Raw genomic sequence first — 57,671 nt, 5'->3', positions numbered from 1 at the left:
GCCGGTCCGCACTCGGTGCAGAATCCCGTCGATCACCTGCCGGTGATCCCTCCACCTGCCGCAACGCCTGTTGCTGACCGGGAGGAACGGCCGCAGCCGTTTTCACTCGGCATCCGTCAGATCGCCCCGCCCCATGACCCCATCAACGACACGACCGCGCGGTAGTCACATGATCGACCGGACAAGTCCTAGTGGGTGCCGCTCGGGGCGATTCTCAAAACCCCCGCTGAGCAAGCCTTCGCCTTGTCAGGATGTGCGCATGGATACTTCACCCGCCCTGCCGGACCCTCTCCGCGCGATCATCTTCGACGCTAACGCGCTCGGCAACGGACTCCCTCATCTAGGGAAGGTGCGGCGGATCGCGGCCCTGGCAGCAGACGCAGGAGTTGAGACATGGGTGCCGGAGCTCGTGGCCCTGGAGTGGGCGGAGCACCTCGTCCGCGAGGTCGAGACATTCCGCGTCGCAGCGAAGTCCGCAGTGAAGATGATGTCTGCGGCAGGCATCAAGGTGCAGCCCCCGGTACTGCCTTCGGACGGCCAGGGTGTCGCCGAGGACTTTCTCAGGGAGCTAAAAGTCGTGCCGGGCGTCACGATCGTGGAGCTAAGCGGAGACGCGGCACGCGCTGGACTGAGGGACCAGATCATGCAGACGGGGCCCGGCCGGAAAAAGCAGGGAGTCAAGACCGGGGGTTCCGACTCCGCCTGGCTGCGGGACGTCCTAGTGAAGGCTGGTGGCTCGTTCGACGGTGTCGCCCTGCTCAGCCAGGACGGCGATGTACAGGTCGCCTGCAAGGCTCTCGGAGTGGCTCCTCCCCAGAGGATGAACTGGAAGGACTTCAACCAGGCGCTGTTCAGGCTGGTGCAGAGCCCGCAGGTACTGGAGCGCAGGATCACCCACTACTTCTCCTCACTGGTAGCCGACTCAAACGAGACTCATCACGACTGGGTCGAACCGGAGATGGATCTCGGCGGCTTCGAGGCCGATGAGGAGCTGCTGCTGGCCGGCAGCCACCAACACCAGCCCGAACTGAATGACGTCACCCTGCGCCAGGTGTATGAGGTGCTCGATGTGTCGGACATCCGCATGGAGTACGCCGCGACGGGAGAGGAAGCCGGCGATGATCCTCGAAACGCCACGCTGGAGGCGACCGTTACGTTCCGTGCCGACCTAAACGTCTCTACCTATGAACTCACAGTGGATGGCGGCGTCGAGATGGGCTGGCACCCCGTAGACGACGTACGCGTGACCAGTTCGCTCATCATCGAAGTCTCCGAAGGAGAAATCCGCTCTTACGAGCCGGTCGATAGCTCCCGCGTGACGCGTATGTGATCCGCGCGTTTACGGCCGGGCACCCGCTCGAAGAAGGTCTCCCAAAGGGCGTTCAGCACGCCGTGCTAACGAGCTCGTGCATGGTTGGCGGTGGCACGTCGAAAGGTGCAGGTCGGCGCGGTGGTCACCGTGGCTGACGCACCCCGCGGGTGGCGGTCTGCTGGTGTGAGAGCAGTCCGGCGATAGCTTGGATCGTGTCGCTCATGTGCTCGCGTCGACCGTGGTGGCGGGCGAGTGCTCGGCAGTTCTTGAGGTGTGCGATGCCGTGCTCGACCCGGATCCGGCGTGAGGAGTGCGCCTTGCGTTGGCGTTCGTAGATCTCCTCGTACCAGTCCGGCGGGTTCTTCTTGAACTTGCGGTGCGGCGGTGTGACTACGCGGCCGCCGGTCTGAGCGCCCAGGCCCTGGTAGCCGCCGTCGGCGAGGATCTCCACGGCCGGGCCCTTGGTAAGGTGCTTGACCAGGCCTAACTGTCGGGCATGGGTGATGTCGGCACAGCTCGCCGGCTGGGCGGGACTGCAGAACAGGAGCTTGCCACTGGCGTCGGTGAGGACCATGGCCTTGACGGCGTTCTGCTTGTTCTTGCCGGAGATGAACTTCTCTCGGTCTTTGCGGCCGGCGGCGGGCCGTCGAACCCGGATCTCGGTGCCGTCGATGATCCCGGTCTGTCCGCTGGCGCCGAGGTGGTCGACGACTTCGGCCAAGGTGCGGAGCCGGACGCCGGTGGCGATGGTGCAGCCGAGGGTTGCGAGCAGCGGCCGCACCTCGCCGATAGCGCGGGTGATTGTGGACCGGTCGACGCCGAACCAGCAGGCCAGCACGTCGTGAGTGGCTCCGTGGCGAAGGTGGACGAGCGTGGCAAGGAGCCGATCTACAAAGACCAGCTGGTGCTTTGCGCCGGCGCCCACGGCCCGCTTGCGTGGCCTAGCCTCCAGTCTCGCCTGATGCCGTTCATGCCATAACGGACCTACCTCGGCAACGAGTTCGGCGATCACATCGGCCGACAAACCTGTGATCCGCCGATCGCTGATGATCGCTGCACGAGTCGCTGTCCCCACCACAAGAACATGATCAGGGATCAAGATCCAGCACCGCATCGCCAACCATGCACGAGCTCGTTAGGCGGGGGCCGGTCCATGTTGCGTCAGGGGCCGTATGGGTTCCATGCCGAAGAAGGGCCTGAGAGCGTCGGGTCGGTCGTGCCAGAGCATGGCAAGGCCGGGGTAGCGGCCGATGCAGGGAAAGCGGCGTTGGGTGTCTCCCGGCAACGGAGGATCCCGCTACTCAAGCCCACGGAGAGATCGCGTACCCCGCTGATGACTCGTGGGAGAGGCCCCGGCGGATGCCTGGCCCCTCGCACGTTGCTCAGCCGTCAAGAGCTGTCCGGCCTTCCAAGCCGAAGGTGAGGGGCCCGGCAACTCACGTGCCAGTCCCGCTCCTGCTCCGCGCCTTCTCGAACTCGGACACCGGGTCACCTCCGACGCTCCAGGGCCAGGCCGTGACCATGCCGTTGATCGCCTCGAAGACCAGGCGGGCCTCGCCGCGCCGCTCGGCGGCCGTCAGTGCGTAGGCCAGCAGGTTCAGGTCGGCGAGGGCTGCCGCGTGGTGAAAGAACCCGGGCTGGGCCCAGGTGTGTGCCGCACGGTCGAGGGCCTGCGCGGCCGATGCGTGGGACCAGTGGTTGCGTGCCATCAGCGCCTCGACTCCGCCCAGGGCGAGGACGGATTGGTACTGCAGAACCTGGGCGGTCATCTCGGTGGCCGCGCAGGGCGCGTTCGTGGGTATGCGGGCGCGGATCGCATCGACGAAGTCCAGTACCTGGCTGCGCGATCCCATCTCCTCCGGCCCCAGATAGCGCAGCATGCTCAGATACGCCTCGCGGTTCCAGCGGTCGCGGGCCAGCACCTCGTTCCACAGGCCGAACACCTCCGGCTGACTGCGGCGCTCCAGCCGCGAGAGCCCCAGCATGACCACCCAGGGAGTGGGGTCCTCCGGCGCTAGTTCGGCGGCGCGCAGACAGCTGTCGGCGATGCCGGCAGCGTCCTCCAGGCGTCCCCGGGAGCGTCCGCGTTCCAGCTGCGCCCAAGCGGAGAGGACGAGCGCGGTCGCGTTGCGCGGCTCACGAGAGGCCCAGGCGCGGGGCCCATGCGATTCGGACAGGCGGTACGCCAGCACGGAGAGCTGATGGGCGCGGCGGTCCCAGTCGGCCCGGCTTCGGTTCAAGAGACGGGATATCTGAGCCATGTACAGGTCCGTCGTCCCGATCGCGCCCGTATTCGGCGTCGCTTGGAGGGACTTCAGCAGCCGGCCGAGGGCATCGTCGTCTAGTTCCAGGGCAATACGCGCTCGTCTGCGGCGACTTGAGAGAAATGCCATGCACGGAGGCTAAAGGTTACGAGTCGTAACGCAAGGCGTGCGCTGAGATCGTTACCGATTACACCGTGCAATCCATACGTTACACATCGATATGTTGAGCGGGGAGCCACCGAATCTCGGGTGGCCGAAGCCTGGTGAGCATGCCGGTGGTGGCGGCGGCGCCGCGGCAGCGAGGGCGGGGCGGCGCCGATCGCCTCGGCGGCCTTGATGGCGGAACACCGCGGTGCTCAGGAATGTGCGCAGCACTCGGATCTCTGTGGCGGTGTCCCCTCGGGAGGCGCGGAAGGTGTGGCACCCTCATGCCTCAAAGGCATGTTAATCAGCCCTTCCAAGTATTTGAGGCTATGGCTGATTGGTCGCATTCTTATTTCACCGGAACTCTTGGTTATCGGAGACCGAATCTCCGTCGACTTCTCCGGGTAAAATGCACCCTTCGATTGGCTGGTGTTCCCGCATGGCCCGCCCCCTGCCCCTGATCCTCGCCCAGGCGCCCGGTCGCCCGGCCGACGACCTCGCAGGCTTTACCGCCGACGTAGAGCGGCGCGTGAAACTGCGCGCACCTGGCGCCCTCGTCGTCTACCCCGAACTGCACCTCGGCGAGAGCGCCCCCGGCGTCCCGGCCGACCCGGAGCAGGCGGCCGAGCCGCTCGACGGCAAACGCGACGCGGTCTTCGCCGAGCTCGCGGGGGATCTGGGCATCTGGCTGGTACCCGGCAGCATCTACGAGCGAGGCACCGGCGACCGCGTCCACAACACGACACCCGTCTATTCGCCACAGGGCGAGCGCCTCGCCGCGTACCGCAAGATCTGTCCGTGGCGCCCGTACGAGACGACCGTGCCCGGCAACCGGTTCGAGGTCGTCGACCTCGCCGGGGTCGGCCGTATCGGACTGTCCATCTGCTACGACACCTGGTTCCCGGAGATCTCCCGCCACCTGGCCTGGATGGGCGCCGAGCTGATCGTCAACGTGGTCCGCACGCCGACGAGCGACCGCGCACAAGAAGTCGTCCTCAACCGCGCCAACGCCATCGCCAATCAGGTCTTCGTCGCCAGCGTCAATTCCGCTGCCCCCTCCGGGATCGGCCGCAGCCTCGTCATCGATCCCCAGGGCACGGTGCGCGCCGAAACCGTCGATGCCGGCGACTCCACACTCACCGACGTCATCGACCTCGACGAGGTGAGCAACGTCCGCCGCTACGGCACCGCCGGCCTCAACCGGATCTGGGACCAGTTCCGCCCCGGCGACCCAGCCCTCGACCTCCCGCTGTACGGGGGCCGCATCGACCCCGCCACCTGGAACGCCGCCCCCATCACCGAGGAGCCCCCACGATGAACAGCGAGACCACCGGGAACAGCATGAGGCTGAAGGGCGACCTGAGCCTCTTCTCCGTCGTCCTGTTCGGCCTGGCATACATCTCCCCTGGCATCGTGGTCACGGTCTTCGGCGTGGTCGCCGCCACCAGCGGCGGCGTGGCCCCCACCGCGTTCGCCTTCGCCACCGTCGCGATGCTGCTCACCGGGCTCAGTTACGCGAAGATGGCACGTGCCGTGCCCGGCGCGGGGTCGGTCTACACCTACGCCCGCAAGATGCTCGACAGCCGCATCGGTTTCCTGTCCGGCTGGGCGATGCTGCTCGACTACTTCTTCATCCCGATGGTCGGCTGGCTGATCACGGCGATCTACTTCAACGCCCAGTTCCCCGACATACCCAAGTGGGTCTGGCTGATCGTCTCGGTGAGCATCACCACCGCCATCAACGTCTTCGGCATGAAGCTCGCGGACCGCGTCAACAAGGTCCTGATGTTCATCGCTCTGGGGTCGCTGGTCCTCTTCGCCACCCTGTGCGTCGTCTTCCTCGGCAAGCATGGCTCGTCCGCCCCCGCCACGGACGCCCTGTGGAACTCCGGCACGTCGATCGGCGCGGTCACAGCGGCCGCTGCCATCGCCGCGTACTCCTTCCTCGGCTTCGACGCCGTCTCGACGCTGGGGGAGGAGGCCAGGGGCGGGGCGCGGACGATCGGCCGCGGCATCATCGGCTGCGTCATCGCCGCCGGAGCGATCTTCATCGTGCTGTCCTTCGTGATGCAGCTGGTTCACCCCGGCGCGACGTTCGTCGACGTTGACGCGGCCGCCTATCACCTGAAGGTCCAGGTCGGCGGCCAGACGTACGCCGAGGTGATCAACTTCGTCACCATTGCCGGATCCATCGCCTCCTGTATCGCCCTGCAAGCCTCGGCTGCGCGCCTCATGTACGTCATGGGACGTGACGGCGCACTGCCCAAGGCGATCTTCGGCAAGCTGTCGGGGAAGACCGGCACGCCCGTCCTTAACCTGCTGCTGACCGCGGTCGCAGGTGTCATCGCCATGAAGCTCGACCTGACCACAGCCACGTCGTTCATCAACTTCGGTGCTTTCCTCGGATTCGCCCTGGTCAACGTCTGTGTGATCGCCCACCTGGTCCGGGAGCGCAGGCGCGGCCACACCCACAACCTTTTCTCCTATCTGGTGATGCCGGCCATCGGCGTCGGTGTCTCCCTCTACCTGCTCACGCGGCTCGATCACGTCGCACTCCAGATCGGCGGCGTCTGGCTGGCGATCGGCGTCGTCTACCTGGCCTTCCTGACCAAGGGCTTCCGCCGACCCGCACCGGAGATGACCTTCGACGACGACACCGCGGCCACGGACAGCGCCACCGTGTAGCGACCCCTCCAGATGCGAGGAGACGACGATGCCCACGACAACTGCTGAACTGGTGCATGACCGGACCCTCGGAGACCTGCTGGTCCAGCGTGATGTAGTGCTCGACGGACTCGATGCTCCGCAGCGCGCCGCCCGTACGGTCCTGGCCGACGTCCTGGACGGCAAGGCGGAGGACCGGCTCTTCGACGCCATGCTGGTGGCCAGCGAACTCATCGCCAACGCCATCCAGCACAGCAGCGGCGCGGTCCTCCTCAGGGTGGAGGCCTACGAGTTCGGTGCGGCATTGGGCGTCGTCGACCGCGGGGCCGACATCACCGCCGTCCCCGTCCGGCCTTCGAACTCGTCTGTCGACGAGGCGACGGTGGCCGCGAGCGGGCGCGGCCTGTTCATCGTGGACAGCCTCGCCAGCGCCTGGTCGGTCGAGGAGGCCGAGTACGGAAAGATCGTCATCGCCGTACTCGCCCTGACGGCAGGCCCTCGTCGTTGACCACCCTCGACGACCACTTTCGAGCAGAACCTCTCGGTGGAGGAGCTGGACCTCCGCGTTCCGGAGTCCGGGGACTTCGGTCCGCTTGACCGCTGCCCGGTCACCGCGACCGGCCAGATGCCGTCGCCCTGCCGGGACGCCCTTCCGTTCCTGCCGGTGAGCCACGTGGAGGAGCCGGAACGGTCCAGGTCCAAGTCCTCGCAGGTGGCTTCACGCCGCAGGCGTCCCGGTGGTCGGCGACGCACGGGAAGCGACTCACCCGCCGGCCTCCCGGCGAAATGCCGGGCCGCCGTGCGGAGTGCGTCCCGCTCGGTCGCCGGCTCCCGCTCCCTCGCCTCGAGCTCGGCCCCCGAGCCTCCAGCTGCCGGATGTGCCCGTCCGGATCGGTGGACGAGGCCGTCTGTCCGGCCATGCCGGCCGGGCAGACGGCCGCGGACGTGGCAACGGCGGCGACGCGGCCGTTGCCGGCCACGCGGCACCCACTCACGCAGGGTGGCCCGGTCGACGCTCAGGTCGGTGGCGATGTCCTTGTACGTCGCCCCGGGCGTGGACTCGTATAGGGCTATGGCGCCGGACCTGAGTCAGTCCGGGTAGCCCTAACCGCCATCGGCGGTCTTTTTGTTTTTTGGGATCATGCGGATCCCTTTTCAGCGTGTCCGACGCGCAGGGGGGACATGCCCATCCGCCTCGCGGACGGTCACCCGATCTGTGCCCAGGCCTTGAGGACCTGACCCGCCCCAGGCCTTGAGGATCTGGCCCGCCCGTCCTCGGCCACGTCTGCGGCCGGTCCGGCACTGCCGGCCTGGAGGGTGCCGCTCAGCCCGGCGCGGCGCAGGCTCGCACGGCGATCTCGCTCTGCCGCTCCCCGTCACCGGACGCCATGCTCCCGAAGCCGATGCAGACGGGCCGGGGCCCGGGGCAGCGGCAGGCGAGGGCGCAGTCGTGCGACAGCAGGAGCATGTGGTGGCGGGCACGAAGAGGCGCCCCGGCCTCTGGGGAGAGGCGGGGGCGCTGCTCGGACTGCCAGGTCGTACGCGCCGAGCCGGAGTTCCTCGGTCAACGAGCGGTTCACCGGACTGTTGAGACCGGCCGGCCGGCGCGCGCGACCCTGCCATGGGTTCGACGCTCGGAAGAAGACGAGAACTCCGGCCTCGGCGGGCGGGGTCCGCAGCCCGCCCGTGGGTCAGACCATGGGGGCGAGCTTGTTGGACTCGGCCACCGCCGCGCTCCAGGAGAACTCGTTGTTGTCGCTGAAGTAGTAGTACGTGGAGCCGTTGGGCATCATCGCGATGGTGATGCCTCCGTATCCGGACATGAACGGTACGTGGAACGGCTGGGTGAAGGCGGGGTCGTCCGCGGCCGTGAACTCCTGGCCCCAGAAGCCGTTCTGGTAGTGCATCGGTGTGGTGCCCGTGGTGGTGGCGCCGCGCCGGGTCGGGTTCTGCTGCATGGAGTCGGCCAGCAGGCCCGGGTGCAGCACCTGGGTTCCGGCCACCGCGCCGCCGTCGTTGTTCAGGAACTTGGCGAACTTGGCGACGTCGTCCTTGGTCCAGAACATCCCGTACCCGCCGAAGGGGACGCCGTCCGCGCTGTTGTCCGTACGGGAGGAGACGCGGGCTTCCGGGCTGATGCCGATCGGGGTGAGGACCTCGTCGCGGAGCATGTCGAACAGGTCCGTGCCGGAACCCGCCCGGTTCTGGAGGTAGTTGTTCATGGCACGGGCTGCCAGAAAGGTGTCGGAGGTGTGGTAGACCCACTTGCTGCCCGGGGTGGTCTTGCGACGGAAGGACAGCGCCTTGTCCATCTTGGTGGCGTAGGGCTCGGCGAGGAAGAAGTCGGTCATGGTGTTGCCCGCCTCGTCGACCTCGAAGCCCGCCGAGGTGTAGTTGCCGGTGGTCATGTCCAGGGCGTTGTCGACGGTGACATTCGACCAGGCGCTCTTCCCGGCGGTTTCCGGTATCAGGTCGGTCAGGCGCTGGTCCGCGACTCCGGTGCCGTAGCGCTGGGCGAGCCGGAGCAGGGCGGTACCGGCGAAGGCGGACTTGGCGGTGGAGTAGGAGGGCAGCAGCATCTCCCCGCAGAACGCGTACTGGCCCTGCCGGGTCTGGCAGCCGCCGACGTAGTTCACGCCGTCGTAGTAGAGGCCGTAGGTGCTCAGCGCGGTGGGGGTGATTCCCGCGCCGAACTTCGAGGTGTCCACGCCGGCGCCGGGGTGGTCGGTGGCGAGCTGTGCGATGGGTTTGGTGGGCAGCCGGCCGGCGACCTCGGCCGCGTAGGCGTCGCGCGCGGCTTCCCCGCCGGGGACGGTGCCCGGCTGGTAGGTGGCGGCCACCTGACCCCACATGTCGAACTGGTGGTAGGCGCAGGTCTCCGCGGTGATCTGGTAGCGGACCTGGGAGACGGAGGACGCGTCGAAGAGGAAGGAGAGCACCCCGTTGTGCACGCAGTTGGCGTTCCGTTCGACCAGGGCGAAGGGCAGCGCGGCGCGCGTGCGGCCGCCGTCGCCGGCTTCCTGCCAGGCCCGGCCGGCTCCCACGGCGAGGTTCCAGGAGGCGTTCCCGGTGTAGCGCAGCCCGCGCACGGTGGGGATGAGGTGGCTGCCGTTCTGTACGAGGGCGGCGCTGAACGGGGGGAGGTGCTTGGTGGCCTCGACGCCGGAGTGGCCGTAGGGGTCCTTCAGCTTGCGGTAGCCGCCGGCCGTGGCGGTGCCGTTGAGGGTCAGCGTGCCCTCGAAGGTGTGTGCGGGCGGGGCCGCCTCGGCGGGCAGGGCGAACGCGCTGTCGGCGACGGTGTCGGTGGGCGTGGCGCTGGAGAGCTGGGCCGCGGTGAGGACCGTGCGGGGCACGGCGCCGCTGCCGGTCAGCGGGTCGCCCGGCACCGGGGGCGCACTCTCGGCGACCGCGGGGGACGGAGCGGTGAGCAGGCCGGTGAGGAGCGCGGTGAGCAGTGCCGTGGCCGTCGCAAGACATCGCATTCCGCGCGGGCTGCGGGTGGGCGGACGGGAGGTCATGGCTGTCCCTCTTTCGGGCGGGGTCTGTTGTTGCGGCATGGTGGGTGCGCGCGGCGAGAGGTGTCCAATGCCTGTCAGGACTGGCCACGGTGTCTGAAAAGCATCGGGGCAGGTGCTCCGGCGGAGTGCGACGCACCGCCGGGGTCGGTGGACGGGAAACCAGGTCCGCGTGAACGTGCCGAGAACGCCGCAGCTGACCTGCCACCCAGGTCCGATGCTGCTCGAGTCGCCGGGTCCAGCTGTCCGGGCAAGACCACGCTCGCCCACGGGTCGGGGAGCGGCTGGGGCGGCTCGCCGCGTGGGTCTTCGACGAGCTCGATGCACCGGAAGGCGGCGATTGCCGGTGGCGCAAGCGCATGGCCGAGAGGGGTGGGTGCGTCGTGCGCTGCAGTACGGGACCGGGGGCGACCTCCGGACAGGCTCACCGTGCGCGACCCGGGTCCCCGGGACGTTCCGGCCGTTGATGCCCTCCTTGTTTCAGCCTGTTCAGCTCCCCGCTGCTTCCGGCCCGTACTGCTCGACGCAGAAGCGGGCCAGGCCGGTGGCGAAGGACTCGATGGTGCGCAGCGCGTAGTGGCCGGCGTCCCAGGCCGCGTGCAGCCGGATGTGCAGGGGCTCCCCGTGCTGGTCGATGATCAGCAGGGGGTGCAGCCCGAAGCGGGGGTCGTCGGAGACGACGGCGATGCCGTGTCCCGAGGCCGTCATCGCCTGGGCGACCTGCGGGGTGTCGCACTCCAGGACGATGTCGAGGTAACTGCCCGCGTCCTGTACCGCCTGGTCCAGGATGCGGCGGGTGCCGTGCGCGAGGGTGAGGACGATCAGCGGCTCACCGGTCAGCTCCTGGATGGTGATCCGGTCCCGGTCTGCCCAGGGGTGCGAGGGCGGCACGTAGGCCCACACGGGCAGCCGGGCCACGGGCAGGCCCGCGTAGCGGCTGCGCGGCGGGGCTGAGGAGATCGCCACGTCGGCGCCCCGGGTGAGGGCCTGGTAGGCGCGTACCGGACTCTCCGCCTGCACCGTGACCAGGGGGTCCTCCGGACCCCAGGTGGCCAGGAACGGGGCGATCACATCGGTGATGGTGGTGGCGGGGGCCGCCACGGTGATCCGCATCGCCCGCCCGGACGCCAGCGAGCCGGCGGCGGCGAGGGCGGTGTCGGCGCGGGTCACCAGATCCCGGGCGAGGGGCAGGAAACGGCGGCCGGCCGCCGTGAGTTCCATCCGCTTGCCCGTGCGGTCGAACAGTGTCACTCCCAGGGACGTCTCGAGTCCCCGCAGCTGGCGGGAGAGCGAGGGCTGGGCGATATGGACTTCGGCCGCCGCCTTGGTCACCGAGCCGCTCTCGACGACCGCCAGGAAGTAGCGCAGCACCCTGAGCTCCATAGCGAACCTCCTGTCCATGCCTCGCAGGCATGAAAGTCAACCCAATCAAGTATTTGAGGGTTATAGCTCACCGGGCCCATTGTTGTCTCACTCTGAACAGCCGGCGAATGCGCCTTCCCCGAGGAGCGAACTCATGGCCACGCCCCGAAGAACCCCTGCCGCCGCCGCTCTGGTGGCCTGCGGTCTGCTCGTCTCTGCCTGTACCGGTACCGACAGCGGTACCGACAGCGCCGGTCAGATCCTCAATGTGGCAACCACTGCCGAGGTCACGACCTGGAATCCGGTGAAGTCCTTCTCCACCGAGGTCTACTACCTCAGCAACGTCTACGAGCCGCTGCTGTGGATGAACCCGCCCGGCTCGAAGGAACGCTTCCGCCCCGCCCTCGCCGAGCGCTGGGAGTCCTCCACCGACGCCAAGATGTGGACCTTCCATCTGCGCGAGGGCGTCACCTTCCACGACGGCGAGCCCATGAACGCAGCGGCGGTCAAGGCGTCCCTGGAAGCCTCCGCCAAGGACGGCGGCGCAGCCTTCATCTGGTCGGCGCTGGACACCATCGAGACACCGGACGCGCACACGGTCGTGCTCAAACTGAAGAGCGCCGCCCCGGTCGACATGATCGCCTCGTCCATGTACGGGGCGTGGATCGTCAGCCCCAAGGCCCTGGCCAGGGGCGAGGACTACTTCGCCAAGGGTGTCGACGCGGGCACCGGCCCGTACCGGGTCTCGGAGTACCAGGCCAAGAAGAGGGTCGTCCTCAAGGCGTACGACAAGTACTGGGGCGGCTGGAAGGGCGAGCGCTACCGCACGGTCGTCGCCAGGATCACCGCCGAGCCGACCGCGCAGCAGCAGATGCTCGAGTCCGGGCAGGTCGACTACGCCGGCTCGCTGCCCCTGGAGAACATCGCCCGGTTCAAGAAGGACAAGGGCTACACCGTCACCGAGTGTCCCACCTTCCAGAACCACACGGCCTTCTTCAACACCACCAAGGGCCCGCTGAAGAACGTGAAGGTACGCCAGGCATTGGCGCAGGCCATCCCGTACGACGACATCGTCAAGGTGGGCACCGAAGGATTCGGCGCCCGCGCTCGCGGCCCCGTACCGGCCGGCGCCTTCCCTCACGACGAGCAGCTGCCGCAGACGCCGTACGACCTGGAAGCCGCCCGTCGGCTGCTCACCGAGGCCGGATACGAGGGCGGCAAGGGCCTGAAGCTGACCCTCAGCTACGCGGCGGAGAACGCACAGCAGGCCAAGTACGCCCCGCTGATCAAGGACTCCTTCGCCAAGGTCGGCGTGTCGGTCGAGCTGCAGCCGATCCTGTTCAACCAGCAGTGGGAGAAGGCCAAGGCGGACCCGGCCACGGCGCAGGACATCTTCCTGCTGATGTACTGGCCGACCTATTCCGACGCCGGCTCGGACAACCTGGTCTCGCTCTTCCGCAGCAGCGACAAGCCCTTCTTCAACCTCAGTTACTGGAAGGACGCTACGTACGACAAGCTCGTCGACGAGGCCGGCACCCACACCGCCACCGACCAGGACAAGGCCGCCGAGCTGTACGGCAAGGCGCAGCGCCGGCTGCTGGAGCAGGCCCCCGGCGCCTTCCTCTACGACGTGCGCACCCCCGTCGTGATGAACAGCGAGGTCAAGGGCTTCGCGTGCAACCCGAACTACTCCTTCTCCATCCCCTTCCACCAGCTGAGCCACGGAGCCAGCTGATGCCGCGCTTCCTGCTGCGCCGGCTGCGCGGCTCCCTGCTCGTCCTGCTCGGGGTCAGTGCGATCACCTTCGTCCTCGCCCGGGTGATCCCCTCCAACCCCGCCCTCACCTACGTCGGCGCCAAGGCAACGCCCGAGGAAGTCGAACGGGTGACACACGCCCTCGGCCTCGACCAGCCGCTGCCGGTCCAGTACCTGTCGTATCTGCGCAACGTGCTGACCGGGGACTGGGGCACCTCGATCGCCACCAAGCAGCCGGTCCTCGGCGAGCTCGGCGACCGGCTGCCCGCCACCCTCGAACTCGTCGGCGCCGCCATGGCGGTGGCGCTGGTGCTGGGCGTCACGCTCGGCTGCATAGCCGCGGTGCGGCCCGGCAGACTGATCGACCAAGCGGTGCGGCTGCTGTCCATCGCGGGCGTATCGGTGCCCGCCTTCTGGCTCGGGCTGCTGCTCCAGCTACTGGTCTTCGGCCGCCTGGGACTGCTGCCGCCCACCGGACGCATCGACAGCGACCTGGAGTTCACCGCTCCGATCCACTCGATCACCGGACTGAACACGGTGGACGCGCTCCTCACCGGCAACGGCGCGGCGCTGGCCAGCACCTTGGCACACCTGATCCTGCCGGCCCTGACACTGGCCGCCTACCCGCTCGGCGTCGTGGCCCGCATGACCCGCACCAGCATGCTGGAAGCGCTCCAGCAGGACCACATCCGCGTCGGCCGCGCCTACGGCGTCCCCGAACGCACCCTCGTATGGCGCGTCGCCCTGCGCAATGCCCTCCCGCCCACCGTCACGGTGCTCGGCCTGACCGCCGCCTACGCCCTGACCGGCGCGTTCTTCGTCGAAGTGGTCTTCGACTGGCCGGGCCTCGGCCAGTACGCCGCCTCCGGCCTGCTGAGCCTGGACTACCCGGCGGTCATGGGCGTCACCCTCATCGGCGCCGTCGCCTACGTCCTCGTCAACCTCGCGGTGGACCTCGTCCACGCGCGCCTCGACCCGCGAGTGAGGCCGGCATGAGCCACAGCCCGCAGACCATCCCCCCGCGCAGCGCCCGCTTCACCGCCCTGCTCCGCGACCCGCTCGCCGTCATCGGCCTGGTGCTGCTCGTGGCCCTGGTCGCCGCCGCCCTGCTCACCCCCTGGCTCGCCCCGCACCCCGATCAGGGCGCCGGAGCGGCCGAAGTCGCCGCCCGCCACCTGCCACCCGGCGCCGACCACCTGCTCGGCACCGACAACCTCGGCCGCGACGTGCTCAGCCGCGTCATCTACGGTGCCCGGCCGGCGCTGACCGTACCGCTCCTCGTGGTCGGGCTCGCCGTGCTGGTGGGCGTACCGCTGGGGCTGATCGCAGGCTTCCGCGGCGGGCGCGTAGGCGAAGCGATCATGCGGCTGTGCGACATGTTCCTGGCCTTCCCGCCCCTGCTGCTCGCCATGGCCATCGTGGCCACCCTCGGCCCCGGCCTGGAGCACGCCGCCCTCGCGCTGGCCATCGCCTGGTGGCCCTGGTACACCCGGCTGGTCCAGGGCATCACCGCATCCATGCGCGAGCGGCCCTTCGTCGAGGGAGCGCGCGCCCTGGGGCTGAAGGACCGAGTCGTCATGGTCCGGCACATCCTGCGCAACGCCGTCTCACCGATCCTGGTGCAGGCCACCGTCGACATCGGCACGGTGATCCTGGCCGCAGGATCACTGGCCTTCCTCGGCCTGGGCACCCGCCCGCCGCAGGCGGACTGGGGCCTGATGGTGGCCGAGGCACGCGGCGACCTCCAGACCCACTGGTGGGCGGCGCTCTTCCCGGGCCTGGCGATCCTCCTCACCGTGCTGGCCTTCAACCTCTTCGGCGACGCTCTGCGCGACGTGTTCGACCCGCGCACGGAAGCCCGCTCCGCCACCGCACGACGCGGCCTGCGCACACTGGCCGGGCAGGCCGCCGCTCTGTTGCGGCGCCGGCCGGAGGGGAAGGCCACCGACGCGGCGAGCCCCCTGCCCGCCACCCAGGACGAGACCGCGCCCGGCCCGGACACGCAGCGCGCAGACGGCCAGGCGGCACCCCTGCTGGAGATCTCCCGGCTGCGCGTCACCCTCGGCGACGCCGCCGTCGTACGTGACGTCTCCCTCCATGTGCACGCGGGCGAGGTCGTGGGGGTGGTCGGCGAGAGCGGCTGCGGCAAGTCCCTGACCGCCCTCAGCGTCCTCGGCATGCTCCCCGCCGGAGCCGAAACCACCGGCGCCGTCCGACTCCAGGGCCAGGACCTGCGGGCCGCCGGCTTCCCCACGGTCCGCGGCCGGAAGGTGGCCATGGTCTTCCAGAACCCCGCCGCCTCCTTCGACCCCGTCACACCGCTCGGCCGCCAACTCGCCCGGCTGGTAAGCCTCCACCAGGGCGGCACCCGGACCGAAGCGGCCCAGCAGGTCAGCACCGCACTGACGGAAGTGGGCCTGGACGCCGAGCGCGTCACGCGCTCCTACCCCCACCAGCTCTCCGGCGGCATGCTGCAGCGCGTCATGATCGCCGCCGCCCTGCTGTGCCGACCCGATCTGCTCATCGCCGACGAACCGACCACCGCCCTGGACGTCACCGTCGCCAAGGAGATCCGCTCCCTGCTGCGCCGCCTGCAGGCCGAGCACGGCTTCGGAGTCCTCTACATCACCCACAACCTGGGCGAGGTCCGCGAACTCTGCACCCGGATGTACGTGCTCTACGCCGGTCAGGTCGTCGAATCAGGCCCGGTGACCGACGTCCTGGACACCCCCGACCACCCCTACACCCGCGCCCTGCTCGCCGCCCTCCCCGACCGGGCCGCCCCCGGCAGAGCGCTGCCCGCCATCCCCGGCAGCGTGCCGGACCGCCCCGACCTGCTCACCGGCTGTCCCTTCGCCGACCGCTGTGCCCACACCACCGAGGCATGCGCCACCCCGCCGCCCCTCCACGCCGCCGGAGCGCGGGCCAGCGCCTGCCACCTCACCCAGCCGAAGGGAGTTCCCGCGTGATCCTCGACGTACGCCAGCTCGTCAAGACCTTCGGCTCGCACACCGCCGTCGCCGGCGTCGACCTCGCCATCACCGCAGGCGAAGTACACGCCCTGGTAGGTGAGTCGGGCTCGGGCAAGACCACCCTCGCGCGCTGCGTCCTCGGCCTGATCCAGCCCACCTCCGGCACCGTCCACATCGCGGGCAGCCCGCTCACCGGGCTGCGCCGCAAGGAGCTGCGACGGCTGCGCCACCAGGTACAGATCGTCTTCCAGAACCCCTACGCCGCCCTCAACCCCCGGATGACCATCCGGCAGCTCATCGCCGAGCCCCTGCGCGAGGCCGGCCGCCCCGTGACCGACGCCACCGCGGAACTCGAACGCGTCGGCCTGCCCGCGACCGTCCTCACCCGCTACCCCCACCAGCTCTCCGGCGGCCAGTGCCAGCGCGTCGCCATCGCCCGCGCCCTCGCCGTCGGACCCTCGCTGCTGGTGCTGGACGAACCCACCTCCGCCCTCGACGTCTCCGTCCAGGCCCAGATCCTCAACCTGCTGCTCGACCTGCGCGAGCACAGCGACCTCGCCTTCCTCCTCATCACCCACGACCTGGGCGTGGTCCGGCACATCGCCGACCGGGTCAGCGTCATGCTGCACGGCGAACTCGTCGAGACCGGGCCCACCGCCCAGGTCCTGGACTCCCCCCAGCACCCCTACACCCGCAGGCTGCTCGACGCCGTCCCCGGCATCCACCCACCGGACGCCACCCCACCGGACACCACCCCGCCGAGCACACCCGCAGCCGCCACCGCACAAGGAGCCGTCCAGTGAGCCGAATCCTCGGCGTCGCCCTCGCCCAGGTCGCACCCGTGACCGGCGACCCCCAGGCGACCTTCGCGAAGTTCAGCCGCGAGGTGCGCTCCCTCAAAGCCCTCTCCCCGTCCATCGACCTGGTGGTCTTCCCCGAGCTGTACCTGAGCGCCTTCGGCAGCTTCGACGCCCGCCACCCGGCCGGCTACCTCGACCGCCTCGCCGAACCGATCCCGGGCCCCACCACCGACGCGGTGTGCCGGCTCGCGGCCGAAACCGGGCTGTGGATCGTCCCCGGCAGCATCCCGGAGCGGTCGGCCAAGGGCGTCCACAACACGGCCGTCGCCATCTCCCCGCAGGGAGAAGTGGTGGCCTCGTACCGCAAGATCTTCCCCTGGATGCCGTACGAGACCTCCGTGCCCGGCAACACCTACGTCACCTTCGACATCCCCCACGTAGGCCGCTTCGGCCTGGCGATCTGCTACGACGGCTGGGTGCCGGAGATCTCCCGCACCCTCGCCTGGATGGGCGCCGAGGTCATCATCCAGCCCACCTACACCCGCACATCCGACCGCGAGCAGGAACTCGTCCTCGCTCGCGCCAACGCCATCACCAACCAGGTGTACGTCCTCAACCCGAACATCGGCGGCCTCTTCGGCACCGGCCGCAGCGTCGCCACCGACCCCGAAGGCCGCGTGCTGGCCCAGGGCGGCGCAGGCGAGGAGTTCCTCACCTTCCACCTCGACCTCGACCTCGTGGCCACCACCCGTGAACACGGCACCCTCGGCCTGAACCCCCTGTGGAAGCAACTGCGCGACGCCCCGCCCCCCTTCCCGCCCGCCAGCGAGGGCTACGACAAGGGCCGGATCATGACCGGTCTCGGCCCGCTGCATCCCGCCCGGGCCGGATCGACAGGAGCCTGAGACACCCAGCGGTCCCGCGGTCGCGACCGACAGCCCGGCGACTGACGCCCTGGCTCCGCAGCGGGCGCCGAGTCTCTGCCGCCGGGCCCTCTCGGAGCCGCCGTTCGGATACCGCTCCAGCGGCCGGCAGCTGCTCACGAGATGCGGCCGCCCCTTGCGCCTGAGGCCGTCAACCCGCTCCGCAGGGGCTGCCCTCTGCCCCTCATGTGCCCGCCGGCCTCCCCGAAGAACACCATGCCCGACCACCACCCCGCCACCCCCACCAGGCCGACCGGCTGCGCGAAGCAGCCGGCAAACACCTGCTCCTGCATTTCGGCCAACACGCAAGCCTGCGCAACGGTCAGGGAATCTTCCCGCCCGACCGAGCCGAGGGCGTCAACGACGCGACCGGGACCCGCTATATCGACGGCCTGCCCGCTCTGTTCTCCGCCCAGCTCGGCTACTCCTACGGGCCCGAGTTCGCCAAGACGGCCGAACAACAGCTCAACCGCCTATCGTTCAGCACGCTGTGAAACACCGCGCACCCCGCCGCCATCGAGCTGAAGGAATCTTTCGGCGAGTCGGCCTTCGAGGCCGACCACGCACCCAACACCAACCGCTACCGCACCACCGACACCGACGAAGACGCGTTCACCCGTCGGCTGCCGACCGAGACCGAAGCGGCGGTGCTGGAGGCCGGCCCGGAGAACGTGGCCATGCTCATCGCCGAACCCGTGCAGAACTCCGGAGGCTGCCTCACGCCTCCGGCGGGCTACCGGGCGGGACTACGGGCGATCCCACTCACGGATCGCTCGCAGGTGCCAGCGGGCAGAAGGACGGAGCCATCCCTACTGGAGCCGTCGCCGGGCGGGTAGTCGGCGTCGTTGCCAACCATGACGCAAAAAGGCATTTGGGAATGCCCAGCTGTGCGATTCTCGGCCGCGCGATGCCCCAGCCGCCCTTCGGACATGCGTCAGAGGGCGCACGTGGTGCCCGGCATGCACACAATGCGCATTGATCTTGTGTTTGTTTCGCGACCCGTGAGCCGCTGACCTGCGGTTTTCTTCGACATGTTTTATGTGGACCTGTTTCTTGTGACGCACCACGCGGAGTGCGTGGCGATTCTGGAGCCGGTGAAGAAGGACGCCTGACCTGGGGTTGCTTCGCGTGTGCGGGAAGGGCGTTGCGTGCGGCCGTTTGTCGACTCCGCTCCGAGAGCGGTTCTGGAGTGCGATCGGTACTGCGTGGCCGATGCGGCACCGAGGGGACGCGGCACGCGCCGGCTCGGTCCGGGGCGCGGAGGTGGCCGGGCGTCGTGCGGTATGCGCCGCCGTATGTCGGAAGAGCTGAACCCCTTGGGGTCTGCGGCCGTACACAGCGTCGAGGTCATCGGCGCTCCAGAGGGGGCGTGTGATGGCCGGTGTTCATCTAGACGGCAACCCGTCGGCCTCCTCGTCAGGACGCCGACGCCACTCCCGAAGGACCGCAGACCCATGACGATGATCAACAGCCCGCTTCCGGAGGGCGACCGCGAGATCGCGGGCGCCGCCCTCCAGGCGACCCTGGTCGACCTGCTCGATCTGGCCCTGGTGGCCAAGCAGGCGCACTGGAACCTGTACGGCCCGCGTTTTCGGTCGGTCCACGTCCAGCTCGACGAGGTCGCCACGATCGCACGCGACCACGCGGACACGATGGCCGAACGCGCGGCTGCGCTGGGAGTGAGTCCGGACGGTCGGGCGGTCACCATCGCGGGCACCAGCGGCGTGCCCGCCTTCCCGTCCGGCTGGACGAAGGACGGCGACGCTGTCGACGCCCTGGTGCGTACGTTCTCCGCGGTCATCGGGAGGGTGCGGGAACGCATCGAGGCGACCGGCCCGGCGGACGCCGTGAGCCAGGATCTCCTCATCGGCCTGACGGCCGAACTGGAGAAGCAGAGCTGGATGTTCCAGGCGGAGAACAGGGCCTGACGAGGTCGGACGCGCGCTGTCGGACAGGGGGTCCGCCGGTCGCCGATCCGGACGTTCCGCACCCTCTTCGATCCCGCTCGCTCGTCTTCTCCCGTTGCTGTCGCAGCTCCCCGAACGCGAGCGGACCGATACGCGGAAGGGCCGGGAGCACGCCGGCACCGCCCGTCCGTGCCGTGACCACAGGCCGAGCACGCCCTGCCTCTCCGATGCCTTGCGCAGGGCCCGCACGGCGCAGAAGGCGCGGCTCTTGACGGTGCCGGGCGGGATGCCGAGGTGCTCGGCCGCCTGGGCCACGCCGCACTCCAGGCAGTACACGAGACGGATGACGGTCCGGGTGCTGCTCCTTCAGCTCCCGCAGCGCCTCCAGCACCGCAGGGGAGGTGATCGTGGACTCCGTGGCCTCCCAGGAGGCGTTGAGGTCCTCGACCGCCGTCAGGTCCAGTGGCCGGACCTGTCGGGCCCGGTGATGGTCGATGACCAGGTTCCTGACCACGGTGAACAGCCACGGCCGGACGTGTTCGCTGCGGGCGCTCGACAACGGGGCGCGTTTCCAGGCGCGCGCCGCGGTCTCCTGGAGGACGTGCTCCGCTCGGTGCCGGTCACCGTCCAGCAGCCGTGCGGCGTACCGGACGAGCAGGGGCCCGTACCGCTCGTAGACGTCTCGCACGAAGGCGTCGTGGTCGGTGTCCGAAGCGACGTGCCGGGCGTGTGCCCGAGTCGGAGCGAGGGCGGCCGTCCCTGCCTCCATGGTCCCGCTCACGGGTGGTGCCCCGTTCTGTTCGAGTGTTCCGCGGCGTGCTCTCCCGCTTGCGCGGGGGAGTGCTCCCCACTCGGCGGGACCCCTTTGCGAACCTTGTCGTCTCCTTGTCGCGCCGCTTGTCGGTCCGTGCCGCCGGTCGTGACCGCTCGGGCCGGAACGGACGCCGAAGTCGCCGGCGTCGGTGAACCGCGGTGCGGCATCGCTCGTAGGAAGCAGTGACGTCCGGGCACATGAAAGCCCTGACCGGGCGTCAGCCCCGTCGGCTGTGGTGGCGGCGGTCGGCAGGGCCGGTCAGGCCCCGGAGCCGTCACCGTCCGGTCCGCCAGGACAAAGCCACACGCCAGTTTTGTTTGCGCACAGCCCAATTGATCGCAATTTGACGTTGTGCCGTTTTCCTCGCCGGAGCCGGTGCGCCTTGCCGGCCCCGCCCCCTCAGGGCGACAGCCCTCGCACAGAAGGACATCGACGATGCGTCTCACCCGACCGACCAGGCCCGCCCGTCTGGTCACCCTGCTCGGCGTCGCGGCCGTGGGCCTTTCCGTCACGGCCGTCACCCTGCCCGGCACGGCCGGCGCGACGCCCCGCCAGCCGGTCCGGCCGACGATCGTGCTGGAGCACGGGGCGTTCGCCGACGCCTCCAGCTGGGACGGGGTCGTCGAGCGGTTGCAGCGCGCCGGCTACCCGGTGGTGGCCGCCGCCAACCCCCTGCGCGGACCGGCCACCGACGCCGCCTACCTGCGCAGCGTCGTCGAGCACATCGACGGCCCGGTGGTCCTGGTCGGCCATTCCTACGGAGGCACCGTCATCAGCCAGGCCGCCACGGGCCTGGAGGAAAAGGTCAAGGCGCTCGTCTACATCGCCGCGTTCCTGCCCGACGCGGGCGAGAACTCGCTGGGCCTGACGAACAAGTTTCCCGGCAGCACCCTTGGCCAGGCCATCGCCCCGGTGAACTACACGCTTCCCGACGGAGCCTCGGGAGCCGACGTCTTCATCAAGCCGGACAAGTTCCACCAGCAGTTCGCAGCGGACGTCCCCGCGGACAAGGCGAGGCTCATGGCCACCGGGCAGCGTCCGATCGCCGCCGCCGCACTGGAGGAGAACTCCACCCGTGCCGCCTGGAAGACGATTCCCTCCTGGTCGCTGGTCACCACCGAGGACCGGAACATCCCCGTGGAGGCCCAGCGCTTCATGTCGGCCCGGGCGCACGCCCGTACGACCGAGATCGACGCCTCCCACGCGGTGTCCGTCTCACACCCCGACGCCGTCACCCGCATCGTGGAGAAGGCGGCCCGTACGGTCCGCTGACCGGGCCCCGCCGACCCGGGCACAGAGGGCCGTTCCGGCGGGCGCTTCCGCGAGCAGAGCGTCCGGTCGAGGGCGCGCCCCCGCGGGGTCCGCTGCGGGGCCGTGACCAAGAGGTCACTGATGCTCCCTGCCTTCCGGTCGCGTCAGCAATCCCTTTTCGGCCAGACCGTGAACCGCGCCCACCCCGACACCGTTTCCAGGGCGGCAGATGCGACACCGGTCGACCGAGGCCGCGGCCCGCGCCGGCCACCCACCACACCCGAGCCACCACCTCGCACCACAACCCCCATCGAGAGGCACCGAACACCATGCCGTTCATCACCGTCGGCCAGGAGAACTCCACCACCATCGACCTCTACTACGAGGACCACGGCACCGGGCAGCCGGTCGTGCTGATCCACGGCTACCCGCTCGACGGCCACTCCTGGGAGAAGCAGGCCGCGGCCCTGCTCGAGGCCGGCCACCGGGTCATCACCTACGACCGGCGCGGATTCGGCCGCTCCAGCCAGCCCACCACCGGCTACGACTACGACACCTTCGCCGCCGACCTGAACACCGTCATGGAGACCCTCGACCTCCACGACGCCGTCCTCGTCGGGTTCTCCATGGGCACCGGCGAGGTCGGCCGCTACCTCGGCACCTACGGCTCGGCCCGGGTCGCCAAGGCCGCCTTCCTCGCCTCGCTGGAGCCGTTCCTGCTCAAGACCGACGACAACCCCGACGGTGTCGACGGGAGCGTCTTCGAAGGCATCAAGCAGGCCGTCACCGCCGACCGGTACGCCTACTTCAGCGCCTTCTACCAGGACTTCTACAACCTGGACGAGAACCTCGGCACCCGGATCAGCGAGGAGGCCGTCCGCAACAGCTGGAACGTGGCCGCCGGCGCCTCCTGGTACGCCTCGCTGGCCTGCGTCTCCACGTGGACCACCGACTTCCGTACCGACATCCGGAAGATCGACGTGCCGGCACTGATCCTGCACGGCACCGCCGACCGCATCCTGCCCGTCGAAGCCACCGGCGAGCCCTTCCACAAGGCGCTTCCGCAGGCCGACTACGTCGTCGTCGAAGGCGCCCCGCACGGCCTGCTGTGGACCCACGCCCAGGAGGTCACCGACGCCCTCCTCGCCTTCCTCGCCAAGTAGGGCCGGAGGCCGGCCCCTCACGGGCCGGGCGGCGACCCGCACGCGCCCCGTCACCGTTCGTCGGTGACGGGGCGCCGCCCTCGGACGCCCGAAGCAGCCGGAGGAGAGGGGCGCGCCGCAGTGAACGCCGTGCCCGAGTCGATGACCGTGCCCCCGGGCGCTCCCTCGCCGTCGGGACGGCGCGGAGGGCGGGCGGACCACCGGAGCTCGCCCCCGTCGTCCCGCGTCCGGGCCCTCCCCGAAGGCGTCCCGGGGCACAGGGCCTCGACGATCCGTCCCCGCAGGAGCAGGGCGATGGCGCGGATCTCACGGGTGGCCTGGCGCGGTTCTTCCAGGCGTGCCGCCTCGTTGACGGCGAACAGGTGGTGCGCGGCGTCGGCGAACGCGGGGCCACGCCACATCTCCAGGGCATTTCGCGCCTCTTCCACGACGCGTTCGGGCCGGCCCTGGTCCATGAACCGGTGCGCCCGGGCAAGGGCCCGCTCGAAGCGCACGGTGTCACGGCTCTCGGGCGGCACCCGCAGGGCGTAGCCCAGGGGCTCGGTGACCAGCACCTCGCAGGTGCCCTTCCGGCGCAGGTGCCGGGGTTCCAGTGACCGGAGTGGCGAGGACACCGTCGTCCCCCTCCCGCACACCACACAGGACATGAGCAGGACGCCGATCGGCACGATCCCTTCGGAGGCGGCCGTGCGCCGGCCGGCTTCCTCGTCCAGGCGGGGCCCGGCCTGCTGGACCGCGGGCACCCGCGCCGCGCAGCCGGTGCAGACGATCTCCGCAGGGGGCGTCCCGCCAGAGGGGCTTCCGGACGGATGCCCCCACCTGCGACGACACCTGAACCAGCAGGACATCCGCTCCGTTGAGTGGTCGAAAGGTCGTCGTCAGGAATGGAGAGAAGACATGGTCCATGTCGAAGGAACGAGCACCGCCCGGTTCGAACCGGTCCGAGCGGCGCTGGCGGCGCACCTGGAGTCCGGCGAGGAACTGGGAGCGTCGATCGCCGTGGATGTCGACGGAGTCATGGAGGTCGACCTGTGGGGCGGGCACGCCGACGAAGCGCGGACCGTCCCGTGGCACCAGGACACACTGGTCAACCTCTGGTCGACCACCAAGACCCTGAGCAGTCTGGCGGCCCTCGTCCTCGTCGACAGGGGAGCACTGGATCTCTACCGCCCGGTCGCGCACTACTGGCCTGAATTCGCCGCCCAGGGGAAGCAGGACATCGAGGTGCGGCATGTTCTGGGGCACACCTCGGGGCTGTCCGGCTGGCAGCAGCCGTTCACCATGGACGATCTGTACGACCGGCCTACCGCCAGCGCCAGGCTGGCAGCCCAGGCGCCCTGGTGGAAGCCGGGCAGCGCCTCGGGCTATCACGTGCAGACCCAGGGACAGCTCGTGGGAGAGCTCGTCCGGCGGGTCAGCGGCCGTACCCTGACCGAGTTCGTCGACACGGAGATCGCCGAACCGGCGCAGGCCGACGTCCAGATCGGCGCGCGTCAGGCCGACTGGCCGCGCATCGCCGAGCTGGTGGCCCCGTCGCCGCTCTCCGGGGTGCCCACCGGCCTCGACCCCGAGGGGATCTTCACCAAGACCTTGCTCGGCAGCCCCGCCAGGGACGAGCACGTCGACACTCCGCAGTGGCGCCGTGCCGAACTGGGCGCCGTCAACGGACACGGCAACGCACGGGGCATGGCCCGCGCCCTCTCCGTGATCTCACGACGCGGCCGGGTGAACGGTGTCCGGCTCCTCTCCGAGGAAACGACGGAGAAGGTCCTCGACGTGCAGGCGGACGGAGTCGACCTGTTCCTGGGCGTCCCCGTGCGCTGGGGCATCGGCTTCGCACTCGCCGATGCGAGGACGATCCCGCACATGCCCACCGGAAGGATCTGCTTCTGGGTCGGCCGGGGCGGTTCGATCGTCCTGATGGACCTCGACCGGCGCGTCACGTTCTCGTACACGATGAACCGGCTGGGCGACGGAATCCTCGGCTCGGAGCGCACCCATGACTACCTCAGGCGCGTCTACGAAGTCCTGGACTCCACCGGCTGAGCCTTTTCGGCGCCGTCTCCCCGGGGTGAGGACCGTGGCGGCGACGTCCGCCGCGCGGTTCGGGCTGCAGCGGCTCCGGCGGGGGACCCGCCGGGGCTTCGGGCGGGTGGAGCCTCGTTCGGCAAGAGGACGGGCCCGGGCGGGTGCCCGGTTCGGCGTCCGTTTCCCGTCACTTTCCGGGAGCGTGTGGACGCGCCTTCGGACGAGGGGCCGACAGCCGTGGAGAGAGATCGCGACCGCGTCCGGAGAAAGGCGTCCACGTGGTGAACGGGAGTGCCTTTCCCCACGTCGTGCTGATGGGACGCGCGTGCGTCCCTGCGATGCCGCCGCGCGCCGTGGCCCTCGGCGGCACCACACCACCATGGAAGGAACAACCCACCAGTGAAGCGCTTCCTCACACGCCTCGCGGTAGTCGCGGCGGCCGGAGCCATGGCCGTTGCGCTGCCTGCTTCGTCGGCGTACGCCATCAACCGCACCGATTGCAATGGATTGGACCTCCTGCTGCTTCACAACGCGGGCGGCTCCCTCTGCTTCGCCAACGCGGGCGTGCAGAGCGTGGCGATCTACGGCGTGGACCGGATCTGGACCGGAGACAACAAGGTCACGTTCGAGTACGTGCCGAAGCTGGGGGCGCCGACGACCAGCGGGACCGTGGACAAGTGGCATTTCGGCAACGTCCCCGGTGAGCCCATCCACAAGATCACGAAGATCAGGATCTGGTAGCGCCCGTCGTCACGGGTGAGGAGGCGGAGGAGGAGGCTCGGTCGGGCTGCAGTTGCCGTTGTCCACACGGCTGCACAGGGACTCTCGTCGAGAGTGACCGCGTGGGCGACGGCCGGGCCGACTGCCCGGCCGGGCACCGCCGCCACGGTGCGGACGTGCAGGTCGTGACCGACCGGCTCGGGCAGGTGCTGTGGACCTCGCCCACCCTGCCGAGCCGGTACCACGACCTCCCCGCGTCCCGCGCCCACCGGATCGTCCGGATCATCCGGATCTGCGAACGCCGAGGGGCCCCGTAGGTTTCGGTCGAAGCCGTTGAAGGCGCCGTCCAGGGGATCGGCGTCGAGGGCGAGGTGGATGCCGTCGGCCTGCGCCGCGTCCCGGGCCGCCTGGAACTCCATGCCGGCCAAGTCCCCGACCGTGACGGTCGCCGGTGTGTCGCCGGTGCGTCGCCGGGGACGGACGGCGAGACCGATGGGGGCGAGGAGGCGGTCGACGAGTCGTTGTCGTCGTTGAACGGGGCGCTGCATCCGCCGCGACGAGAAGCGCAGCCGGCATGAGGCCACAGTCGACGCGGAAGTGCTTCTTGTCCTCCGCCGTCGGCCGAGGCCTCTGGTTCCGGACCGCGTCCGGTCCCCCGCGCCTGAGGACGTCGATCGCGCTGTCGGCGTGTGCCGAGCCGGACAGGAGCGGTGCGGTGATGTCACCCGCTCCGTCCTGACTATGGTGTCAAGTGCCGGGATCCGCCCGGAGGTTGTGCTCGGAGGGTGGGGGAGAATGCGGCGTGGGCGGGTGAAGGGGGCTTCGACTGCCGTGGTGTTGCCTTCGGCGGTGCGGGCGGGGCTCGGGGGGATCGCGGGTCTCGCCGCGGTGGTGGTCGTCGTGCTCGGGGTCCTGTACGCCGGCGACGGTCGGCCCGGTGTGGTGGACGTGCGGGTCGGGGCGGTGGTCGGCGAGGCGGTGTCGTCCCGGCGGGACGTCGCCCTGGGGCTGGACCTCCTGGGGGAGCCCGTGGGCGCGGCCGTGCTCGTCCTGGTCGCCGTCGTCGGGTGCCTGGTGCTCGGGTGGCCTCGGGCCGCCGTGTTCGTCGGTGTCGGGGTCGGTGCGGCCGTGGTCGTGGCCCGGCTGCTCAAGTTCCTGGTGGGGCGCACCATTCACGGGGACAACCTGTCGTTCCCGAGCGGGCACACCGCCTTCCTCACCTCCTTCGTCCTCGTGGTGGCGTTGCTCGTGGTCGGGCGGTTCGGGCTCGGCGGGGCGGTCGGCACGCTGTGCGTGTTCACCGCCGCGCTCGTCGCCGGCGTCGCCATGGGCTGGGCGCAGGTCGTCCTGGGCGCGCACTACCCGACCGACGCCCTCGGTGGCTGGTGCACCGCGCTCGCGGTGGTGCCGGTGGTCGCGTGGGGCGTCGATCGGGTCGTCGGCTCCGGGCGGTGAGGTCGCGTCACGCCCGGCGGCGGAAGACCGGTTTCACCGGCCGGCCCGCCAGCCAGGGGGTCGGGTCCCCGGCGTCCAGGGCCTTTCGGTACACCGCGCAGGCCTGGGCCACCGCATCGACGGTGTGGTCGATGTCGGCGTCGTCCAGCGCGCTGCTCACCACGAACGACGGGGCCAGCACCCCGCCCGTCAGGAGTCCGCGCAGGAACAGGGTGCGGTACTCCTGCGAGGGCTGCCCGTTCTCGTCGAGGGTGGCGAAGACCAGGTTGCTGGCCCGGCCCCGTACGACCACGTGGTCGCCGACTCCCATGGCGGTCGCCGCCGCGCGGACGCCGGCGGCCAGGCGCTCGCCGAGGGCGTGCAGGCGGGCGGTGACGCCCTCTTCCGTGTAGGTCGTCTGTACCGCCATCGCGGCCGCCAGGGAGTGGGTCTCCGCGCCGTGCGTGGTGGAGAGGAGGAACACCCGGTCGTCGGAGTGGCGCAGGCCGCCCCGTTCCATCAGGTCGCGGCGCCCGGCGAGTGCGGAGACGGCGAAGCCGTTGCCCAGGGCCTTGCCGAACGTGGAGAGGTCGGGGACGACCCCGTACAGGCCCTGGGCACCCGCCTCGGACCAGCGGAAACCGGTGATCATCTCGTCGAAGACCAGAACGCAGCCGTGCCGGTCCGCGAGGGCGCGCAGGCCCGCGAGGTAGCCGGGCGGGGGCTCGGTGTGGGCGGCGGGTTCCAGGATCAGGCAGGCTATCTCGCCCTCGTGCCGGGACAGGAGCTGTTCCGTCGCGGGCAGGTCTCCGTACGGGAACGTCACCGTGAGGTCCGTGGCGGGGATCCCCGCCGACATCGGTGTCGTGCCGATGAACCAGTCGTCGACGGAGAAGAACGGGTGGTCGGCGCAGAGCGCCACCCGCGTGCGCCCGGTGACGGCGCGGGCCAGGCGTACCGCCGCCGTGGTGGCGTCCGAGCCGTTCTTCGCGAACTTCACCATCTCGGCGGTCGGGACGGTGGCGAGGAAGCGTTCCGCCGCCTCGGCCTCCAGGATCGACGGCCGGACGAAGTTGCTGCCCCGGTCGATCTCCCGCCGCACCGCCTCGACCACGCGCGGGTGGGCGTGGCCGAGACTGACCGAGCGCAGGCCGGAGCCGTACTCGACGTAGCGGTTGCCGTCGACGTCCCACACGTGGGCGCCGCGGCCGTGGCTGATGACCGGCGCCAGGTTCTCGGGGTACTGGTCGTCGCCCTTGGCGTAGGTGTGCGCGCCCCCGGGGATCAGGGCGTGCAGGCGCTCGTTCGCCTTCCGCGACCTGGGGAGCCGGAACTCTTCGGTGTCCACGCCGACCTCACCCCTCTCCGTGCTTCAGGACCTCGGAGAGGCTCGGCGCCTCCCGGTCCCGCCGGGACACCGACGTGACGGGCAGCGGCCAGGGGACGGCGAGTTCCGGGTCGTCGAAGGCGATCGTCACGTCCTCCGCCGGGTCGTGCGGGCGGTCGATCCGGTACGAGGTGTCGGCGGTCCCGGTCAGCGCCTGGAAGCCGTGCGCGCACCCCGCCGGGATGTACAGCGTCGTCTGCGTCTCGCCGGACAGTTCGAAGAAGGCCCGGTTCCGGTAGGTCGGTGAGTCGGCCCGCAGGTCGACGACGACGTCGAAGACCCTTCCGTACGAGCAGCGCACCAGCTTGGCCTCCCCCTTGCCCGAGCGCAGGTGCAGCCCGCGCACCACGCCCCGGACCGAGCGGGACAGGCTGTCCTGGACGAAGGCGTCCGGGTCGATGCCGACGGAACGGACCACGTCGGCGTCGAAGGTGCGGCAGAAGAAGCCGCGTTCGTCGGCGTACGGCGTCGGTTCGAACAGGTACGCGCCGGCGATCTCGGGGACTTCGGTCGCTTTCATGGAGCCTTCCGCGAGGTGGGGGTGGTGGTCGGGAACAGGGCCGCCGTCAGGGCGGTGAACTGGCGGTCGAGGCGCCGGGCGGCGGTCTCGTTCCGTTCGGCGAGCGTCCGCCGCAGTTCCGCCGAGCGCTTCCCGAGGTCCCGGAACTGTTCGAGCAGCAGGTCGGCGTCGACCTCGCGCGCCGGATGGCAGTACTCGCCGAGGCCCATCTCCGCCATGAGGGCCTCGCTCTTCGCCGCGTAGGTGACCGCGAGCACCGGGGTGCCCGCCTTCAGCGCGCAGATCAGATTGTGGTAGCGGATCGCCACCGCCGTGTCGGCGGCCGCCATCTCCCTCGTCAGGTCCGCCAGCGAGGCCGTCCGGGCGGCGGTGACCAGCGGCGAGTCCACCGCGTGGAGGATCGCGGTGACCACCGTCGCGTCGACGGCGTCGCCGGTGAGCAGCCGGACCGGCCTGCCCTCCTCGACCAGCGCGCGGACGAAGCGGATCGTCCCGTCGAGATAGCGCCGGTGGATCTCCTCGGCCCGGGCACGGTCGTCGTTGCCGCCGTGGAAGGCCATGACGCCGACGCAGACCAGCCCCGGCGGGCCCGCCGGGGGAGCAGGCGGCGCCGGCAGGGAGAACGCCAGGTCCGGGTGGACCTCGTCGCGCGCGGTGTCCACGCCCATCGCCCGCAGGGCGTCGCGGGACTGGGCGTCCCGGTACGACCGGTGGGCGGCGAGCCGCGCCGACCAGCGGACCAGGGCCCGGGTCGGCCGGTCGCGGATCGCGGCGGCGCCCACGCCGACGAGCGCGACCGGGGTGCCGAGGAGCCGGCCGGCCGCGCAGAGCAGGAACAGCGAGTACGGGAAGCCCCACGGGCGCAGGGGCAGCGTGGCCTCCAGGACGCCCATGCCCGGGACGATCACCACGTCGTGCCGGCGCACCCAGGCGGCGGTGCGGAAGACGTCGACGAGCTTGCCCAGGCCCTTCCCCGCGACCGCGCCCGCGCGCGACGCGGTCCGGTACTCCCCGCGGTACCAGTGGAGGCGGGTCGCGGGGATCCCGAAGCGGGCCGTGACCGCTTCGGGGCCGCCGCAGAGCGCGTCGACGACCGCCCCCGGGTGTTCGGCGCGGAGGTAGCCGAGCACGGCCTCCAGCGACCCGTCGTTGCCGAGGTTGCCGGAGCCGAGCAGGCCGAAGACCCCGACGCGTACGGCGGTCACCGCAGCCTTCCCTCGCGCCCGGCGACGAGGTCGTCGACGGAGACGGCGAGCCGGGCCGGGTCGACCGGCGCGCGGTCCTCGACCCGCTCGCCGGCACCCGGCCGGGCCCGGCTGGACATCCACGCGGCCAGGTGGCCGTAGCAGGCGCGCCGGTCGGCCGCCGACAGCGGCGCCCGCCGGATCGCCGACACGAAGCCCAGGACGTACTCGGCGAGCAGCCGGGGCGTCGGGTGCAGCGGGCCCGCCCGGCGCGGGTCCAGGTTGACGCACCGGGAGCGCTTCGAGGGGTTCGCCCGCTCGGCGCGGGCGGGGTGGTCACGGCGGAAGTACAGCAGCTCCGGCACTTGGTGGAAGGGCCCGTGCAGTCCGAGTTCGGAGACGAACGTGCGGTCCGCGTGGTGGTAGCTGTCCATCGGCTTCACCCGGCGCAGCACGTCGGCCCGGACCACCCCGTAGAAGTCGTCGCCGCCGGGCTCGAACAGCATGCTGCGGAAGCGCTCCGGCGCCCGCCGGGAGGCGGTGGCCAGCGTGTACTCGTACGGGACCTTCACCCGGCCGTCGGCGTCGACGACCGCCTGGTCGGCGTGGGCGAGGATCGCCTCCGGCCGCTCGTCGAGCGCCTCCACGCAGCGCCGCAGCAGGTCGCGCGCGTACAGGTCGTCGTGCGAGGCCCACTTGAACAGTTCGGTGCGGCACTCGGCGAACAGCCGGTTGTGGTTCGGCGTCGCGCCGATGTTCCGGGGCAGCCGGTGGTAGCGGACGCGCGAGTCCCGCGCCGCGTACTTCCGGCAGATGTCCTGGGTCCCGTCGGTCGAGGCGTTGTCGGAGACGACCAGCTCGAAGTCCTCGTAGGTCTGGCCGAGCAGGGCGTCGAGCGATTCGGCGAGGTACTCCTCGCCGTTGTACACGGGCAGGCCGATGGTCAGCCTGGGGCGGGCGGTCATGAGGTCCTCACTTCGGGGATGGGGTTCCGGTGGCGCTCGCGCAGGGCGGAGCGCAGCTGCAGCCACCACACGGCCGAGCCGGCGGCGGTCGCGGCGGCGACGCCCCAGGCCGAGCCGACGGTGCCGGACACGACGGCCCCGCCGAGCCCGCCGGCGACGTAGCAGGCGGAGGCGAACAGCTGGACGCGCAGGCTGAGCCGGGCCGCGCCGAGCGCGCGCAGCCCGGCCGCGGCGCCGGTGCCGAGGCCGGCGCCCGCGACGCCGAGCGCGGCCGGCACGATGAGCTCCGAGGCGGAGGGCCAGACGCCGCCGAGCACGAGCTCGCCCAGCCGGTCCGGCACGAGCAGCAGCGCCGCGCCCCAGAGCAGCGCGGCGACGGCCTGCCCGCCGCCGAGCAGGAGGCAGAACCGGCCGAGGCGGTGCGGGGCCCTGCGCAGCACCCGGGCCGCCTCCGCGACGGTGACGAGCGACAGCCCCATCAGCAGGGCGAGGAACGGGCCGAGCAGGAGTTCGGCGCCCCGGACCGCGCCCACCGCGCCGACTCCGACGATCACGCCGAGCCCGTACGAGCGCAGCTGGCCCGCGCCGCTGAGGCTGCCGTTCTCGACCAGGTACCGGTAGCCGAGGTCGCGCTGCTCGCGCAGCCACCCGCGCGCCCCGGCCGGCCGGGGCCGGACGCCGGACTGGAGCAGGCCGTACCCCGCGGCGACCGCGGCGGACGCGCCCCAGGCCAGGACGAAGGCGCCCACGCTGCCCACGCGGGCCGCCACCACCATGGCGGGGACGAGCGCGACGCCCCACACCAGGTCGTTGACGAACGCCTTCCGTCCGGCACCGGCGGCGAAGAAGGCGAACCGCCAGGCGTCCTGGAGCAGCAGCCCCGGCAGGACGACGCCCAGGCAGGCGAACGCGGCCCCCACGCCGCCGCCGAGGGCGAGCCCGGCCAGCAGGCACACCGCGCCGACGGCGGCGCCGACGGCGAGCGCGGCGCCCGTCGACCGGGCCGCCGCCCCGCGCCAGGCCGTGTGCGGCACGCCGCTGAAGCGCACCACCAGCGGATCGGTGGCGAGCCCCCGGGAAGCGCCGAGCACCACGCCGTAGGTCACCCACGCGAGGCTGAACACGCCGAAGGCGGTCACCCCCAGCGAGCGCGCCACGTAGAACCCCACCACGAAGTTGGACATGCTGGAGGCCGCCTGGTCGGCCAGCCCCCAGGACAGCCGGCCGACGACGGCCCGCCGGACGGACCGGGCCGGTGCCGTCGCCCTCTCCTCCTCCTCGGTGGTCATCGGCGTCATGCCTTGATCAGCCCGGCCGCGCCCAGGGCGTCGGCGGCGGCGGCGACGGTGTCGAACGGCAGCCCGGACCGCTCGGCGACGTCCAGCAGATCGTGCTCGCCGTCGGAGAGGTTGAGCACCCAGAGCATGGCCATCTGGGCCTGCTTGGTGTCGCTGCGGCCGCCGAGCGCGTCGTACAGCCCGCGCCGGCCCAGCTGCGGTTCTCCGTAGGGGCTGAGGTTGAGGTACCGCCGGTTGCGGTCGAGGACGGCGAACGCCTCGCGGCAGACGGCGAGGGTGTCCGCCATCGCCTCCGGGGCGACGAAGTCCGGGTTGTCCGCCGAGGTGTGGTATTCGGGATAGCCGGCGTACGGGGTACGGGTGAGCGAGCCCACGCCGAGGTCGAAGCCGGGCGAGCAGAACTGCCGCTCGTCGTAGCCGTACGGGGTGAACCCGACGATGTCGTGCGGCCGTCCGGAGGCTTCGAGCACGTGCCGCATCACCCGGTCGATCTCCGCGTCGCCGCGCCGGCTCCGCTTGTACGTCAGGCCGCCCCGGTCGCCGGCGCAGGCCAGCACGATGCCGTGCTTCACCTGGCCGATCCGCTCCTCGTTCCGGGCCAGCCAGGTGATCGCCCCGATGGTGCCGGGCGCGAAGAGGAACCGGTACGTGTAGTACGGCGTCCCCTCCGCGAGCGCCCGGGCGAGGAACGTCGCCACCGCGATGCCCGCCAGGTTGTCGTTGGCCAGCGACGGGTGGCAGACGTGGCAGGAGACGATCACCTCGTCGGCGACCTGTCCGGGGACCACGTGCTCGGCGTAGGTGAGGTGGCCGTCGGCGAGCGTGGAGTCGATCCGCACCTCGTACTCGCCGTCCGGCAGCGCGTCCAGGGTCTCCTGGGCCAGGCAGAAGCCCCACTCCGGCTTGTAGTAACTGGTGCGGTACGGAACCAGCTCCGGCTGCTCCGGCAGGGTGTGCAGGTGCCCGCGCAGCTCGCTCAGCGGCATGGTCGCCGAGACCGGCACGCTGTAGCCGAGCACGTGCAGGCTGGACGCGGCGAAGTCGACGACCCGCCTGCCGGCGGGGTCGGCCACGTACGCGTCCCGGACGTTCCACTCCTGCGGCACCGTCCAGTCCAGCACCCGCGTCCCGGTCGGCACCTCGTGCACCTGGAGCGGGACGTACTCCCCGACGATGTCCAGGGTGGCGCGCACCCCGTCGCCGGTGATGCTCCGGCAGAGCGGGTACATCCGCTCCACCAGAGCGTGCATCTCCTCGCCGACCGCGGTCACCGGCGCCACCGCAGGGTGCCGTCGACGGCGCCGGTGTCGGAGGCCGCGCGCAGCACGGCGAGGCGGGTGAAGCGCCGCTCGAAGTCCTCCCTGGTCAGACCGTGCTCCCGGTAGGCGTCGGCGAGTTCGAGGGCACCCCGCTTCACCGTCCACTCGCAGTCGAAACCGGGGATCGCGGCGCGGAACCGGGAGAAGTCCACCCGGTACGACCGCGGATCGGCGCCGGTCTCGCCGGTGATCCGCACCTTCGCGCCGTCCACCGCCTCGGCGACCTGCGCGGCGATCTCGGCGACCGTGACGTTGTTGGCCTCGCTGCCGATGTTGAACGCCCGGTCGTGCACCGCCTCCCGGGGCGCCCCGAGAGCGGCCGTGAAGGCCCGGGCGATGTCGGCGGCGTGCACCAGCGGACGCCAGGGAGTGCCGTCGGAGAGCACCAGCACCTCGCCGGACAGCAGCGCGTGGCCCACCAGGTTGTTCAGCACGATGTCGGCGCGCAGCCGGGGGGAGTGGCCGAAGGCGGTGGCGTTGCGCATGTACACGGGGGTGAAGTCGTCGTCGGCCAGGGCGTGCAGGTCGTCCTCCACCCGCACCTTCGACTCGGCGTACGGGGTCACCGGCCGCAGCGGGGCGTCCTCGGTCACCAGCTCGTCGCCGCCCGCCGCCCCGTAGACGGAGCACGTCGACGCGTACAGGAAACGCCTCACCCCGGCCTCGCGGGCCAGCCGGGCGAGGCGCACGGACGCGTGGTGGTTGATGTCGTAGGTGAGCTCGGGCGCCAGCGACCCCAGCGGGTCGTTGGACAGCGCGCCCAGGTGGACCACGGCGTCCACTCCGGCCACGTGCTCGGCCGTGACGTCGCGCAGGTCCACCCGGTGTCCCGGCGGGTCCGCCGGCGCCGGGCCGAGCACGCAGTCGGCGAACAGGCCGGAGTCGAGCCCGACGACCTCGTGCCCGGCGGCGGCGAGGACGGGAGCCATGACGGTGCCCAGGTAGCCCTGGTGTCCGGTCAGCAGTACGCGCAAGGTTCAATCCCCCAGGTCGAGAGTGAGTTTGGTGACGGCGAACGCCTCGGCGTAGCGCGCGTGGCATTCGATGCCGCGGATCCGGGCGAGGCCGAGGAAGGCCTCCCGGTCGTACCAGGGCCGGTGCCGCTGCGAGGGGTAGTGCTCCTGCAGCAGCCGCACCTTCTCCTCGGCGATCTCCGGTGACAGCGGCTGGTACGCCACGGGGCGGCCGAGGTCGGCGTCCCACTTGACGATCTCGTAGCCGAGCACGAGGTGGTCGCGGAACGCGGTGGACATCAGCTTCGCCAGGGTGCGGTGGTCCTGGTGCGCGTCCTCGGTGCGCGGGGCCAGGATCAGGTCCGGTTCGGTCCGCCCGCGCAGCTCCTCGACCGCCGCCTTGGCCTCCTCCCAGTGCGCGGGCAGCCGGCCGTCCGGCAGCTTGAGCACGGTCAGCCGCAGGTCGGCGCCCGGGCAGAAGGCGGCGAGGGCGGCCCGCTCCTCCTGCTCCCGCTCGCCGCCGCCGCCGGAGAGCACCAGCGCGTCGACGCGGACGCCCGGCCGCGCGAGGCACAGCGCGAGGAGCGTCCCGCCGGCGCCGATGGCGATGTCGTCGCAGTGCGCGCCCACCGCGACGATCCGGTCCAGGCGCCCGGCACCGAGGCGGATCAAGCGGTCACCTCCGCGCCGTCCCGCTCCCACACGGCCCACGGGCGGTCGCCCCGCGCGTAGGCCTCGTCGAGCGCGGCCCGCTCCTTCACGGTGTCGGTCGGCTTCCAGAAGCCGCGGTGCCGGTACGCCACCAGACGGCCTTCCTTGGCCAGGCCGGCGCAGCCGTCGGCGACCAGGTCCCCGCCCTCCGGTATGTGGTCGAAGACCTCCTGGCGGAGCACGAAGTAGCCGCCGTTCTCCCACAGCGGCAGTTCGCTGACGGCGGTGATGCCCCCCACGAGCCCGTCCTCGCCCAGCTCCACGCAGTGGAACGAGGACTGCGGCGGCACCACCGTCATCGACGCGCCCGCGTCGCGCCGGGCGAACCGGTCGATCATCTCCGGCAGCGGCGCGTCGGTGAGCACGTCGGCGTAGTTGGCGAGGAACATCTCGTCGCCGTCCAGGTGGTGCCGGACCCGGCGCAGCCGCTCACCGATCGGCGACTCGATGCCGGTCTGGGCGAACGTGATCGTCCAGTCGGATATGTCGGTGGACAGCAGCTCGGTCCGGCCGCCGCGCAGCACGAAGTCGTTGGACGTCGTCTCCTCGTAGTTGAGGAAGAACTCCTTGATGTGGTGCGCCCCGTACCCGAGGCACAGGATGAACTCCGTGTGCCCGTAGTGCGCGTAGTAGCGCATGACGTGCCAGATCAGCGGGCGCGGGCCGACCATCGCCATCGGCTTGGGCACGTCGTCCGCGGCGCCGTTCCGCATCCGCATTCCGTAACCGCCGCAGAACAGGACGACCTTCATGCTGTGACCTCTTTCGCGGGCACCTCGACGACGCTGAGTTCCGGGACGGGGAAGACGAGACGGCCGCCCCAGTCGCCCACGAAGGACAGCTGCTCGACCAGCTCGGCCCGCAGGTTCCACGGGAGGACGAGGACGTAGTCCGGCCGGTCGGCGGCGATCCGTTCGGGCGGCAGGATCGGGATGCGGGTGCCCGGGGTGAACCTGCCGTGCTTGTAGGGGTTGCGGTCGACCGTGTACGCGAGCAGGTCGGGCCGGATGCCGCAGTGGTTGAGCAGCGTGTTGCCCTTCCCGGGGGCGCCGTAGCCGACGACCGTCTCGCCGCGCTCGGCCGCCTCGATGAGGAAGCGCAGCAGGTCCCGGCGCACCTTGGCCACCCGGTCGGAGAACTCGGCGTACCCGGACAGGTCCTGGAGTCCGGCCGCCTTCTCCCGGTCGAGGACCTCGGCCACACGCGCCGTGGGCTCGCCGGCCACCTCGGTCGGCCGGGCCCACAGCCGGACGGAGCCGCCGTGCGTGGGCAGCAGCTCGACGTCCACGAGCGCGAGTCCGCCGCTCGCGAGCGCCCGGGCCGCGGACGCGACCGTGTAGTACTGGAAGTGCTCGTGGTAGATCGTGTCGTACTGGTTCTCCTCGATCAGGGTCAGCAGGTGCTGCACCTCGACGGAGACCCAGCCGTCGTCGGCGACCAGGGCGCGCAGCCCCCGGGTGAAGCCGACGACGTCGGGGATGTGCGCGTACACGTTGTTGGCGACGACCAGGTCCGCCGGGCCGTGCTCCGCGCGGACGGCCGCGCCCGTCTCCGGGCTCAGGAACGCGGTGACCGTGGGCACGCCCGCCTCCCGCGCCGCGGCGCCGACGTTCACCGAGGGCTCGACGCCGAGGCAGCGGATCCCCCGGTCCACCACGTGCTTCAGCAGGTACCCGTCGTTGCTCGCGACCTCGACCACGAAGGAGCCGTCGCCGAGGGCGAGCCGCTCCACGGCGCCCGCGACGAACGTGCGCGCGTGCTCCACCCAGGAGGTCGAGTACGAGGAGAAGTACGCGTACTCCTCGAAGGTCTCCTCCGGCGTGATCAGCGGAGGGAGCTGGGCGAGCCAGCAGTCGGTGCAGACCCGCAGGTGCAGCGGGTACGCGGGCTCCGGCCGGTCCAGTTCGTCCGCGGCGAGAAAGCTCTCGCACGGCGGCGTCGCCCCCAGGTCGACGACGCTCGTGAGCGCCGCCGAGCCGCAGAGTCGGCATCGTGTCATCTACTGCCCCCCATCGATTCCGCCCGCACCGCGATCGCGGTGCGGTACTCCTCCAGCAGGCGCTCCAGCCCGACGGCCGGGCTGAAGCACTGCTCGTACCGGCGTCGGGCCGCGAGCCCCATCTCCCGGTTCCGGGCCGGCGCGGCCGTGATCCGGCGCAGACGGTCCGCGAGCGAGGAGGCCTCGCCCGGCCGGTGCAGCAGCCCGGTCACCCCCTCGTCGACGAGTTCGACGAAGGCGCCGTGCCCGGCGGCGACGGCCGGGACCCCGGCCGCCATCGCCTCGGCGACCACCAGGCCGAAGGTCTCCCTGGCCATCGAGGGAGCCACCACGGCGACCGACCGCGCGACGGCCCGCCGGCACTCCTCCGGGTCGTACAGACCGACGTACCGCACGTCGTCCCGGCCCTCCGCCCAGGCGGCCACCTCCCGCTCCAGCGGTCCCGCACCGGCGAGGACGAGCGGCACGCCCGCCCCGCCGTCCGCCGCGAGTTCGTCCCACGCGGCCATGAGCAGCAGCACGCCCTTGGGCTCCGCGAGCCGCCCGAGGAAGAGCAGGTGCTCGCCGGCGCCCGTCCGGCAGGCGCCCGGGTCGGGCACGAAGTTGTGCTTCACCGCGAGCCGTTCGGCCGGCATGCCGGACCGCACCAGGAGGTCGCGTTGCGCCGCGGAGATGCAGAGGAACCGCTCCACTCCGGACCACCACCGCCGCCGGTTGACCGCCAGGCTGACCGCGAGCGGGACCGTCGCGAGCCGGGAGTTCCGGTAGCAGCCGTGTCGGACGGCGGGCAGCGCCGCCGTCGACCCGACGCACTCGGTGCACGGCCGGCCGTCCCGGTGCAGCGTGCCCGGCGGGCAGACCTGGGTGTAGTTGTGCAGCGTGGCGACGACGGGCACGCCGGCGTCGGCGCAGGCGGCGATCACCGCCGGCGACAGGAGCGGGAAGACGTTGTGGACGTGCACCACGTCCGGCCGGTCGGCGCGGAGCCGGGCGGCGAGTTCCGTGCGGACCGCCGGGTTCCACGGCACGAGGAGCGGCACCGCTGCCTTGCCGAGGAGGGACCGGCCGGCGATGTCGTCGCTGCGCCGCTCGAACAGGTCGACCCGGTGGCCGGCCGCGCGCAGCAGCGCCACCTCCTCGTCGACCACCCTGTTCTCCCCGCTCGGCTGCGCCGAGGAGTAGCGGTTGTGCACCACCAGGACATGCATGCTCAGGTCACCTCCGGGCCCATCGCGGGACACGTCGTCGGGGAATGTCGGACCTCTGACGGGGAATGCCGGCCGCCGGGAGCGGCGCGGCCGCGGCGGGCGCCGCGAGCAGCGAGGCGGCCAGGGCCAGATGCAGCAGATACGCCGAGGCGTCGCCGAGGCCCACCTCGGTGTACGACGAGATCGCGCAGTAGCTGATCAGGAAGATCGCGCAGGCCCTCGACAGCGACGGCGGCCGCAGCAGCGCGATGCCGCCGAGCGCGAGGAGGAACGCCGCCACGACGGCGACGCCGAGCAGCCCCTGCTCGTTGTAGACGGCCAGCCAGCTGTTGTCGATCGGCAGCCCGTCCCACGACTTGTCGCCCAGGCCCAGGCCGAAGACCGTGTCCCCGGTCGTCCGGGGCGCCGAGAGGAGGGAGTCCCACACCTTCGCCCGGCCGGTGAGGTTGGAGAAGTTCTCCTGGCTCTGCCCGCGCAGGAACCAGGCCCGCAGCGCGGAGCCGAACACCACCGCGGCCACCGTCGCGCACAGCACCGCCCAGGTGAAGAACCTGCGCGCGGCGGCACTGGTCAGGATGAGCGAGCCGATCGCCAGGACCAGACCGATGACCATGCCGAGCGTCGCCGTCCGGGTGTGGGTCATGGCGAGCAGCACGAACGACGGCACGATGACCACCGCCGCGCCGGCCGGGGTGGTCCGGCGGCCGAGGAGCAGCAGCACGGAGAGCCCGATGATCACCGCGGAGTACTGCCCGATCTGCGGCGGCGTGAGCGGCCACAGCGCGCCCACGAGACGCCCGCCGTAGTACTCGGGCATGGCCGTGCCCGGCGAGACGACCAGGCCGGCGGCCACCAGGACGAGCACCGCGAAGTACCACCGGATGTGGTGGTGGACGAACCGCGGACTGCCGTCCCACCAGCGGCTGAGCAGCCACAGCGTGCCGACGAAGAGCGCGAGCCGCGCGCAGCGGAACAGCGCGCCCGCCCCGGCGTCCGCACTGGAGATCAGGCTCGGCACGAGCAGCAGGGTCAGCAGGAACAGGAACGCGCTGGGCCGGATCCGCAGCTGCCGGTTGACCGTGAGCGCCAGCGTGAACGCGCCGACCAGCGCGCCCATCGTGACCATCTGGATCAGGGAGCGGGGGATCGGGACGATCGTCTTCGCCCCGGCGGAGCCCAGCACGTTGAGCGCGAGGAGCGCCCAGGCGATCCCGACCGCCCTGGGGGCGTGCTCCGTGCCCGTCTCGATGTCCGTGCGCATCTCAACCACCGTCCCGCGCGCGGAAGGTGCTGCCCGCGTCCTGCCCGTACGGTGCGCCCTGCCACTGCCCGGCGCCGAGCGTCCGGCCCGCGTCGTGCGCGACGAACGTCCACGGCCCGACGTAGACGTTGTCGTGCCAGCGGTTGTCCTGCCGGAGCGTGATCGCGCGGGCCACCCGGTCGCCCTTGTACGGCGACCAGTCCGGAGAGGTCCCGTCGTTGGAGAGCACCGCCATCCGGTCGCACAGGACCGTGCAGTCGAGGACGGACTTGTCGAGGACGAAGCGGTTGTCGTGGATGTCCACCCGCTGGGTCTTCCACCGGCAGTCGCCGTAGAGCGGCGCGCCGGCGATCCCGGGCTGCGCGCAGCGCCGGGTGTCCTCGACCAGCAGGGTGCAGTAGCCGGTCGAGGTGTTGGCCGGGCTGTTGCAGAACCGGTCGGCGTTCTCCCACAGGGTGATCCCCGACCAGTTGTCCTCGAGCACGTTCCCGTAGATCTCGATCCTGTCCGTACGGGCGTGGATCCGCGGCTCGCCGCCGGCCTCGGACACGTAGACGCTCGCGTACGGGAAGTCGTCGCCGTCCTCGGCGCCCGCGCGGCCCTCGACCCAGTTGTTCCGCCGGATCGTGTTGTTGCGGATGACCGCGTTGTAGCTGGTCTCGTACATCAGCGCGGCGCCGTCGTTCGCCTCGAGGACGTTGTCCTCGAAGAGGAAGTCGTTGTTGTTGTTGTCCGCCCACAGCCCGGCCCCGCGGTTGTCGTGCACCCAGTTGCCGCGGACGTCGGCGCCGTCGACCGCCCAGAACTTGACGCCCCCCGTGCAGCCGCAGCCCGGCTGCCTCCGCTCCCAGTCGTCGGTGTTGTTGCCCGTGATCTCGTTGCCCTCGACGACCAGGCCCTCGAGGGAGTCACCGGCCTTGTAGGCGTTCATCGCGTACTGCCCGTTGTCCCGCAGGCAGCTGGCGCGGACCTGCTGGCGGGCACCGGCCATCAGCCCGGCGCCGGAGTTGTTCCGGATCACCGCGTGCTCGATCACCCACCCGTCGGCCGAGTCGTGGTTGACCACGCCCTCGTCCCGCGGCGCGACGAAACCCCGCACGGTCAGGTACTTGATCGTGACGTCGCGGGCGGTGCCGCCGAACGCGTACTGGTTGGTCCTCGCGCCGTCGAGCACCGCGCCCGGGGCCCCGATGTACGTGTTCCCCTCCTTGGGGAGGACCTGGTCGTACGCGCCCGGGTCCAGCCTGTGCCTGCCCGGCCGCAGCCAGAACGTGGTGCCCGGCGGGCTGTCCTCGGTCTTCGCGGCCAGGTCACCGGTCACCGAGGGGTCGACCGTCACCGCGCCCGCCGGCGCCCGCGCCGGCCCGGCCGGGGGCTCGGCGCACACCCGGGCCACGGCCGTGGACGCGGACGGAGCGGCGGTGGCCTTCGGCCGGCCGTCCGGCTCCGGCCCGGCGTCCGGCGCGCCGCCGCCCTCGCAGCCGGTCGCCACGAGCAGCGCGAGCAGTGCCACCGGCACCGCCCGGTGCCGCCACGTGATCCGCACGGTCCTCCTCCCTAGCCGTGGAACCCGAGTACGGTGACGAACTCCGCGCCGTCGGCGAAACCCGTGCCGAGCAGCGTGGTGGCGGGCTCCTTGCGCCCGAAGCCTCCGGAGTACCAGCCGAGGACGGGACACCCGCCGCTCGACGAGCCCGGGGAAGGCTCGCCCTCGCCGCGGTGCGCCCGCCAGGACAGCCCCGCCGGCAGGTCGAGCACCGCCGAGCGGTCCTCGCCGTCCACGGTCCAGGTGAGCACCGCCCGGTTCCCCACGAGTTCCGCGGCGATCGCCGGACCGAGGTGGAACGCCAGCTCCACGGCACCGCCCGGGCCCCGCACCTCGTCGACTACCCGCAGCTCCCGGCTCGCGGCCGTCAGCTCCACCCGGCGGCGGTGCACGGAGGGCCGGTAGCCGTCGTGCTCGGCGCACCATCGGGACACCGCCGGGTTCGAGGTGTCCGCGACCAGGACGCGGCTCTCGGCGTGCCGGGTCCACAGGAACGGGCCGCCCGAGACGGACTGGTCGCGGCCGTCGAGCCGCAGGGTGTTGTGGCCGAGGGTCGACCGGAAGTACTGCCGCCACTCGGGCTGTCCGTGGTAGCAGTACGTCCCCGGGTCGGCGAGCACGTCGACGCCGTCGTGCCGGACCTCCACGGACAGGGCGTCCGCGTGCCCGTGCGCGGCGATGGACAGGAAGCCGTGCGGACCGCCGTCGCAGCGGACCCAGATCTCCCCCGGCGCCCTCATGATCGTCATGCCCGCGTCGGGGAAGTGGACCGGCCGGTCCGCCGGCCGCTTCACGGCCGGTCCGCCGGGCCTGACGAGCGCGGCCAGCAGGGGGGTGCGCACATCGGTGCCGGTCACCTCCGGCCACCAGGCGAGCCGGCCGAACACGGCGTCGCCGGTGGCGAGGAGCGAGCCCCAGCGGTCGCTGCCCGCGCCGTCCACGATCAGACCGTGCCCGTCGTCCGCATCCCCCTGGCGGGGCGGCCGCAGCCGGTCGTCCACGACGGCCGCGAGCGCGTCGGTCATCCGCAGCAGGACGAGCCGGGTGGTCGCGGGCACCGGCACGCCGGCGGCGTCCGCCTCGGCCAGCGCGGCCAGGCCGAGTTCGAGGACGAGGCCGTGGTACTCGGAAGCCAGCTCGCGGTTGAGGCCGGACAGGAAGGTGTTGCTCCGCAGGTGCCGGTCGAGCGACCGCAGCGCGTCGTCCCGCCAGCGCGCCGAGGCGGGGAACCAGCCGAACGCGCAGGCCGCGGCGAACTGCCCGGCGGCCTCCGCGATGACGTGGTTGTTCGCCGAGGACCCCCGGCTGGGGAAGGCGGCCAGCCAGCGCTGGTGGTACCAGATCTGGCGGAGCGCCACCGGGTTCTCCTCGAAGAGGCCGGCCGCGCCCCGCCAGCCGTCGAGCAGCCGGCGGACCCACACCCAGGAGAGCAGCCGGATCCCCAGCTCGATGCCGCTCGTCCAGTGCACCCCGCGCAGCGGCGCGTTGGCCGCCCACCACGACCGCAGGTGGCCGGCCACCCGCTCCGCGTACCGCTCGTCCCCGGTGACCGCGTAGGCGGCGGCGAGCACGGTGAGGTGTTGGTGCCGGGACGGTTCCCAGATCTGCTTGATGTCCCCGACCGCCTCCTCGTCCCGGTACGGGACGTCGAAGGCGTACCCCGAAGGCGCCCGGCGCCCGGTCTTCGGGTCGAACCACCAGTCCGGGTCGACCAGGTCGCCGCGCTCCACCCCGAAGTACTCGGCGTGCCCGGCCATCAGCCGGTCCGCCTCGGCCACGAGACGCTTCGCGGCGTCGGGGGCCACCCGGTCGATCGTCCCGGCGGGGAGCACGGCGGTGAACCGGGCGCCGGTCACGCCCGGGAACTCCGGCCGCGCCGACCGCCACCGCCGCCTGCGCACCGCGTCGACCGCCCGGCCGCCGACCTCCCGCGGTCCCATCGCGGACAGCCGCCGCAGGTACCAGCCCGCGCCCATCGTCATCGGTGCCCCGCCAGCGTCACCGGCGCGCCGCCCGCCAGGCCGGCCGGTACGGCGAGGGTGGCCGCCGTGGTGGCGACGAGCGACTCCAGCGGCACCGGCATCGGCCCGCCGGTCCGTACGGCCCGGAAGAACGCGGCCAGTTCGGCGTTCTGGCCCTTGTCGCGAGCCTTGGGCAGCCGCGAACTGACCCACCGCTTCCGACCGTAGACGGAGGCGCGGACGAAGTCGTCGAGCCGCAGCACCTTGCCGTCGGCGACCAGGTCGAGGGTCTCCTTGGGGAAGCCGGAGGCGCCGGTGGTGACGTAGCTGATGGTGGCGGTGGACCCGTCCGGGTAGCGCAGCACGACCTGGAGGTCCTCGTTGCCGGGGGTGGCCACCGCGTACACGGAGACGGGATCGGCGTCGAGGAGCCAGCTCGCCGTGTCGATGAAGTGACCGCCCTCGCCGGCGAACCGCGAGCCCTCGCTGCCCTGCCGGAGGTACCAGCTGCCGTGCTCGAGACGGCCGGCGTTGACCAGGTAGCGGAGGTTCGCGGGGCCGGTCCGGGCGCCGAACCGCTGCTTCGCCTCCTGGAGCAGCGGCGCGAACCGGCGGTTGAAGCCCACCTGGAGCCGGTCGTTGCCGGACTCCTCCACGGTCGCGAGCACACCGGCCAGCTCGTCCTCGGTGAGCGCCAGCGGCTTCTCCACGAACACCGACTTGCCGGCGAGCAGCGCCTTCCGGGTCAGGTCGGCGTGCGAGCTGTGCCGGGTGACCACGAACACCGCGTCGACGGACCCGTCGCCGAGCACGGCGTCGAGATCGGTGGTGGCGCGGGCGAAACCGAACTTCCGCTGCGCGTTGGCCGCGGACAGGGCCGTCGTGGTGACGACCGTGGACAGCTCGACGCCCTCGCGCCCGGCCAGGTGGGGCAGCAGCATCGAGGTGGCGTAGTTGCCCGCCCCGACGAACGCGACCCGTACCGGAGTCCCGGCGGCCCCGGCCGTCGTGCGCCGCACGTTCACCGCGGGCACGGCCACCGCCGGCGCCTCCGGGGCTTCCTCCGCCCGCCCGGGGTACCGGAACAGCACGGCCACGGCCTTCAGCTCGCCGTCCTTCAGCGACCGGTACGTCTCGACGGCGTCGTCGAAGTCGGCGACGTGGGACACCAGCGGCTCCACGTCGACGCCGCCCCGGGCCATGAGGTCGAGGAAGCACGCCAGGTTCCGGCGCTCGGTCCAGCGCACGTAGCCGATCGGATAGTCCCGCCCCTCCAGCTCGTACTCCGGGTCGTAGCGCCCCGGGCCGTAACTGCGGGAGAACCGGACGTCGAGCTCCTTCTCGTAGTACGCGTTCCACGGCAGGTCCAGACGGCACTTGCCGATGTCGACGACCCGGCCGCGGTCCCGGCACAGCCGGGCGGCCAGCTCGACGGGCTGGTTGCTGCCGCCACCGGCCGCCAGATACACCTGGTCCACGCCGTGACCGCCGGTGAGCTCGGCGACGGCGGCCTCCACGGAGGCCGATCCGGGATCGCCGCAGGCCTCGGCACCCAGGCGCTCGGCGAGCTCGCAGCGCGCCGGGTCGGGGTCGGCGCCGACGACGCGGACGCCCGCGGCGGCGAGGAGCTGCACCACCAGCTGCCCGATCAGCCCGAGGCCGATGACGAGCGCCACCTCGCCGAGCTGCGGCTCGCCCTGGCGGACGCCCTGGAGCGCGATGGACCCGACGGTGCCGAAGGCGGCGTGCCGGGGCGCGAGGCCGTCCGGGACCGGGGTGTAGAGGTTCTTCGGCACCCAGTTCAGCTCGGCGTGCAGCGCGTGCTCGTTGCCGGCGCAGGCCACGAGGTCGCCGACCTTCACGTCGTCGATCCCGGCGCCGACCTGCTCGACCACCCCGCACAGCGAGTACCCGAGCGGGGTGTACGAGTCGAGCTTGCCCATCACCTTGCGGTACGTGGCGGGCACGCCGTTGGTGGCCACGCTCTGCACGACCTTGGCGACCTGGTCCGGGCGCGAGCGGGCCTTGCCGAGCATCGACATCCCGGCCTCGGACACCTTCATGAGCTCGGTGCCCGTGGATATCAGCGAGTACGCGGTCCGGACGAGGACACCGCCCGGCTTGCACCCCGGCACCGGGACGTCGAGCACGGCCAGTTCGCCGCTCTTGTAGTTCTGTACGACCTGTTTCACCGAAGTCCTCTTGTTCTCTACGCGGTCAGGGAAGCGGTCCGACCGGACCCGGAGGTCGCGCCGCGGTACCAGTACTCGAGGGTCAGCACGTGCCACAGGTGCTTGGAGTGGTCCCGGTGCCCGGCCGCGTCCTCGGCGGCGAGGCGCTCCAGGGCGTCGCGGCGCAGGAAGCCGGAGCGGACGAGCTCGCCGTCGTGGATCACCTCGCGCACCAGCGGGGCCAGGTCGCGGCTCATCCAGGCGCGCAGCGGGGCGCTGAAGAGGCCCTTGGGCCGGTACACGATCTCCCGGGGCAGGACGGAAGCGGCCGCCTCCTTGAGGACGGCCTTGCCCTGACGGCCGACGATCTTGCGGTCGCCGGGCACGGTGAACGCCGCCTTGACCACCTCGACGTCCACGTACGGCACCCGCACCTCGGTCGACGCGGCCATGCTCGACCGGTCCGTGTACGCCAGGTTCAGGCCCGGCAGGAACATCCGGGCGTCGCCCAGGCACATGCGGTTGACGAAGTCGTCGAGCGCGTTGTCCTCGTACACGTCCGCGTGCTCGGTCAGCACGTCGTCGACCGTCCCGGCCAGGTCCGGATCGATCAGGCCGAGCAGCTCGTCCCGGTCGTACATGGTGTAGCTCCGCCGGAACGCCGTCTCCTCCGGCAGATCGGCGAACGACAGGAACCGCTTCGCGAAGCGCACCGACCGGTACCCGCGGCGGGCCGAGGCGACCGGCAGCAGGTCGACGGCCCTGGACACGCCGCGCCGCAGGGGCCGCGGCACGCGCTGGTAGCGCAGCGCGACCAGGTTGGCCAGATGCTTGCGGTACCCGGCGAACAGCTCGTCGGCCCCCATCCCCGACAGCATCACCTTCACCCCGGCCTCCCGGGCGGCCGAGCAGATCAGGAAGGTGTTGATCGCGGCGGGGTCGCCGATCGGCTCGTCCAGGTGGTACGTCATCCGCGGCAGCAGGTCGAGCACGTCCGGGGCGATCTCGATCTCGTGCAGGTCGACGCCGAACCGCTCGGCCACCCGCCGGGCGTAGCGCAGGTCGTCCGGCATCGCCTCGAACTTGGCGTCCTCGGCGCGGAACCCGATCGTGTAGGCCGAGATCCCGGGCTGCTCGCGGGCCGCGAGCGCCGTCAGATAGCTGGAGTCGAGCCCGCCCGAGAGGAAGGTCGCCACGGGCACGTCGGACAGCAGGTGACGCCGGGTCGACTCCTCGACGATCGCGGCGAGATCCGGCCGCTCGCCGGCCAGGGCCCGCTCCCGGCCCTCGGCGGCGACGTCCTTCAGGTGCCAGAACCGGCCGCGCTCCACCCGCCCGTCGGGCCGGCACCGCAGCCAGCTCCCCGGCGGCAGCTTCTCCGCCTCGCGGAACGCGCACCGCGAGTCCGGCACCCAGTAGTAGAGCAGCGAGGCCACCAGGGCCGCGTGGTCCACCTCCAGGGATCCGCCGGTCACGGCGGCGAGCGCCTTCAGCTCGGAGGCGAACACCAGGCCCCCGCCGCGCCGCAGCAGGAACAGCGGCTTGATGCCCAGCTGGTCGCGGGCGAGCACCAGCTCACCGGTCCGCTCGTCGAAGATCCCGAACGCGAACATGCCGCGCAGCCGGGGCAGGCAGTCCGTGCCCCAGCGCCGCCACGCCTCCAGGACCACCTCGGTGTCGGAGGTCCCCCGGAAGCGTGCCCCCGCCGCCGCCAGCTCGGCCCGCAGCTCGGGCGCGTTGTACAGCTCGCCGTTGTACGTCAGGACGAGGCCGCCCGAGACCATCGGCTGGGCGCCGGTCTCGGACAGGTCGACGATCGACAACCGGCGGTGCCCCAGGTGCACTTCCGCGTCACCGACGGGGTGGCCGTACCGGCCGGCCCCGTCCGGACCGCGATGCGCGAGGGTCTCGGTGAGCCGGTCGGTCACTTCCTTCCCGTCGGGCCACCGGTACGTGCCTGCGATGCCACACATGTGCTACCGCGCCTCCTGGTCGCTGTCCGGGACCGTCGCCCACGCGGGCAGACGCTCCCTCTGCCGCCGGCCCGTGCCGTTCGCCCGGGCGGGCCCCTCGTTCCGGCCGCGCGGCGCGGCCTGCGGCCCCCCGTCCCACAGCGTCCCGTCGGTCCGGTCACGCGGATCGGGGTCGATCAGCACCACACCGAGCACGAGGATGCGCTGCTCGGCGAGTTGCCGCGCCACGGTGTGCAGCCAGGCCGCGCTGCCGTGCCCGGCCCGTACGACGAGAACGGTCCGCGTCCCCAGGTACGGCAGGTCGGTCCACGCCGTGCCGGGCCCCACCGAGCCGACGCCGATCCGGCGCTCCTGGTGCGCCACGGCCGCGGCACGCTCCAGGCCGACCACGGTCGGGTCCCCGGGCCGCGGCCGGCGGCCGGAGAGCTCCGGGCCGGGCAGCCCGTCGACGACGACCACCGGCCCCTCCGCGCCCAGGGACCCGGCGAGGTCGAGCGCGATCACGCGCACGCCGTCCGCGCAGCCCAGTTCGAGGAGGGACATCGGCTCCGCGGAGCCGCGCGCGGTGCGGGCCAGGGACGCGGCGAGCCGGGTCCGCGCCGTCCGGGTCCCGCGGCGCCGCCACCGCCGGCCCGGCCGGCCGGGCAGCTCCGCGATCACCGAGGCCCCGAGGTGCGCCGCGATCTCCCGGCGCAGCACGGGACGGTCCGCCACCACCGTTCCGACGGCCGCCACCGCGAGCCCCAGGGCGAGCCCGAGGACCAGCCCGATCCCGGCGTCCTTGGCGAGGGACCTGGGCAGGGAGCGCTCGACCGGGCGCGGGTCGTCGACGATCTGCGTGCCGGAGATCAGCCGGGGCGTGCCGATGCGGGCCTCCTCGGCGCGCTGGCTGAAGTCGGAGATGCGCGAGGTGAGTTCGGCCCGGCGGGAGAACAGCGACTCCGTGTTCGCCGAGGCCTTCGCCGCGCCCTGTGACGACTCGTCCCCGATCTCCTCGTTGACCTGGGCGAGTTCGACCTTCAGCCGGTCCCGCTGGTCGAGCAGGGCCTTGGCGTCGGCGTTCGCGGCCTGCTGTATCCGCCGCACGTGGTCCGCGACGAACGCGTCGGCCAGCGCCTTCACGCGGGCCACCGCGTCGGCGTCGCTGTCGCCCGTCGCGTTGATCTGCAGCAGGTTGTTGGTGAGGCCGATTCCCTCGTAGTCCTTCATGAAGTCCTCGGGCCTCTCCGGGGACTTGAGGGCCTTCAGGGCGTCACCGGCGATCCGGGTGGTCCGCAGCAGCGCGACATCGGTGCGGATCAGCGTCCCGGGGTCGTTCGGCTGGTCCTCCTGCCGGGCGACGAGGACCTTCGTCATCGCGGTCGGCGGCGCCGGCAGCAGGACCGCCACCGCCGCGCCGAGGACGAGGCCGAGCAGCGCGAGCGCACCCCAGAGCCGGCGGCGTCTGAGCACCGCCACCACCAGGGAATGCAGGTCGAGCAGGGGGGCGGCGACCGGAGACTCCGCGGTCGTACGTGTCGTCACGCCGAACCCCCCGTCGCGTCGGCTGCCACGGCGGGCACCGGCGTCGCGGCCTCCCGGGGCCGGTCGGCGGACCCCTTCGTACGGATCCGGACCGTGCCGGCCAGGACGGCGCCGACGACCTCGTGCCCGGCGTCCGCGCACGCCTCGGCGATGCCGGCGAGCTCACCGGCCGTCCAGTTGCCCGCGCTGACCACGACGAGCGCGCCGGACGCGTCGTCGTGGTCCGGCACCATCGGCTCCGACACCGAGACGCCCACCACCCGCAGCACCGGATCGCCGCCGGCCTCGGCGACGAGCTCCCCGGCGGCCCGGCGGGCGATCGGGTCACCGTCCGGGACGACGACGAGGAGCGGCCGGGCGGCCGGCAGCCGGTCCCGGAGGCGGGCGCACACCCGCCGGTGACGGGTCCGCCGGCCGGCCTCGTCGCCCGAGGTCCGCGGGGGCGGGACGTCCCACCGGACGTCGGTCCCGAGGAGCCGGCGGAACCAGACCCGCGGGCCGCGGCCCTCCGCCCGGTGCGCGTCCCGCCCGGCGGGCACGTCGACGGAGCCGAGGAGCGCCACGCCGAGGGCCCCGGTGATCTCCCCCTCGGTACGCAGCCGACGGCTCCTCCGCGCCGCCGTGAGATGGCCCGCCACCGTGACCAGGAAGAACAGCAGCGCCCCGGCGGAGACGAGTTGGATCCGCGTCGGCGGTGCCTCGCCGGTGGGCCGGGCCGCCGGTCCCATGACGACCATGTGGGCCTTGCTCGACGTGGGGTCGGCCTGGCCCAGTTTCTCGATGGACTCCTGCAGCGCGGTGCGCAGCCCCTCCAGCTCGGTGCGGGTCTGCACGCTCTCCACGGACCGTCCCGAACCGGCCGCCTCGGACAGCTCGGTGATGCGGCGGCCGGTCTGCGCGACGGTCTGCCGCAGGGTTTCGAGCCGTGCCGCCGCCTCGGGGTCGGCGTTGTCGCCCACGATCCGCGCGGCGAAGGCGACGAACTGCTCGGCCACCTGGTCGGAGAGCTGCTGTGCGCGCTCGGGCGTGTCGGCGGTGCCCGAGATCTCGATGATGTTTCCCTCGGAGGCCTTGGCGGTCACCCGCTCCTTCAGCTCGGTGGTGCCGACCCCCGTCCAGTGGAGCGCGGACGCCACGCGGTCGATCACCACCGAGCTGGTGGCGACCTCCGCCTGGGTCCGCAGTTCGCGCTCCTCCCACGCCCCCGGCAGCAGCACGGACGCCGACGTCGTGTAGCGCGGCGGGAGCAGCAGGGAGGTGCCGTGGCCGACGAGCGCACCCACCACCACGAGGATGGTGAGCAGCCGCCGGCGCCGGCGGAGAATCCGCCCGATCGTGGCCAGGCGTATCGTGTCGTCGCTCAACGGGGCGGCCTCGTCCCTTCCCCGTGGGGGTCGCCCGCCGACGCCGGAGCGTGGGGCCGGCAGGCTGCGGCGTAGGCGGCGAGCAGGGTCCGCTGGGAGTTCCGCCAGGAGAGCGGCCCGTTGATCCGTTCCTGGCCGGTCTTGCCCATGAGCGCCCGTTTCTCCGGGTCGTCGAGCAGCAGCGCGACGAGCGCGGCGAACTCGGTCTCGTCGTTGGCGGGCGCGTAGACGGCGGCGTCACCGGCGGAGACCCGCGCCTCCCGGAGGTCGAACGAGACGATCGGCCGGCCCATGACCATGTACTCCAGGACCTTGTTCATGGTCGACACGTCGTTGAGCGGGTTGTGCGGGTCGGGGGAGAGGCACACGTCCGCCGTGGACAGGTAGCGCGCCAGGTCGGCGTCCGGGATGCGCCCGGTGAACTCCACCTGCTCCGAGAGACCGAGCTGCCGGGACAGCTTCACCATCGCGTCGAAGGTGTCGCCGCCGCCGACGAACACCGCGTGCCAGTCGGTCCGTCCGAGTTCGTCGCGCAGCCTGGCGAGGGCCCGCAGGGCGTAGTCGACGCCGTCCTGCGGCCCCATGACGCCGAGGTAGCACAGCAGATGGGGCTTGCCGCGCTTGAGCTCCGGCTCGGCCGGCACGGGATGGAACCGGTCGACGTCGGGCGCGCTGCGCACCACGAAGACGTCCTCCGGCCGCCGGCCGCCACGGCGCACCGCGACGTCCCGGTAGCTCTCGTTCGTGGCGAGCACGACGTCCGCGGTCCGGTAGGTCAGCCGCTCCAGCGCGCACACGCCGCGGTAGAGCAGGTCCTTGCCGCGGTCGAACCGGGAGAGGTACAGCTCGGGCACCAGGTCGTGCTGGTCGAAGACGAACCGCGTGCCGCGCCGCTTCAGCCACAGGGCCGGCAGGAACAGCAGGTCGGGCGGGTTGCAGGCGTGGACGACGTGGACCGGGCCGACCTTCCGGGCCAGCCGGAAGGTGTGCCACAGGGCCGACCCGTACTCCTTCAGGTAGCCGGCCGGACCTCCGGTGGCCGCGCGCAGCGGATAGCGGTGGATCCGTATCCCGTCGATCTCCGCGAACGGTTCGACGTCCCGCTTGCCGCCCTGGGGGCAGATGACGTTCACCTGCCAGCCCGCGTCGCGCAGCGTCGTGCACTCCTGCCACACCCGCCGGTCGAACGGCACCGACAGGTTCTCCACCAGGATCAGCGCGCGGCGTTCCCGCCGGCCGCCTCCGGTCGTCTCACCAAGCAAGGCCCACGTACCCCGGTTCGGCCCGCCGCGCGTCGGCGTCGGGAAGGTGGATGAGATCGACGATCACCGGACCGTCACCGTGCGGCAGGGCCGACACCACGGCCGGGTCCCTGGTCCCGACCAGGCACACCTCGGCGTGCCGGAGCACCTCGTCGACGGAGTCCGTGAGCAGCTGCGCCAGGTGCGGAAGCCGGGACTCGATGTACTCGCGGTTCGCGCCGAGCAGCCGCGAGAGGTGCACGTTGGCGTCGTAGATCCGCAGGTCGTAGCCCTTGCCGAAGAGCCGCTCCGCCAGCTCGACGAGCGGGCTCTCGCGGAGGTCGTCGGTGCCGGGCTTGAAGGAGAGGCCGAACAGCCCCACCCGGCGCTTGCCGGTGCGCTCGACCAGCTCCACCGCGCGCTGCAGGTGGTCGGCGTTGGACGGCAGCACGTGGGAGAGGATGGGTACCGAGACGTCGGCCCGCTGTGCCGCGTGGACGAGGCTGCGCAGATCCTTGGGCAGGCAGGAGCCGCCGAAGGCGAAGCCGGGCCGCAGGTAGGCGGGGCTGATGTTCAGCTTGCGGTCGGCCAGGAACACGTCGATCACCTGGTGCGAGTCCACTCCGAGCGCCTGGCACACCGCGCCCAGTTCGTTCGCGAAGCCGATCTTGAGGCCGTGGAAGGCGTTGTCGGCGTACTTGATCGCCTCGGCCGTCGGGACCGGCACCCGGAACACCTCGCCGGGCAGTCCCTCGTACAGCGCCGCCACCACGTCGCCGCTCGCCGCGTCGAGTTCGCCGATGACGGTCTTCGGCGGGTCGAAGAAGTCCCGCACGCTCGTGCCCTCGCGCAGGAACTCCGGGTTGACCGCGACCCCGACGTCCACCCCGGCCGTGCCGCCGACGTTCTTCTCCAGGATCGGCACCAGCAGGTTCAGGCAGGTGCCCGGGAGCATGGTGCTGCGGAACACGACGGTGTGCCGTCCGCCCCGCTCGGCGAGCGCGGCGCCGATCTCCTCGGTGACCCGCTCCAAGTACGTCGTGCACAGGCTGCCGTTGGGCTCGGACGGCGTGCCCACGCAGATCAGCGACACCTCACTGTCCATGATCGCCTCGCGGACGTCGCCGGTGGCGCGGAGCGCCCCGGTCCGCACGACCTCGGCGACGAGTTCGCCGATCCCCTCCTCGACCACCGGGGCCTTGCCGTCGTTGACCAGGTCGACCTTCACCTGGTTGACGTCCACCCCGATGACCTCGTGGCCCATGTCGGCCAGGCACGCGGCCGACACACAGCCCACGTAGCCGAGTCCGAAAACGCTGATCCTCACGACCCGTTCCTCCCCCCAGGCAGGCCCTTCCGGCCTGCGGTCCGAGCTCCGGCCGTACGCCGGCGCCGCCCCCCGCGCATCAGTAGGCCCCCTGCCCGTAGAGCACCGCACGCAGCGTCTTCCACAAGATCACCGTGTCCAGGGCGAGCGACCAGTCCTCCACGTACCGCAGGTCGAGGCGCACGGCCTCCTCCCACGGCAGGTCGCTGCGTCCGCTGATCTGCCACAGGCCGGTGAGGCCGGGCTTGACGAGGAGGCGCCGCCGGATGTCCGGGCCGTACGCGGCGGACTCCTCCGGTAACGGCGGCCGCGGACCGACGAGCGACATCGACCCCGTGAGCACGTTGAGGAGCTGCGGGAGCTCGTCGATCGAGTACCGGCGCAGCACCGCCCCCACCCGGGTCACCCGGGGGTCCCGGCGGAGCTTGAACAGCGGCCCCGCGCCCTCGTTGTGGTCGGCCAGAGCGGCACGCGCCGCCCCGTCGGCCCCGGTGACCATGGTGCGGAACTTGAGGATGGTGAACTCGCGGCCGTCCTTGCCGACCCGGCGCTGCCGGTAGAACGCCCCGCCCCGGCTGTCCAGCAGCACGAGCAGCGCGACGAGCGCCATCAGCGGCGTGAACAGGAGCAGCAGGACCGCCGCGCCCAGCCGGTCGACGACCTCCTTGATCGCCCGGCGGCCACCGGTGAAGGTCGGCATGCTGACCCGCAGCAGCGGTATCCCGAGCACGGCGTCGACGTGCAGCCGCGGGCCGGCCACCTCCATGAGCACGGGGGCCACGACCATCTCGGCGTCGCTGCCCTCCAGGTTCCAGGCCAGCCGCCGCAGCCGGTCCGGCGACCAGTGCGGGTCGGGGGTGACCGCGACGACCCGGTAGCCGTCGTGGCGGACGTGCTTGGCGACGTCCGCCAGCCGCCCGACGACCGGCACCCCGTCCAGCAGGTCGCCGTCGAGCCCGCGGCCGTCCGTCGTGCACACCGCCTCCACGCGCCAGCCGAGGTGCGGGAACTTGCGGGTCCGGGTGATCAGGTCGCGCACGGTGTCCGGGCTTCCGGCGGCCAGTACCGGCCGCAGACAGCGCCCTTCCTTCCGTTCCTTGTGCAGCCAGAGGCGCAGCAGATACCGCGCCGTCATGGTGACGAGGGCGATCGCGGGGATCGCGACGAAGATCCAGAGCTTGATGTTGCGCGAGGTGAGGGCTATCCCGCCGAGCGCCAGGACGACGGTCGCGGTGAACAGGGAGCGGCCGAGCCGGCGGAACTCCTCGGCGCCCTGGCCGAGCACGGCGGGAGCCCATGCCCGGCTCACCGCCAGCGCCCCCAGCACCAGGAGCTGCGTGCCGAACGCGAGGATTCCCCATTTCTCATGCCAGTTGGCCGCGTCCCGGGCCCCGAAGAAGTCGCCGATCGCCGTCACCACGAAGGCGGTGGCCACGGTGTCGCTGATGATCACGGTACGGCGGTAGCGCTGCTCCCACTCGATCGCGGGCCGGCTGATCGCCCCGTCCGCCAGGCGCTCGCGCGCAGACGGAAACGGGCTGACTAGTCCCCCTTGCCGCACAGAACCCCCCAAGGTCCCCAGTGGTACGACGTGTGCGCCCGACACTCCCCGGGAGGCCCCCGCCCTCCCCGGCGCATGACATCCCTGCTCTTCCGGAGCCACTTCGACAACTCATCCCGGCGGCAGCGGACCTGTCCGCCCCACCGGGCACTCGAGGTGCGCGGAAAATCCGTCGGGCCCCGGGTGCTCCCCGCACCCGACGCCCCTCGCGGGTCCCCGGAATCGATCGTCCCCGTGCCCGGTGCCACGGGGTGGCTCGTGGCCTTCCGTGGTACCGGACCTATGGATCGTTAGCGGTCGCCTCGTGCCCGAACAGCTGAAGCACGGTCAATCTAGAGCATCGCGGGCCGGTATGAAGAGGGATTGTGTGAAATTTGTGTCCGTCCGGCGAAGCTGGCTGGATCCGTCGACCGGTGACCGCTTATGGGCGCTTTGACGCCCCTCCATGGTTCAGCAACTCGCCTGATGGCACGGGGTGTTCGCCCTCGCTGTGATCAGGGTCACTCTGCCGGCCCGTGATGTTTCGCGGGGCCGATCCGCTGGAACATCCGGCGGGCTCCGCCGCCTCCGGGGGAGGGGGCGCCGGTCCGCCCGGTCGCGCCGCGAACTGTCCCGCCGTCCCGACAGGGCGCCGGGAAAGGCCTGCTGACCGTCTGACAGGATGGGCAACCTCCGGTTGTTCCGTGGGGGTCCGGGGTTCTTGGGTGTACGGGGTGTGAAGAGGTCGGGTGGGCGAGGGAACGGGACACGCGCCCGCCACGGCGCACGGCCCTGGGGGCGAGGCCCGGTCCGCTCCGGGCCGTGGAGCCCGGTCCGGTCCCGACCGTGACGTCCGCCCCGCTCCGGACGGGGGCGCCCGGTCCGGTCCCGACCGGGACGCCCGCCTCGCCGAGGCCGTCGAGCGGGCCCGGCGGGGGGACGAGGGGGCGTTCGCGGAGGCCTACCGGACCGTCCATCCCGGACTGCTCGGCTATCTGCGCGGGATCGTCGGCGAGGACGCCGAGGACGTCGCCTCCGACGCGTGGCTGGAGATCGCCCGGGACCTCGGCCGCTTCCGCGGCGACGGTGCGGGCTTCCGCGGCTGGACCGCGACCATCGCCCGCCACCGGGCCCTCGACCACCTGCGACGCGTACGGGCCAGGCCCCGGCCCGCCCGGTTCGAGCAGGACCTCCTCGAACTCCCGGCCGCCGACGACGCGGCCGACGAGGCGCTGGACGCGCTGTCGACGGAACGGACGCTCGCCCTCGTCGCGGGCCTCCCGCAGGACCAGGCCGAGGCCGTCCTGCTCCGGGTCGTCGTGGGCCTCGACGGCCCTTCGGCCGCCCGAGTACTGGGCAAGCGTCCCGGTGCGGTACGGTCCGCCGCACATAGGGGATTGAGGCGACTTGCGAAACAGCTCACGGGGAGAGGGGGGTGACGGATGCGTGACGAACCGCTGGACGGAGAGCCGGCGGAGCTGCTGAGAGCCGCTCTGAGCGGAGAGCGGGGCGACGGGAGCGGTGGCGTCACCGGCGAGGAGGACGCTCTCGCCGCCTTCCGGGAGGCGCGTGACGCGGGGCTCCACGCGTCACTGCCCACCCGCGACCGTGACGACTGGACCCCGGCCGCCGAGCGGCGGCGCCCCCGGCGTTCGCCGAAGGCGGCCGTGGCCGCGCTGGTCGCGAGCGTGACGCTCGGCGGCGTGGCCGTCGCCGCCGCCGCCCTGCCCGGACGCTTCCCCGGCGCCACCGCCCCGCCCCCCGCACCGCGCCCGGCCCGCGCCACGCCGGAGCCCGTGAAGCCCGGCGCGACGGCCGGTACGGGCGGCGCCGGGGCCCGCACCTCCGCGCCGTCCGGCACGACCGCTTCCCCGAGCCCGGAGAAGGGCCTTCCGGGGCTCCCCGGCAGAAGCGGTGATGCCCTCTGCCGTGCCGCCGAGAAGGGGGAGGGGAAGGCGAAGGGCGGGGACGGGCGCGGGGACAGGGCGAAAGACGGGGGCGAGGGCAAGGGGAAGGCGAAGGGCGGGGCGAGCGGCCAGGAGCCCGCGTCCGCCGCCCGGCAGCGGCCGTCGGCCGCCGCCGGAGGCGAGGGGCGCGTCCCCGGCCGTTGTCGGCGCGACCCCGGTGCCGTCCGCACCCCGGCCGCCGCGCCCCGGCCGGACGGCGGTGCCGACCGCGGCGGCTCCTCGGGCCGCCCCGGCGGTGACCTCGGCCTTTCGCGCGCCGACAGGCCCTGACGACTCCGGGGTTCTGCTCCCGGAACGATCCGGGACTGTGGATCGTGGTGGGCGTGCACCGGCTCCGGGTGGAGGGGGTCGGACGAGGAGCGGCATCCTTCGCGTCCTGCGGAACGTGAAGGGTCGGATCCGGCCCAATGCCCCTTCGTTGAAGGTTTGTTGATCGTTCGTTGGTGTCACGCGTGACGCTGGTCCCGCAACCGGAGGCGCCGCGCGGCAGAGACGCGCGGCTGCCGATCAGCGAACGGAGGGGGAGCCCCCATGAGAACGAAGACCGAGAGCGGTGGGCTGCGCAGAAGACTGTTTCCCGCGGTGGCGATCGCCTTCGCCGCGCTGGGCGTGACGGCCAGCCCCGCCTCGGCCGCCGGGTTGGCGTGCAGCGGTTATGCCTGTGACGGCTGGGACCCGAACACCGTCAGCTGGGACGCCGGCCCCGACACCGATGCCACGGCCACCGTCACCGGCTTCGCCACCGTGGAGCTGCGGTCCGGAAAGAAGGACGGCAGGTGGTACGGGTGGGCCAGGACCGCCACCACCTACTACAAGTACGGCGTGTGGATCGACCGTTCCACGGACGGAGGCCGGACGTGGGACGGCCTGCGGGGGTACGTGCACGCCGGCGGCGGTGAGGAGTACACCTCGATGTCCTACTGGCCCGACGGCACGTGGCTGCGCGCCTGCGTGAACGTCGAGGGCGTGCAGCTGAAGTGCACCGGGTGGGTGAGCTGACGGACCGGCCGAGCGGGCCGTGCGTCCCGGGACGTCTCCGGGACGCGTGAGCGGTGGGGAAGACGCGCCTCCGCGTCCGGCCCCTGTCACGATCGCGGGCATGTCGAAGATCCGTTCCGCCCTCTTCGTGGCGGGGACCCTGGCCGCCCTCGCCCTCTCGGCCTCACCCGCCTCCGCCGGCGCCAACGGCCAGCAGCTGAAGTTCCACGACCGTATCGGCAACAC

General features: G+C 71.9%; 46 protein-coding genes and 3 pseudogenes (1 of these 49 running past the window's edge). 20 read left to right on the top strand and 29 right to left on the bottom strand.

Features of this window, described 5'->3' with window-relative positions:
- A pseudogene (locus IE180_RS24155) lies at nucleotides 1–96 on the bottom strand (IS5 family transposase); it reaches 797 nt to the left of the window's first position.
- 163 nt (nucleotides 97–259) lie between these two features.
- On the opposite strand from IE180_RS24155, the gene IE180_RS24150 reads away from it, so the two are divergent.
- On the top strand, nucleotides 260–1,330 hold the full coding sequence (locus tag IE180_RS24150) for a hypothetical protein (RefSeq protein WP_190159046.1): 1,071 nt from the start codon (nucleotides 260–262) through the stop codon (nucleotides 1,328–1,330).
- 124 nt (nucleotides 1,331–1,454) lie between these two features.
- Here IE180_RS24150 and IE180_RS24145 read toward each other — a convergent pair whose 3' ends face one another.
- Both IE180_RS24145 and IE180_RS24140 read right to left on the bottom strand, forming a co-directional pair.
- Complete coding sequence (locus IE180_RS24145) at nucleotides 1,455–2,387, bottom strand: transposase family protein (RefSeq protein WP_229860809.1); 933 nt, start codon at nucleotides 2,385–2,387, stop codon at nucleotides 1,455–1,457.
- A gap of 361 nt (nucleotides 2,388–2,748) precedes the next feature.
- Entirely contained in the window at nucleotides 2,749–3,552 is an 804-nt protein-coding gene (locus tag IE180_RS24140) for a hypothetical protein (RefSeq protein WP_229860808.1), read from the bottom strand.
- Nucleotides 3,553–4,159: 607 nt separating this feature from the next.
- Here IE180_RS24140 and IE180_RS24135 point away from each other — a divergent pair.
- Genes IE180_RS24135 through IE180_RS24125 form a run of 3 tightly spaced genes read left to right on the top strand, consistent with a single transcriptional unit; the run spans nucleotide 4,160 to nucleotide 6,892 of the window.
- A complete protein-coding gene (locus IE180_RS24135) occupies nucleotides 4,160–5,038 on the top strand; it encodes a carbon-nitrogen hydrolase family protein (protein ID WP_190159044.1) in 879 nt (292 codons plus the stop codon).
- Nucleotides 5,035–6,405 (top strand): APC family permease, encoded by a 1,371-nt coding sequence (locus IE180_RS24130; protein WP_190159043.1) that lies wholly within the window; start codon nucleotides 5,035–5,037, stop codon nucleotides 6,403–6,405. Before IE180_RS24135 ends, IE180_RS24130 begins: the two co-directional genes overlap by 4 nt.
- Before the next feature lie 28 nt (nucleotides 6,406–6,433).
- A complete protein-coding gene (locus IE180_RS24125; protein WP_229860807.1) occupies nucleotides 6,434–6,892 on the top strand; it encodes an ATP-binding protein in 459 nt (152 codons plus the stop codon).
- Between the two features lie 816 nt (nucleotides 6,893–7,708).
- On the opposite strand, the gene IE180_RS24120 is transcribed toward IE180_RS24125, so the two are convergent.
- The 3 genes from IE180_RS24120 to IE180_RS24110 all read right to left on the bottom strand — a co-directional run bounded on the left by IE180_RS24120 (nucleotide 7,709) and on the right by IE180_RS24110 (nucleotide 11,282).
- Nucleotides 7,709–7,852, bottom strand: coding sequence for a hypothetical protein (locus tag IE180_RS24120; RefSeq protein WP_373302817.1), 144 nt, complete (start codon nucleotides 7,850–7,852; stop codon nucleotides 7,709–7,711).
- A 223-nt stretch (nucleotides 7,853–8,075) separates the two neighbouring features.
- Nucleotides 8,076–9,902, bottom strand: a complete 1,827-nt coding sequence (locus IE180_RS24115; protein ID WP_190159042.1) for a serine hydrolase domain-containing protein — start codon at nucleotides 9,900–9,902, stop codon at nucleotides 8,076–8,078.
- A 486-nt stretch (nucleotides 9,903–10,388) separates the two neighbouring features.
- A complete protein-coding gene (locus tag IE180_RS24110) occupies nucleotides 10,389–11,282 on the bottom strand; it encodes a LysR family transcriptional regulator (protein WP_190159041.1) in 894 nt (297 codons plus the stop codon).
- Between the two features lie 133 nt (nucleotides 11,283–11,415).
- On the opposite strand from IE180_RS24110, the gene IE180_RS24105 reads away from it, so the two are divergent.
- The 7 genes from IE180_RS24105 (at nucleotide 11,416) to IE180_RS24075 (ending at nucleotide 19,639) form a co-directional block, all read left to right on the top strand.
- A complete protein-coding gene (locus IE180_RS24105) occupies nucleotides 11,416–12,996 on the top strand; it encodes an ABC transporter substrate-binding protein (protein ID WP_190159040.1) in 1,581 nt (526 codons plus the stop codon).
- Entirely contained in the window at nucleotides 12,996–14,012 is a 1,017-nt protein-coding gene (locus IE180_RS24100; RefSeq protein WP_190159039.1) for an ABC transporter permease, read from the top strand. Before IE180_RS24105 ends, IE180_RS24100 begins: the two co-directional genes overlap by 1 nt.
- Complete coding sequence (locus tag IE180_RS24095) at nucleotides 14,009–15,985, top strand: dipeptide/oligopeptide/nickel ABC transporter permease/ATP-binding protein (RefSeq protein WP_190159038.1); 1,977 nt, start codon at nucleotides 14,009–14,011, stop codon at nucleotides 15,983–15,985. Before IE180_RS24100 ends, IE180_RS24095 begins: the two co-directional genes overlap by 4 nt.
- Nucleotides 15,982–16,791 (top strand): ABC transporter ATP-binding protein, encoded by an 810-nt coding sequence (locus IE180_RS24090; RefSeq protein WP_229860806.1) that lies wholly within the window; start codon nucleotides 15,982–15,984, stop codon nucleotides 16,789–16,791. The genes IE180_RS24095 and IE180_RS24090 overlap by 4 nt, the downstream gene beginning before the upstream one ends.
- Nucleotides 16,788–17,693 (top strand): carbon-nitrogen hydrolase family protein, encoded by a 906-nt coding sequence (locus IE180_RS24085; RefSeq protein WP_190159036.1) that lies wholly within the window; start codon nucleotides 16,788–16,790, stop codon nucleotides 17,691–17,693. Before IE180_RS24090 ends, IE180_RS24085 begins: the two co-directional genes overlap by 4 nt.
- A 206-nt stretch (nucleotides 17,694–17,899) precedes the next feature.
- The gene (locus tag IE180_RS36675) at nucleotides 17,900–18,205 is read left to right on the top strand and encodes a hypothetical protein (RefSeq protein WP_229860805.1); all 306 of its coding nucleotides are present in this window, start codon (nucleotides 17,900–17,902) and stop codon (nucleotides 18,203–18,205) included.
- Nucleotides 18,206–19,165: 960 nt separating this feature from the next.
- Nucleotides 19,166–19,639, top strand: a complete 474-nt coding sequence (locus IE180_RS24075) for a Dps family protein (protein ID WP_190159035.1) — start codon at nucleotides 19,166–19,168, stop codon at nucleotides 19,637–19,639.
- 511 nt (nucleotides 19,640–20,150) lie between these two features.
- On the opposite strand, the pseudogene IE180_RS37570 reads toward IE180_RS24075, so the two are convergent.
- A pseudogene (locus IE180_RS37570) lies at nucleotides 20,151–20,387 on the bottom strand (sigma factor); the annotation flags it as partial.
- A gap of 480 nt (nucleotides 20,388–20,867) precedes the next feature.
- Here IE180_RS37570 and IE180_RS24065 point away from each other — a divergent pair.
- Together IE180_RS24065 and IE180_RS24060 are read left to right on the top strand one after the other, a co-directional pair.
- Nucleotides 20,868–21,704 carry an alpha/beta fold hydrolase gene (locus IE180_RS24065; RefSeq protein WP_190159034.1) on the top strand — a complete coding sequence of 279 codons (837 nt, stop codon included), beginning with the start codon at nucleotides 20,868–20,870 and terminating at the stop codon, nucleotides 21,702–21,704.
- A gap of 308 nt (nucleotides 21,705–22,012) precedes the next feature.
- A complete protein-coding gene (locus tag IE180_RS24060) occupies nucleotides 22,013–22,846 on the top strand; it encodes an alpha/beta fold hydrolase (RefSeq protein WP_190159033.1) in 834 nt (277 codons plus the stop codon).
- Between the two features lie 50 nt (nucleotides 22,847–22,896).
- Here IE180_RS24060 and IE180_RS36670 read toward each other — a convergent pair whose 3' ends face one another.
- Nucleotides 22,897–23,460, bottom strand: coding sequence for an AfsR/SARP family transcriptional regulator (locus tag IE180_RS36670; RefSeq protein WP_229860804.1), 564 nt, complete (start codon nucleotides 23,458–23,460; stop codon nucleotides 22,897–22,899).
- Between the two features lie 283 nt (nucleotides 23,461–23,743).
- Here IE180_RS36670 and IE180_RS24050 point away from each other — a divergent pair, with 283 nt between their 5' ends.
- The 4 genes and pseudogenes from IE180_RS24050 to IE180_RS24035 all read left to right on the top strand — a co-directional run bounded on the left by IE180_RS24050 (nucleotide 23,744) and on the right by IE180_RS24035 (nucleotide 27,049).
- Nucleotides 23,744–24,892, top strand: coding sequence for a serine hydrolase domain-containing protein (locus IE180_RS24050; protein WP_190159032.1), 1,149 nt, complete (start codon nucleotides 23,744–23,746; stop codon nucleotides 24,890–24,892).
- Between the two features lie 489 nt (nucleotides 24,893–25,381).
- A complete protein-coding gene (locus IE180_RS24045) occupies nucleotides 25,382–25,615 on the top strand; it encodes a beta/gamma crystallin domain-containing protein (RefSeq protein ID WP_229860803.1) in 234 nt (77 codons plus the stop codon).
- Between the two features lie 77 nt (nucleotides 25,616–25,692).
- A pseudogene (locus tag IE180_RS24040) lies at nucleotides 25,693–25,908 on the top strand (IS5/IS1182 family transposase); the annotation flags it as partial.
- 481 nt (nucleotides 25,909–26,389) lie between these two features.
- Nucleotides 26,390–27,049, top strand: a complete 660-nt coding sequence (locus IE180_RS24035; RefSeq protein WP_190159030.1) for a phosphatase PAP2 family protein — start codon at nucleotides 26,390–26,392, stop codon at nucleotides 27,047–27,049.
- A gap of 7 nt (nucleotides 27,050–27,056) precedes the next feature.
- On the opposite strand, the gene IE180_RS24030 is transcribed toward IE180_RS24035, so the two are convergent.
- From IE180_RS24030 to IE180_RS23930, 21 genes are all read right to left on the bottom strand, one after another.
- The gene (locus IE180_RS24030; RefSeq protein WP_190159029.1) at nucleotides 27,057–28,376 is read right to left on the bottom strand and encodes a glutamate-1-semialdehyde 2,1-aminomutase; all 1,320 of its coding nucleotides are present in this window, start codon (nucleotides 28,374–28,376) and stop codon (nucleotides 27,057–27,059) included.
- Nucleotides 28,377–28,383: 7 nt separating this feature from the next.
- The gene (gene rfbC / locus IE180_RS24025) at nucleotides 28,384–28,935 is read right to left on the bottom strand and encodes a dTDP-4-dehydrorhamnose 3,5-epimerase (RefSeq protein ID WP_190159028.1); all 552 of its coding nucleotides are present in this window, start codon (nucleotides 28,933–28,935) and stop codon (nucleotides 28,384–28,386) included.
- Nucleotides 28,932–30,140 carry a polysaccharide pyruvyl transferase family protein gene (locus tag IE180_RS24020; protein ID WP_190159027.1) on the bottom strand — a complete coding sequence of 403 codons (1,209 nt, stop codon included), beginning with the start codon at nucleotides 30,138–30,140 and terminating at the stop codon, nucleotides 28,932–28,934. The genes rfbC and IE180_RS24020 overlap by 4 nt, the downstream gene beginning before the upstream one ends.
- The gene (locus tag IE180_RS24015) at nucleotides 30,137–31,084 is read right to left on the bottom strand and encodes a glycosyltransferase family 2 protein (RefSeq protein ID WP_190159026.1); all 948 of its coding nucleotides are present in this window, start codon (nucleotides 31,082–31,084) and stop codon (nucleotides 30,137–30,139) included. The genes IE180_RS24020 and IE180_RS24015 overlap by 4 nt, the downstream gene beginning before the upstream one ends.
- A complete protein-coding gene (locus IE180_RS24010; protein WP_190159191.1) occupies nucleotides 31,081–32,373 on the bottom strand; it encodes an MATE family efflux transporter in 1,293 nt (430 codons plus the stop codon). Before IE180_RS24010 ends, IE180_RS24015 begins: the two co-directional genes overlap by 4 nt.
- A 5-nt stretch (nucleotides 32,374–32,378) precedes the next feature.
- Nucleotides 32,379–33,662, bottom strand: coding sequence for a DUF4910 domain-containing protein (locus IE180_RS24005; RefSeq protein WP_190159025.1), 1,284 nt, complete (start codon nucleotides 33,660–33,662; stop codon nucleotides 32,379–32,381).
- The gene (locus IE180_RS24000) at nucleotides 33,650–34,675 is read right to left on the bottom strand and encodes an NAD-dependent epimerase/dehydratase family protein (RefSeq protein ID WP_190159024.1); all 1,026 of its coding nucleotides are present in this window, start codon (nucleotides 34,673–34,675) and stop codon (nucleotides 33,650–33,652) included. Before IE180_RS24000 ends, IE180_RS24005 begins: the two co-directional genes overlap by 13 nt.
- Before the next feature lie 3 nt (nucleotides 34,676–34,678).
- The gene (locus tag IE180_RS23995) at nucleotides 34,679–35,326 is read right to left on the bottom strand and encodes a PIG-L deacetylase family protein (RefSeq protein ID WP_190159023.1); all 648 of its coding nucleotides are present in this window, start codon (nucleotides 35,324–35,326) and stop codon (nucleotides 34,679–34,681) included.
- Nucleotides 35,323–36,117, bottom strand: a complete 795-nt coding sequence (locus IE180_RS23990) for a glycosyltransferase family protein (RefSeq protein ID WP_190159022.1) — start codon at nucleotides 36,115–36,117, stop codon at nucleotides 35,323–35,325. The genes IE180_RS23995 and IE180_RS23990 overlap by 4 nt, the downstream gene beginning before the upstream one ends.
- The gene (locus IE180_RS23985) at nucleotides 36,114–37,364 is read right to left on the bottom strand and encodes a class I SAM-dependent methyltransferase (protein WP_190159021.1); all 1,251 of its coding nucleotides are present in this window, start codon (nucleotides 37,362–37,364) and stop codon (nucleotides 36,114–36,116) included. The genes IE180_RS23990 and IE180_RS23985 overlap by 4 nt, the downstream gene beginning before the upstream one ends.
- The gene (locus tag IE180_RS23980) at nucleotides 37,361–38,572 is read right to left on the bottom strand and encodes a glycosyltransferase (RefSeq protein WP_190159020.1); all 1,212 of its coding nucleotides are present in this window, start codon (nucleotides 38,570–38,572) and stop codon (nucleotides 37,361–37,363) included. The genes IE180_RS23985 and IE180_RS23980 overlap by 4 nt, the downstream gene beginning before the upstream one ends.
- Nucleotides 38,573–38,579: 7 nt before the next feature.
- Nucleotides 38,580–39,833: an O-antigen ligase family protein gene (locus IE180_RS23975; protein WP_190159019.1), complete on the bottom strand. Its 1,254-nt coding sequence runs from the start codon at nucleotides 39,831–39,833 to the stop codon at nucleotides 38,580–38,582.
- A 1-nt stretch (nucleotide 39,834) separates the two neighbouring features.
- Complete coding sequence (locus IE180_RS23970) at nucleotides 39,835–41,379, bottom strand: right-handed parallel beta-helix repeat-containing protein (RefSeq protein WP_190159018.1); 1,545 nt, start codon at nucleotides 41,377–41,379, stop codon at nucleotides 39,835–39,837.
- Nucleotides 41,380–41,390: 11 nt separating this feature from the next.
- Entirely contained in the window at nucleotides 41,391–43,361 is a 1,971-nt protein-coding gene (locus IE180_RS23965) for an alginate lyase family protein (protein WP_190159017.1), read from the bottom strand.
- Complete coding sequence (locus IE180_RS23960) at nucleotides 43,358–45,532, bottom strand: bi-domain-containing oxidoreductase (RefSeq protein ID WP_190159016.1); 2,175 nt, start codon at nucleotides 45,530–45,532, stop codon at nucleotides 43,358–43,360. Before IE180_RS23960 ends, IE180_RS23965 begins: the two co-directional genes overlap by 4 nt.
- A gap of 17 nt (nucleotides 45,533–45,549) precedes the next feature.
- On the bottom strand, nucleotides 45,550–47,484 hold the full coding sequence (asnB, locus tag IE180_RS23955; protein WP_190159015.1) for an asparagine synthase (glutamine-hydrolyzing): 1,935 nt from the start codon (nucleotides 47,482–47,484) through the stop codon (nucleotides 45,550–45,552).
- Between the two features lie 3 nt (nucleotides 47,485–47,487).
- Nucleotides 47,488–49,008 (bottom strand): Wzz/FepE/Etk N-terminal domain-containing protein, encoded by a 1,521-nt coding sequence (locus IE180_RS23950; RefSeq protein WP_190159014.1) that lies wholly within the window; start codon nucleotides 49,006–49,008, stop codon nucleotides 47,488–47,490.
- Nucleotides 49,005–50,372 (bottom strand): Wzz/FepE/Etk N-terminal domain-containing protein, encoded by a 1,368-nt coding sequence (locus IE180_RS23945; RefSeq protein WP_190159013.1) that lies wholly within the window; start codon nucleotides 50,370–50,372, stop codon nucleotides 49,005–49,007. The genes IE180_RS23950 and IE180_RS23945 overlap by 4 nt, the downstream gene beginning before the upstream one ends.
- Nucleotides 50,369–51,634: a glycosyltransferase family 4 protein gene (locus tag IE180_RS23940; RefSeq protein WP_190159012.1), complete on the bottom strand. Its 1,266-nt coding sequence runs from the start codon at nucleotides 51,632–51,634 to the stop codon at nucleotides 50,369–50,371. The genes IE180_RS23945 and IE180_RS23940 overlap by 4 nt, the downstream gene beginning before the upstream one ends.
- Complete coding sequence (locus IE180_RS23935) at nucleotides 51,624–52,940, bottom strand: nucleotide sugar dehydrogenase (RefSeq protein ID WP_190159011.1); 1,317 nt, start codon at nucleotides 52,938–52,940, stop codon at nucleotides 51,624–51,626. Before IE180_RS23935 ends, IE180_RS23940 begins: the two co-directional genes overlap by 11 nt.
- A 79-nt stretch (nucleotides 52,941–53,019) precedes the next feature.
- Complete coding sequence (locus IE180_RS23930; RefSeq protein WP_190159010.1) at nucleotides 53,020–54,501, bottom strand: sugar transferase; 1,482 nt, start codon at nucleotides 54,499–54,501, stop codon at nucleotides 53,020–53,022.
- A 728-nt stretch (nucleotides 54,502–55,229) separates the two neighbouring features.
- On the opposite strand from IE180_RS23930, the gene IE180_RS23925 reads away from it, so the two are divergent.
- The 3 genes from IE180_RS23925 to IE180_RS23915 all read left to right on the top strand — a co-directional run bounded on the left by IE180_RS23925 (nucleotide 55,230) and on the right by IE180_RS23915 (nucleotide 57,446).
- The gene (locus tag IE180_RS23925) at nucleotides 55,230–55,919 is read left to right on the top strand and encodes an RNA polymerase sigma factor (RefSeq protein ID WP_190159009.1); all 690 of its coding nucleotides are present in this window, start codon (nucleotides 55,230–55,232) and stop codon (nucleotides 55,917–55,919) included.
- A gap of 3 nt (nucleotides 55,920–55,922) precedes the next feature.
- Nucleotides 55,923–56,717, top strand: a complete 795-nt coding sequence (locus IE180_RS23920) for a hypothetical protein (RefSeq protein ID WP_190159008.1) — start codon at nucleotides 55,923–55,925, stop codon at nucleotides 56,715–56,717.
- A 261-nt stretch (nucleotides 56,718–56,978) separates the two neighbouring features.
- The gene (locus IE180_RS23915; protein ID WP_190159007.1) at nucleotides 56,979–57,446 is read left to right on the top strand and encodes a hypothetical protein; all 468 of its coding nucleotides are present in this window, start codon (nucleotides 56,979–56,981) and stop codon (nucleotides 57,444–57,446) included.
- Nucleotides 57,447–57,671 lie beyond the last annotated feature (225 nt).

The sequence above is a fragment of the Streptomyces litmocidini genome (assembly GCF_014649755.1).
GTDB lineage: Bacteria > Actinomycetota > Actinomycetes > Streptomycetales > Streptomycetaceae > Streptomyces > Streptomyces litmocidini.
The sequence above is the reverse complement of the archived record's forward strand: the minus strand, read 5'-3'. Positions and strand labels throughout refer to the sequence as shown.

Coding starts and splice junctions, on each gene's coding strand:
- IE180_RS24130 (WP_190159043.1), top strand. CDS start 5,035: ATGAACAGCGAGACCACCGGGAACAGCATGAGGCTGAAGGGCGACCTG.
- IE180_RS24125 (WP_229860807.1), top strand. CDS start 6,434: ATGCCCACGACAACTGCTGAACTGGTGCATGACCGGACCCTCGGAGAC.
- IE180_RS24150 (WP_190159046.1), top strand. CDS start 260: ATGGATACTTCACCCGCCCTGCCGGACCCTCTCCGCGCGATCATCTTC.
- asnB (WP_190159015.1), bottom strand. CDS start 47,484: ATGTGTGGCATCGCAGGCACGTACCGGTGGCCCGACGGGAAGGAAGTG.
- rfbC (WP_190159028.1), bottom strand. CDS start 28,935: ATGAAAGCGACCGAAGTCCCCGAGATCGCCGGCGCGTACCTGTTCGAA.
- IE180_RS23980 (WP_190159020.1), bottom strand. CDS start 38,572: ATGCATGTCCTGGTGGTGCACAACCGCTACTCCTCGGCGCAGCCGAGC.
- IE180_RS24120 (WP_373302817.1), bottom strand. CDS start 7,852: ATGCTCCTGCTGTCGCACGACTGCGCCCTCGCCTGCCGCTGCCCCGGG.
- IE180_RS24050 (WP_190159032.1), top strand. CDS start 23,744: ATGGTCCATGTCGAAGGAACGAGCACCGCCCGGTTCGAACCGGTCCGA.
- IE180_RS24010 (WP_190159191.1), bottom strand. CDS start 32,373: ATGACCACCGAGGAGGAGGAGAGGGCGACGGCACCGGCCCGGTCCGTC.
- IE180_RS24105 (WP_190159040.1), top strand. CDS start 11,416: ATGGCCACGCCCCGAAGAACCCCTGCCGCCGCCGCTCTGGTGGCCTGC.
- IE180_RS23990 (WP_190159022.1), bottom strand. CDS start 36,117: ATGAAGGTCGTCCTGTTCTGCGGCGGTTACGGAATGCGGATGCGGAAC.
- IE180_RS24115 (WP_190159042.1), bottom strand. CDS start 9,902: ATGACCTCCCGTCCGCCCACCCGCAGCCCGCGCGGAATGCGATGTCTT.
- IE180_RS23920 (WP_190159008.1), top strand. CDS start 55,923: ATGCGTGACGAACCGCTGGACGGAGAGCCGGCGGAGCTGCTGAGAGCC.
- IE180_RS24135 (WP_190159044.1), top strand. CDS start 4,160: ATGGCCCGCCCCCTGCCCCTGATCCTCGCCCAGGCGCCCGGTCGCCCG.
- IE180_RS24100 (WP_190159039.1), top strand. CDS start 12,996: ATGCCGCGCTTCCTGCTGCGCCGGCTGCGCGGCTCCCTGCTCGTCCTG.
- IE180_RS23965 (WP_190159017.1), bottom strand. CDS start 43,361: ATGACGATGGGCGCGGGCTGGTACCTGCGGCGGCTGTCCGCGATGGGA.
- IE180_RS24075 (WP_190159035.1), top strand. CDS start 19,166: ATGACGATGATCAACAGCCCGCTTCCGGAGGGCGACCGCGAGATCGCG.
- IE180_RS24065 (WP_190159034.1), top strand. CDS start 20,868: ATGCGTCTCACCCGACCGACCAGGCCCGCCCGTCTGGTCACCCTGCTC.
- IE180_RS24015 (WP_190159026.1), bottom strand. CDS start 31,084: ATGACCGCCCGCCCCAGGCTGACCATCGGCCTGCCCGTGTACAACGGC.
- IE180_RS23975 (WP_190159019.1), bottom strand. CDS start 39,833: ATGCGCACGGACATCGAGACGGGCACGGAGCACGCCCCCAGGGCGGTC.
- IE180_RS24110 (WP_190159041.1), bottom strand. CDS start 11,282: ATGGAGCTCAGGGTGCTGCGCTACTTCCTGGCGGTCGTCGAGAGCGGC.
- IE180_RS23915 (WP_190159007.1), top strand. CDS start 56,979: ATGAGAACGAAGACCGAGAGCGGTGGGCTGCGCAGAAGACTGTTTCCC.
- IE180_RS24035 (WP_190159030.1), top strand. CDS start 26,390: ATGCGGCGTGGGCGGGTGAAGGGGGCTTCGACTGCCGTGGTGTTGCCT.
- IE180_RS23985 (WP_190159021.1), bottom strand. CDS start 37,364: ATGACACGATGCCGACTCTGCGGCTCGGCGGCGCTCACGAGCGTCGTC.
- IE180_RS24060 (WP_190159033.1), top strand. CDS start 22,013: ATGCCGTTCATCACCGTCGGCCAGGAGAACTCCACCACCATCGACCTC.
- IE180_RS24095 (WP_190159038.1), top strand. CDS start 14,009: ATGAGCCACAGCCCGCAGACCATCCCCCCGCGCAGCGCCCGCTTCACC.